Origin of the sequence: Streptomyces sp. NPDC086023, assembly GCF_044540325.1 — a bacterium.
GTDB lineage: Bacteria > Actinomycetota > Actinomycetes > Streptomycetales > Streptomycetaceae > Streptomyces.
In genome coordinates, this window is sequence record NZ_JBITRX010000023.1 from 1 (window position 1) to 57548 (window position 57548).

The following is a 57548-nucleotide window of genomic DNA, read 5'->3' on the forward strand; positions in this document are numbered from 1 at the left end:
GCTGGTCCGGAGGCAGGCCCGGGCCTGGGGTGGCCGAAGGCCAGGGCGAAGCCCCGAAGCCCCAGGGGTGGGCCTGCCGCTGGGCCTGCAGGCCACGACGCCTCAAGCACCGAGGGGACCCACACACCACACGACCCACCCCCGAAGCAGGCTTCGGCCGGCCCCGTCGCCGGAGTGACCAGACCTCCCCCGCTCGCGGGCACGGGTTCCGCAGCCGCACCCGCACCCGTCACCGCACCCGCAACCACACCCGTCACCGCACCCACACCCGCACCCACACCCGTCACCGCACCCACACCCGCATCCGCCCCCGCGACCACATCCACACCCGCATCCGCCCCCGCGGTAGCCGGCGCAGGACGATAGAGGTTCATCCGGTGGCCTCCTCACCGGCAGCACCAGAGGTCGCAGTCGGGCCGACCGTGGCCGACTCCCGATCACCACCCCGATCACCACCCGGCTCACCACCCCAATCCCCACCCGGCCCCGTCTCGTGCCGGGCCGACGCGACGACCGCCCACAGGACCCAGGCCACGCCCAGCAGGCCGCGGATCCAGGCGGGGCCGAGCGGGATCCACGGGATCATCAGCACCGCCTTGTCGAAGGCGTCCAGCAGGGTCAGCGCGCCCAGCACCACCGTCGTCCAGCCGAGCCACGGGCGTCCGCCCCGCCGCAGCGCCAGGCCCATTCCGGTCCAGCCGGCGCCGAGGAGCAGCAGCCCGAGCGCGGGGACGGGCGTGCCCAGCAGCGCGGTCGTGGAGCCGGCCACGTCCAGCGCGAGCCCGGCCAGGCCCAGTGCGGCGGAGACGGTGCCGAGCCGGCTCCCCCGCAGCCTGCGCCACCACAGCACCCCGCCGACCAGCGTCAGTACGGCGGCCACGCCCAGCGCGAGCTGCGTCTCGACCCGCTCCAGGCCGGTGGCGCCGTACCAGTCGCAGCCCGCCGGCAGCCGCCGGGCCTGCACGTTGTAGTCGGCGCAGACCAGCAGCTGCACCAGCTTCACGGGCTCGCCGGCCAGCCGTGCCGAGCCGCCGGACACGTCCCCGCGGGCCGGCCCGCACTCGGGCAGGGTGCCCGGGGTGGAGCCGTCGGGCCCCTGCTGCCAGCAGTTGCCCCTGCCCTGGCCGTCCCACCACACGTCCATGCCGTTCGGGCGGGAGGCGCCGGAGCGGTCCACGCCCAGGTGGTTGCGGGCGTACCGGTTGTGGTGCGAGGTGTCGGCCTGCTTGGACCAGCGCTCCTCGCCGCGGATGAAGGCGGGGACGGCGCTGAGGAAGAAGGCGGCGCGGTCGTGGCCGTAGACCCAGTTGTCCTCGTAGATGTTCCAGTTGCCGCCGGCGGTGATGATGCCGGTGCCGGGCGGCATGGAGATCTGCGGGCAGACCACGCCCTGCTCGTAGCCGCGCAGGGCGGGCGGCTTGGCGCAGGTGCCGTCGGCGACGTACCGGTAGTAGTCCTGGTTGTTGTCGTGGATCAGGTTCCGCTCGAACTTGGCGTGGTTCTGGGGCAGTCCGGGGTGGCCGGGGAAGGCGCTGTCCATGGAGGCGCCGCCCATGTTGTGGTCGAACTCGTTGTCGTGGGCCCAGACGGAGTCGCCGGCCGTGCCGGAGTAGCCGACCATGTTGTGGTGGCTGCGGCAGCCGGTGATCTCGATGGAGTGCCGGGGGACGTCGTAGCCGCGGCCGTCGTTGATGTCCGAGGCGCTGCCGGGGTAGATGCCGGAGTCGCCGTTGCCGTACGACTCGCAGTTCTTGTAGAGGCCGTGGTCGCTGGCGAAGGTCAGGAAGCCGTACTCGTCGTTCCAGCGGGTCAGCACGTCGTCGATGACGAAGCCGTCGCCGGCCAGCACGTACAGGGAGTTGAAGGTGGTGCGCTGGGCGGTGAAGTTGCGGAAGTAGATGCCGTTGGACCGGTCGGCGCGGATGCCGTTGAGCTTCTGGTACTTGGCGTCGATGACCACGTCCGTGCGGGCGGCGCCGGTGCCCTCGATCTGGAGGTTCGTCTTGCCGAGGATGGCCACCAGGTTCTGGTTGTGGCGGCACTGGACCTGCTGCTCGTACGACAGGATCTGGTAGCCCAGCGAGGAGTTGGGGGCCTTGAGGCGGGCGCAGGCGCCGGCCGGCTTGGGGAGGGAGGGCTCCTCCTCGTAGAGGCCCGGCAGGATCGCGATGTTCATGCCCGGCCGGTCGACGGCGTCGACGGCCTGCTGGAGGTGGCGGTGGCCGCTCTTGAGGCAGCGTTCGAAGAGGGCCAGGTTCCGCTGCTTCAGCGCGGCGGGGAAGGCGGCGGTCCGGCGTTCGAACTCGGCCCGGTCGGTCTTGCAGACCAGCAGGTCGGGTTCGGCGGCCCGGTACACGGGGACCGATCCGGAACCGTCGGGGAAGGTGACGGGCCGCTCCTCGTGCGCCTGGGCGGCGGGGGCGGCGGCGAGCACTCCGAGGAGCGCGAGGAGGGCGGCGACGAGCGCCGCCGGAACGGCAGGGAACCTGCGGATCCACGACATGCGCGAGAGAGTAGAGCAATGTTCATCTTTTGGGAGCCCCCTCTGCGCCACCGATCCGACGGACTTTCGAATGCCGCACCCGCCCGACCCGCAGGGGGACCCCGTTGACGGACGGGGCCGGGAATCCTACTGTCGAACATAGGATTCCTTCGGCAGAGCGGGAGCACGTACATGGGCGCGGGCATGGGCGCGGGCGTTGAGCAGGCCAGGAAGACGGCGGAGGGACTGGTCTACCAGTCCGGTTTCGGCAACGAGCACAGCTCGGAAGCCGTCCCGGGCGCGCTGCCGATCGGCCGGAACTCCCCCCAGATCGCCCCGCTGGGCCTGTACGCCGAGCAGCTGAGCGGCAGCGCGTTCACCGAGCCGCGCACGCACAACCGGCGGTCGTGGCTCTACCGCATCCGCCCGTCGGCCGCGCACCCGCCGTTCACCCGGATCGACAACGGCGCGCTGCGCTCCGCGCCCTTCGCCGAGACCGTCCCGGACCCGAACCGGCTGCGCTGGAACCCCCTGCCGGAGCCGGCGCCGGGCACCGACTTCCTGGCCGGCCTGTGGACGGTCGGCGGAAACGGTGACGTGTCACAGCGCACCGGCATGGCCATCCACCTCTACGCCGCGAACGCCCCGATGGAGCGGGTGTTCAGCGACTCCGACGGCGAGCTGCTGATCGTCCCCGAGCGCGGCGGGCTGCTGCTCCGCACCGAGCTGGGCCTGCTGCGCGTCGAGCCGGGGCAGATGGCTCTGGTCCCGCGCGGGGTGCGCTTCCGCGTCGACCTCCTCGACGCCGCGCCGGACGGCGGGCAGAGCCCGGCGGCCCGCGGCTACGTGTGCGAGAACTACGGCCAGCCCTTCGAGCTGCCGAACCTGGGCCCGATCGGCGCCAACGGCCTGGCGAACGCCCGCGACTTCCTCGCGCCCGTGGCGGCGTACGAGGACGTCGAGGGCCCGGTGGACGTGGTCAACAAGTTCTGCGGGAACCTGTGGGCCGCCACGTACGGCCACTCGCCGCTGGACGTCGTCGCCTGGCACGGCAACCACGTGCCGTACGTCTACGACCTGCGCCGCTTCAACGTCATCGGCAGCATCAGCTACGACCACCCGGACCCGTCGATCTTCACGGTGCTGACCTCGCCGTCCGACACCCCCGGGCTGGCCGGCGTCGACTTCGTGGTCTTCGCGCCGCGCTGGCTGGTCGGCGAGGACACCTTCCGGCCGCCGTACTTCCACCGGAACGTGATGAGCGAGTACATGGGCCTGATCGAGGGCGCGTACGACGCCAAGGCCGAGGGCTTCGTGCCCGGCGGCGGCTCGCTGCACAACATGATGTCCGCGCACGGTCCGGACCGGGAGACCTTCGACAGGGCCAGCGCCGCCGAGCTGAAGCCGCAGAAGATCGACGACGGCCTTGCCTTCATGTTCGAGACCCGCTGGCCGGTCACCGCGACCGCCCAGGCCGCGGGCGCCGACCACCTGCAGCGCGGGTACGACGACGTGTGGCAGGGTCTGGAGCGGCACTTCCGGCCGTAGGCTGCCTGCACGTCGCCCCGCCCGTACGGAGAACACCGCGTGACCGCTTTCGCCCCCGACTCGCTGGTCCTGAACCGCAAGCTGCCCTTGTGGTACCAGGTGTCGCAGTCGCTGCGCGCCTCGATACTGGGGCGCACCCCGGACGCCTCGCTGCGGCTGCCCACCGAGGAGCAGCTCGCCGAGCACTACGGGGTGAGCGTGCTGACCATGCGCCAGGCCCTCAAGGAGCTGGAGCAGGAGGGGCTGATCAGCCGGCACCGTCGGCGGGGCACGTTCATCGAGCCGGGTGCGCAGCGCGGCGCCCCGGTACGTCTGCTGGGCTCGGTCGACGCGATCGTGGCCCAGCAGTCGGGCGAGCGGACCACGGTCCTCGGGCACGGGTCGGGGCCGGTGCCCGGGGAGCTGGCCGAGTTCTTCGGCGGGCTGCCCGAGGTGGTCACGTACCGGCGGCTGCGGCGCGACGGCGGCACCGGCGAGCCGACCAACTGGGCGGAGAACGCGGTCCGGCCCGAGCTGGCGGACGCCATCGACGTGGCCGACCTGGAGCGGTGGCCGATGACGAAGGTGCTGCGGGACGTGGTCGGCGTACGGATCAGCCGGATCACGGACACCGTGGAGGCGCGGCTGGCGGACCCGGTCACGGCGGAGCTGCTCCAGGTGCCGCTGCTGAGCCCGATCCTGCACTACACGGGCGTGACGTACGACGAGGACGGGCGGGTGGTGGACGTGGCGCGGATCCGGTACCGCGGGGACCGCTTCTCGTTCACGGTGACGGTCGAGGCGCGGTAGCGGCGGGACCGCGGCGCGGCGGGGCCCGGCACCCTCACGGGGAGGCCCGGCACCCTCACGGGAGGGGACGGGCCCTGCCGTGCGTTGGGGGCGCCGTCGTCGGGTCCGGGGGTAGCCGGGTCCGGCGGGTCGTCCGGGCTTCGCGTGGTCGGGCCGTCGGGGCGTCAGGACTCTTCGTCGGCGCTGCGCTCGCCCTCGGCCTGCGACGGGGTGGTGCGCGCGGTCATCGGGTGCGCGCGCTGCTTGCGCTCCTTCTCGTCCATGTCCTCGTCGAGCCGCTCGCCCTCCGCCTGGGAGGGGGTGGAGTACTCGTCGTACTGGCTCATGGCTGCCTCCTCGCCCGTACGCGCGGGCGCGGTCCCCCGTGCGCACATTTGCGTATATATGGAGCCTAGCGCGCCTCATCGGGTGGGGCCGGTGGAGCGGTGACCGCGGCTAGCATGCCTGGCGTGAGCGACGAGCCGCAGCCCGCCGGGGCGCCCCTGCTGGACGATCTGATGCCGTGGTCGGTGCCGCCGCTGCGGCTGGGCCGGTCGTGGGTGCTGGCGCCCGACGCGCGGACGCTGCGGGCGCGGTGGGACGCACTGGTGGCGGCCGAGGGGGCGGAGCGGGAGCGGCTGTTCCGGCCGAGCCGGGCGCGCGGGGTGCGGTCCGGGGTGGCGGCGCTGCCCGGGCAGTCCACCGGGACCGTGCGGCTGGCGCGGGAGGCGGGGCCCTGCCCGGAGCCGGTGCGGGTGCTGCACGAGCCGTTCGACGAGCAGTGGCTGCTGCCCGACCACCGGCTGATCGACGTGGCGCGGCCGGAGCTGTGGCGGATCGCGGACGACCGGCAGCTGTTCGTGCTGGAGCCGGGGTACGTGAGCCAGTCGGCCGGGCCCGCCCTGCTGGCCGGGGCGCTGCTGCCGGAAGGCCGCTCGCCGGGTGGGCGGCCGGGGCGGATCCGCCCGCTGTACCGGCGGCCGGAGGGCCGGGAGCCGAACCTGGCGCCGGGGCTGGTGGCACTGCTGTGTGACGTGTACCAGTGCAATGTCACACCCGAGGACATGCTGGCCTGGGCGCTGGCCGCCGCCCGGCCCGGCCCGTCGGGGGCCCTGGTCCCGCTGCCGGCCGGTACCGGAACGTGGCGGGCGGGGGTGGAGCTGGGGCGCGGGCTGCTGGCCCTCCAGCTGCGGGGCGCGCGCGGGGGCGAGGTGCCCCGGCTGCCGGGCGGCCGGCGGCCGTACGTGCGGGCCGCGGTCCCAGCGTGGCCCGAGCCCCCGGCGTACGACCCGGAGACGGAGACCCTGCACCTGGGCGCGGGGCAGATCTCGCCCGTGCCCGCCGGCGCCTGGGAGTTCGAGGTGTCGGGGGTGCGGGTGCTGGAGCGGTGGTTCGAGCGCCGGGTGGCGCACCGGGGCGCGGACGGGCTGGAGGCCCTGGGCCCGGCGGCCTGGCCCCAGGAGTGGACCTCGGAGCTGCTGTCCCTGGTCACCGTGCTGGCCCTGCTGGCGGAACGGGCCCCGGAGCGGGCCGCGCTGGCCGAGGCCCTGGACGGTTCCCCCGGCCCGGACGCGGCGGCGCTGCGCGCCGCGGGCGTGCTGCCTCCCCCGCCGTCGGCCCGCCGCCCGGCCTCGGTCCTGGACCACCAGGAGGAAGGCCCGGACGGGCAGTTCGCGCTGCTCTAGCCGGGAGGTGCACGCGGCCCCCGGGCGGGTCCGCCCGCCGTCGCAGGGGCTCCGGTCCGCCGGCGAGGAGGCTGCGCGGTCCGCCGTCCAGGAGGCTCCGGCTCGCGGTCAGGCGGCACCCGGCCCGTGGTCGATCCGCGCCCGGTCCGCGGTCGATCGGGGCCCGTCTCGCGGTCGAGCGGGTTCCGGTCCGCCGTCGAGGGGTGACAAGCCGGGGTCCGAGGAGGTAGGTGTGCCTGCCATGAGCATCGAGCCCCTCCCCCTCGACGGCATCACCGTCGTCGCCGTCGAACAGGCCGTCTCGGCCCCCTTCGCCACCCGCCAGCTCGCGGACCTCGGCGCCCGGGTGATCAAGGTCGAGCGCCCCGACGGCGGCGACTTCGCCCGCGGCTACGACACGGCCGCGCAGGGCCTCGCCTCGCACTTCGTCTGGGCCAATCGCGGCAAGGAGTCCATCGCCCTGGACCTGAAGGACCCGCGCGGCCTGGAGGTCCTCGAAGGACTGCTGGCCGGCGCCGACGTGTTCGTGCAGAACCTGGCCCAGGGCGCGGCCGCCCGGCTGGGGCTGGACGCGGCGGCGCTCTGCGCGCGGCACCCGCGGCTGGTGGCCGTGGACGTCTCGGGGTACGGGGCGGAGGGCCCGTACGCGCACAAGCGGACGTACGACATGCTGGTGCAGTGTGAAGCGGGGCTGGTGTCGGTGACCGGCACGCCGGACCGGCCGGTCAAGGCGGGGATCCCCGCGGCCGACATCGCGGCGGCGATGTACGCGTTCTCCGGGGTGCTCGCGGCGCTGCTGCGGCGGGGCACCACCGGCCGGGGCGGCCCGGTGGAGGTGTCGATGCTGGACGCGCTCGCCGAGTGGATGGGGCATCCCCTGCACCACACGATGCACGGGGGCCGGCAGCCGGAGCGGACCGGTCTGGCCCATGCCGTGATCGCGCCGTACGACGCCTACGGCACGGCCGGCGGCGGGCAGGTGCTGCTGTCGGTGCAGAACGACCGGGAGTGGCGGCGGCTGGCCGAACAGGTGCTGGAGCGGCCCGAGTTGGCCGACGATCCGGAGTTCGCGACGAATGCGGCGCGTACCGGGCGCCGGGAGAAGACCGACGCGGTGGTGGCGGAGGCGCTGGCCGTGCTGGACGCGGACGAGGCGGTACGGCGGCTGGAGGCGGCCGGGATCGCGTGCGCGCGGCTGAACTCGGTGGCGGAGCTGGCCGCGCACCCCCAGCTGGCGGCCCGTGACCGCTGGCGGGAGGTGGATTCACCGGCCGGACCGCTGCGCGCCCTGCTGCCGCCCATCGGGTTGCCGGGCGGCGCGGAGGCGCGCATGGGTGCGGTTCCCGCGCTCGGCGAGCACACCGATGCGCTGCTGCGCGCCCTGGGGATGGCGGACGCGCAGATCACGGCGTTGCGCCGGGACGGTGTGGTCGCCTGAGGCCGGTTGCCGGACGGGGGTCCCCCAGCGGGGGCTGGGGGCGGGTGCGGTGCCGCGTCAGCCGCGGCTGCCGAAGAGCGAACGGCGCAGGCGGCGCAGCGGGGCGAAGAGCGAGACGCGTGCGCTCCTGCTCCGGTGGCCGTGCGAACGGTCGCGCGTGGTCAGCTCGCGCATCAGCAGGGTGGCCTCGGCGGCCTCGCGCTGCGGGATGGCGGGGCCACCCAGCACGGCGAGGTGTCGGTCGAGGCGCGTGCTGGTCGCCTTGCTGCCGCAGGTGATGGCAGGCACGCGTGGCGGCCTGCTGCGCATTGCTATCTGTTCCATGTCTCTCCCCACCCGTACGAGGGCCCGGCCCGGGCAGGTTAACCCTATCGTCCCCGTATCGCAGTGCGGTATCCCGGGAGGGGTGATTGACCACGCACTCACCAGGTTTGACGGTCACTCACCGAATTCGATCGTTACTCTCCGAACACAATCGGCCTTCGGGTCGAATTCGGCGCCCTCTTGCGGGAGTTGTCGGCAGTTCCGACGACGTGGGGTGGCAGGAACGGCACGGAGGGCTAACGTGGAGTGATCACCCTGGAGGCACCGCCACCGACCGGTGGCCGGCGGAGGATGGGGGCTCGCGTGAGCGGAGTTCCGAGTGGTGGGCCCGACCGCGTGGTCGCGGGCCGGTACCGCCTGCTGGCCCCGCTGGGCCGGGGCGGCATGGGCGTGGTCTGGCGGGCGCGCGACGAGGTCCTGGGCCGCGAGGTGGCGGTCAAGGAGGTGCGGGCGCCGGCGGGCCTCGACGAGGCCGAGGTGCGGCGGATGTACGCGCGGCTGGAGCGGGAGGCGTGGGCGGCGGCCCGGGTGTCACACCGCGGGGTGGTCACGGTGTACGACGTGGTCACCGAGGACGGACGGCCGTGGATCGTGATGGAGCTGGTCCGGGGTCTGTCGCTGGCGGAGGTGCTGGAGGCGGAGGGGCCGCTGCCGCCGCACCGGGCGGCGCACATCGGCGAGCAGGTGCTGACCGCGCTGCGTGCCGCGCACGAGGCGGGGGTGCTGCACCGGGACGTGAAGCCGGCCAATGTGCTGGTGGCCAATGACGGCCGGGTGGTGCTGGGCGACTTCGGGATCGCGCGCCTGGAGGGCAGTTCGGCACTGACGATGACCGGCGAGGTGGTGGGGTCTCCCGAATTCCTGGCCCCGGAGCGGGCGTTGGGCCGGGAGCCGGGGCCCGAGTCGGATCTGTGGTCGCTGGGCGTGCTGCTGTACGCGGCGGTGGAGGGGGTGTCGCCGTTCCGGCAGGGCACCCCACTGGCCACGCTGCGCGCGGTGGTGGACGAGGAGCTGCCGCCGCCGCGCCGGGCCGGGGAGCTGGCCCCGGTGATCGAGGGGCTGCTGCGGAAGGAGCCTGCGGCGCGGCTGTCGGCGGCCGAGGCGGGCCGGATGCTGCGGATCGTGGGCGCGGGCGGTTCGGTACGGGCGTCGGGCGGGCCGGTGTCGGGGCGCGGCGGCGGTCCGCCGCGGGCCTCGGGGGCGTCGGCGGACGCTCCGACGGTGGGTGCCGGGGTTGCGGCGGGCGGTGCGGGCACGGGTGCCGGCGGGCCGGACGGGTCCGGCGGGGGCTTCGGCCCGCCCGGGCCGGTGCCGGGCGGGCGGCCGGAGCGCGGGTCGCGGGCGGGGGTGGTGCTGACCGCGGGGATCCTGGTCCTGCTGCTGGGGCTGGCCGCGCTGGCCTGGGCGCTGTACGACCGGGCGCAGCGGGACGGTGCGGGGTCCTCCGGGGGGTCCGGCGGGGCGACGAGCGCCCCGGCGACCGTGCCCGGGGCGACGACGGGTGCGCCGCCCTCGTCCGCGTCGCCGGGCGGGCCGAGCGCGAGCCGGAGCGGGAGCACGACGGCGCCGGGGCAGGGCGTCCGGGTGGCGGTGCACGCGGTGCGCGCGCACTACGCGGGGCCCTGTCCGCCGCCCTCGGGGTCCGGGCCGGAGTTCACGGGCACGGTCGAGGTGGTGCGGCTGCCGGCGCGGGTCGAGTACCGGTGGGTGACGCGGGGCTCCGCGCACTCCCCGGGTGGGTGGCAGGCGGAGGTGTACGGGGCGGACGGGGGCCGGTCGCGGACGTTCGCGTACGCGGTGTCCGGGCTGCGGCCCGGGGACGCGGTGGAGGACGCGGTCCGGCTGGAGGTGCGGCTGCCGGTGCGCGGGGAGTCGGCGTGGGTGGCGTACACGGTGACATGTGATATGGAGACCCCGACGGGCGGGGTCTCCCCTACCTACGGCCCGTCCGGCACGCCCGCTCCCGGTCCCTCGTAGGGATCCGGTGCCGTGCCGGCGGGGGGGGCCGGTTCTCAGGCCGCGGAGCTGAACGGCGGGAGGTAGCCGCCGGACTGTCCGGCGGCGGTCGGGTGGTACGAGTCGCCGATGTTGAGCCAGTTGACGCTGTGCAGCCACGCGCTGCCGGAGCAGATCTCGTGGCCGGTGAAGGAGCCGACGACGGAGGCGAAGGTGAAGCCGTGGTCGGCGGCGCGCTTGGCGGTGGCGTTGTTGAGGTAGTCGGAGGCGTCGTTGATGGCCTTGCGCTCGGTTTCGGAGAGCCCGGCGGTGCAGGTGCCGTTGAGCTTGTAGAAGCGGGGGTAGCCGAGGACGACGACGCGGGCGGCCGGGGCCTTGCCGCGGATGGCGGAGTACACCTGGTCGAGCTTGCCGGGCAGGGTGGTGTCGACGTATGCCCTGGCCTGGTTGATGCGGCTGAGGCAGCTGGATTCGGACTGGAGGACGCAGGTGGTCATGACGTCGGAGAAGCCGGCGTCGTTGCCGCCGATGGTGATGCTGACGAGGTCGGTGCCGGTGTTGAGCGGGCCGAGCTGGCTCGCGGTGACATCACCCGTACGAGCGCCCGAGCAGGCGGTGAACGCGAACGTCGAGGGTGAATGCGCGGCGGCCCACAGGCGGGGGTAGGCCTTGGTGCTGCGCTTGCAGTTGCCGCTGGCGCTGTCGTAGCTGCCGGCGCCGACGCCGGAGGAGTACGAGTCGCCGAGCGCCACGTAGTCGGTGGAAGCGGCCTCGGAGGCGGCCGAGGCCGGTGCCGCGCCCATGAGGGCGGCGGTCGCGGCGAGGAGCAACGAGCTTGAGAGTGCCGCGAGTCGGGACAGTTTCATGGACCCTCCCTTAGCAGGACTTCTGCCCCTTTTTTCGTAGCGCCGGACTCCACCCGCTGGAAGTGTCCATGCCAAGAATGTTGCGCGGAGGAATGCGGAGGAACCTTCACCGGACCGGGGTTTGGGCACTCGTGTTCGGGGGCCGAACCGGCGAAACCCGGGTGCACGGGAGGAGTTCGTGCCGGATCATGGCGACCATGTCAGACACCCCGGGCGACCCGCGGCACGCCCTGCCGATCCGGCTCAACGTGGACGACAGCGACTCGCCCTCCGACGTGGTCGACGCCCTGTTCCTGGGGCGGTTCGCCAACGGCGAGCAGCCGTACTCCCAGAGCGTGACCATCGAGCGCGTCAAACCCGGGGCCACCCTCCTGCCGCCCGCCGCGAAGGTGGTCCGCTCCGCCCGCGACACCGACCGCAGCGCCACCCTCGCCGAGGGCGAGGGCTGGACCGTCCTCGTCTCGCGCTGGAACCGCGGCGCCGACGTGACCGTCACCGCCGTCACCGACGAACTCGCCGCCTCCGTCCTCGGCGAGGCCACCGACGGCGCCCAGGACGAGCCCGAACCGCAGCCCGAGAACGTCACGATGGGCTTCTGGTACGTGTCACCGCGCCGCGGCCCGCACCGCACCACCCGGCAGATCGGCGCCGGCACCTGGGCCGAGGTCCGCCCCAACTACACCGCGCCGGTGGCCGAGGCGATGGACCGCCTGATGAAGATCACCCCGGACGACATCGCGGGCCGGCTGCTCCTGCTGCACGGCCCGCCGGGCACCGGCAAGACCTCCGCCCTGCGCACCCTCGCCCGGTCCTGGCGGGACTGGTGCCAGGTGGACTGCGTACTGGACCCCGAGCGGCTCTTCAACGACGTCGGCTACCTGATGGACATCGCCATCGGCGAGGACGAGGGCACCAGCCGGGGCCGCTGGCGCCTGCTGCTGCTGGAGGACTGCGACGAGCTGATCCGCGGCGAGGCCCGGCACACCGCGGGACAGGCCCTGTCCCGGCTGCTGAACCTCACCGACGGCCTGCTCGGCCAGGGCCGCAACGTCCTGGTCGGGGTCACCACCAACGAGGACCTGGAGCGCCTGCACCCCGCGGTCGTCCGCCCGGGCCGCTGCCTGGCCCGCATCGAGGTCGGCCGGCTGACCCACCGCGAGTCGGTGGACTGGCTCGGCACCGAGGAGGGCGTCGCCCGCGAAGGGGCCACGCTGGCCGAGCTGTTCGCACTGCGCCGCGGCAGCGGCCCCGCCTCCGTACCGGCCCAGGACAAGGGCGCGGACGCGGGCCTGTACCTCTGAGACGGGCCCGCACAGGGCGACGCGCCCGCACGGGCGACGGGCCCGCCCCCGAGGCGGTTCCGAGCCCGGCTAGCCGAGGGCCCGCAGGGCGTCCCGTACGAGGGCCAGCGCGGCCTCCCGGTCCAGGCCGAGCCGCGTCACGCGCTCGGCGTACGCCTGCGCGGCGGCCGCCGCCTCCCGTGCGGCGGCGTCGCCCGCGGCGGCGACGAACGTGCCGTTGCGGCCGCGGGTCTCGACCACTCCGTCCGTCTCCAGGGCGCGGTAGGCCTTGGCCACGGTGTTGGCGGCCAGGCCGAGCTCCTCCGCCAGGCCGCGTACGGTCGGCAGCTTGAAGCCGACCGGCAGGCGGCCCGAGCGGGCCTGGTCGGCGATCTGGGCGCGCAGCTGCTCGTACGGGGCCGCTGCCGCGGCCGGGTCGATGGTGATCTTCACGTGCGTCTGGACGTTCTTCGAGGTCACGCGGCGATTGTGGCCCACCGGCGGGAAAATGGCAGGCGTCGCGCCCGGGTTCGCACGTAACGTCCCCTCACGTGACCGTACTCATCCGTGATCTCCGCTCCGACGACCCGGCCGACGCCGAGGCCGTGGTCCGCGTCCGGCGCGCGGCCCTGCCTTTCATGATCGCCACCCCGGCCGGCATCGCCTTCGAGGCGGTGAGCCATCCGCCCGAGGCGCGGTTCCGGGTGCTGGTCGCCGAGGTGGACGGCACGGTCGTGGGCACCGCCCAGGCGGGCTTCGCGTACGACAGCCCCGAGCCGGGCCGGGCCTTCGTCAACCCCTACGTCCACCCGGCCTTCCGCGGCCGGGGCGCCGGCACGGCGCTGCTGCGGGCCGGCGAGGAGTACCTGACGGAGGCGGGGGCGACCGCCCTGTTCTCCTGGGTGCTGGACGAGCCCGCGCACACGGCGTACGCGGAGCGCCGCGGGTACGAGCGGCGGCGTTCGGCGCACTTCCTGCGGCTGGACCTGACCGCGGGGCTGCCGGAGCGGACGGCGCCGCCGCCGGGAGTGGAGCTGCTGCCCGCCTCGGTGTTCGCGGACGACCCGCGGCCGCTGTACGAGGCGGACGCGGAGGCCACCGGCGACGAGCCCGGCGACATCGGCGCCGAGATGTCCGACTACGAGGACTGGCTGGCCACGGTGTGGGCGGACCCGACGCTGGACCGCGAACTGACCGTGGCCGCCGTCGTGGACGGCGAGGTGGCGTCGTTCAGCGCGGCCCGCACGGACGGCGTGGACCGCTACGGCACGGCGATGACCGGCACGCGGCGCGCGTACCGGGGCCGGGGCCTGGCGAAGCTCGCCAAGAACGCCTCGCTGCACCTGGCCCGGGAGGCCGGCTACCGGGAGGCGTTCACCGGGAACGACGCGGAGAACGGTCCGATGCTGGCCATCAACCGGTGGTTCGGCTACGAGATCTGCGCCACGGAGGCGCGGTACGTGAAGGAGGCGGGCGGATCGTGACGGACGGCACGGCGGTCCTCGCGGCCGGGGGCACCCTGACGGTGAGCCTGGTCAAGGCGGGCCGGGAGAAGCTGGCGTACCCGGCCGAGGTGGTCGCCGACGACGGGCTGCGGATCACGGTCCGCGCGCCCTGGGCGGCGGACGGCGTGCGGGACTTCGGCTTCGTGCGGTTCGAGCCGGGGGACGTGTTCACCGAGCACTTCTGGCGGGACCGCTGGTACGCGGTCAAGGAGGTGCGCAGCGGCGAGGGCGTGCTGAAGGGCTGGTACTGCGACGTCACCCGGCCGGCGGTGGTCGGGGACGGGCGGATCGTGGCGGAGGACCTCGATCTGGACCTCTGGGTTTCGGCCGACGCCTCGGCCGTACTGCGTCTGGACGAGGACGAGTTCGCGGCGAGCGGCCTGGCGGAGCGCGACCCGGAGGCCGCGTCCGAGGCCGCGGACGCGCTGGACGAACTGGAACTCCTGGCCCGCCTGGGCAAGTTCTGGCAACTGATCGACTGATGAGTCGTCAATTCCCTTCTCGGCCGACCGCCTTCCGGTAGTGCATGCGGTCGTAGACGCCATCGATCCTGCGCTCGGTGCACTCGCAGCCGAACCGCGGGTAGAGCCGCTGGTTCTCCCACATCAGGGCGTTGGTGTAGAGCCGGATCTCGGGGAGCCCGAGGGCACGTGCCCGCTCCTCGGCGTACTCCAGCAACTGCCGCCCCAGGCCGGTGCCGTGGGCGTCGGGGTGGACGGCGATGCTGTCGAGGAAGAGGTGGTCGCCGCGGGGCACCAGGACCACGACACCGGCCACGGGGGTGCCGGTGACGTGGACGTGCCCGGCGGCGATCTCCGCCGCGTGGTCGGCGTCCATGGGCGCGGGTCGGATCCCGATCCGCGCGACGTAGTGCCCGTACGCGGCGTCGGTAACGGCCCGCACGGCATCCAGATCACCGGCCACGGCCACCCGCGGCCTCGCCGTGGAACTCATCCCGCTCCCCTTTCCGGCCTTTCCTTAAGGGCGTCCTAAAGATCTCTCTCCCGCCGCTTAAGCAGGCGGTTTTCGGGTTTTTCCGGGGCTAGTTTGCTGTTCGCGACGGGATGGGTCGCGGCGCCGCGCGTACGGGGTGCGGCGCCGTACGACTCGGTCCCGTCCGTCGACCTGTGCGCCGCCCTCAAGGAGATCAGCCCCATGACCGCTCGCCGTCGTACCGCCCTCGCGCTTTCCGCGCTGGCCGCCGCCGGACCGCTGGCGCTGGTGCCCGCGGGTCCTGCCGCCGCGCACGGATCGATGACCGATCCGGTGAGCCGGGTGGCGGCCTGCTACGCGGAAGGGCCCGAGGCGCCGAAGTCGGCGGCCTGCAAGGCCGCCGTGGCGGCGGGCGGGACGCAGCCCCTCTACGACTGGAACGGCGTCAACATCGCCAACGCCGCCGGGAAGCACCGGTCGTTGATCCCGGACGGGAAGCTGTGCTCCGCGGGCAACGCGAAGTACCGGGGTCTCGATCTGGCCCGGGCCGACTGGCCGGCCAGCCGGATATCGGCCGGTGCGCACACGTTCCGCTACCGGGGGACGGCCCCGCACCGCGGTTCGTTCGCGCTGTACATCACCCGGGACGGGTACGACCCGTCGCGGCCGCTGAAGTGGTCCGACCTGGAGTCGAAGCCGTTCGCGAAGGTCACCGACCCGCGGATGCAGGGCGGGGACTACATGTTCACCGGCAAGGTGCCGCGGAAGTCCGGCCGGCACCTGATCTACAGCATCTGGCAGCGCTCGGACAGCCCGGAGGCCTTCTACACCTGCTCCGACGTGGTGTTCGGTGCCGGTGGTGGGGGCGGGGGGACGAGCGGCGGTTCCGGTGGTACTTCCGGTGGTTCCGCCGGTTCGACGGGTGGTACGTCCGGGGGTGCCACGGGTGGCTCCGGGGGTGTAACCGGGGGTGCGGGCGGGGCTGGTGGCCCCGGGACGCCGGCTCCCTCCACCCCGCCGGCCGACGGCGGCTCGGCGACCGGCGGGCACGGGGGGCACGGCGGGCACGGCGGTGCCGGGGCCTCACCGGTACCGTCGGCGAGCCCGTCTGTGCCGGCCGCCAACGCGCCCGACGCCGACGGCGGCGGCGCCTCACCGATCCCGTCCGCGGCCGGTGACCTGGCCGAGACGGGTGGCGACTCCGCCACCCCGATGATCGCGGTCGGCGGCGCCGGGGCGCTGGCCGTCGGCGCGGCGGTGCTGTTCGCGACGGTCCGCCGCCGGTCCGTCACCGGCGGCGGACGCCACGGCCGCTGACCCTCAGCCGAGGACCGAGGCGCACGTGGTGGGTTCCGCGTGCGCCGGGTCCAGGGCGTTGACCGCCTCGTGGTAGGCGATCCGGTCGGTCAGACCGATGGCGACGTGCTCCGAGAGGTCGAGCGGGCAGAGGTCCTGGACCACGACGTTCCGTACGCCGGGCCCGTCGAGGAACTGGCTGCGGTACGGGGTGACCACCTGGTCGTACCGGGTGGAGATCACCGTGTACGTGACTCCGGGGACGGTGTCGCCGCCCTCGTTGAGCCTGGTCAGGAAGGCGGAGCCGGCGATCTGGTCGGCGAGTCCCGGGGTGGCCGCGCTGATCAGGTCCTCGGCGCCGGGGAAGTACGGCAGGAGTCGGGTCAGCCCGAGGAGGGTGGTCCCGTGGTTGTCGGGGGCCAGGCCGACGAGGGCGTTGACCTTCTCGGCGCCGCCGAGGAACTTCAGGTACCAGCGCGGCATCATGCCGCCCTGGGAGTGGCCGACGAGGTCGGCCTTGGCGGCGCCGGTCGCGGCGAGGACCTTGTCGACGAAGGCGTCGAGCTGGCCGGCGGACTTCTCGATGGGGCCGAGGCCGTGGAAGAAGGGCACGCCGGGCAGCTGCCCGTAGTCGAGCGAGAAGACGCAGTAGCCGCGGTGCACCAGGTACGGGGCGAAGGCGAGCCAGTTGTCGACGGAGTTGCCGAGGGTCCCGTGGACGAGCACCACGGGACGGGGGTGGGCGGCGGAGGGCTTGCAGGTGTAGTCGTTCCAGCCGGAGCTGGGGGCGGTGGCGGCCTGGGCCGCGGTGGGGGTGAGGGCGGCGCCGGCCAGCATCAGGGCGGCCAGGGATCCGAGCAGTCGTCGCCAGGGCAGCATCGGGTGGTCTCCTTGCGGTCAAGGGGATGCGATGTGGGGATTCGCCCGTGATCCGGATCACAAGGTCGAGCTGCACCGGTCAAATTACGGGTGGGTAGCAAAACTGGGAAGTTACGCGTCGGTAAAATTACGCCGCCCGAGTGAGCCGGGTACGACGGCGCCGGGACCGAACTTCGCCCGCACCCGGTCCACGACCGCCTCGATCCGCCGGGACTTCTCGTCATCGGGGTCGAAGCTGAGCTGCCGGGCGGCGCGTTCGGCCGGCAGCAGCCCCTCGGCCCGCAGCGACAGGGCGCGCACCCGGGCCCGCTGGAGGCCGAGGGACCCGTATACGGCGTAGGCGGCGGCGGTGAGCGCCGCGGAGTGGGCCGTGGGTTCGGGCAGGGCCTTGGTGCGGGTGAGCGTGGTGCGGTCGGCGCAGCGCACGGTGAGGGCGAGGGAGCGGCAGGCCTGGCCCTCGGCTCGCAGCCGGGCACCCAGTTCCTCGGTGAGGGAGAGCAGGGCGCGGCGGTGGCGTTCGGGGTCGATCTCGTCGCGGCCGAAGGGGCGTTCGGCCGCCAGGGAGCGGGCGGTGGCGCCGGGGACGACGGGGGTGCGGTCGATGCCGTGGGCGCGCTCGTGGAGTTCGCGTCCGGCCCTGGCGCCGAGGATGCGCTGGAGGGCGGGGAGCGGGGCCGCGGCGATCCGGCCGACGGTGTCGAGCCCGTACGCGCCCAGGGTGCGGGCGGTGGCGGTGCCGACGCCGTCGAGGGCGACGGCGGGCTTGCGGGCCAGGAACTCCCGTACGGCGGCGGGCTCGTCGGGGACGAGCAGGGTCCGGCCGGGGCGGGCCTCGCGGGCGGCCATCCGGGCGAGCATGGGGCTGGGGGCGGCGCCGATGGAGCTGTCCACGCCGTGCAGGGCGAGGGCGCGGACCCGGATGACCGCCGCCAGCCGTGCGGTGTCACAGGTGAAGTAGCGCAGTGCGCCGCGGACGTCGGCGAGGGCGCCGTCCGGGGGCAGCGCCTGCACCACCGGGGTGAGCCCGGAGAGCAGGTCGAGCAGGCCGGCGTGGGTGTCGGCGGGCAGGGGCGCGCCGTCGAGCGGCCGGAACCGGACACAGAGCACGGTCGCGCCGGCCCCGTACGGGGCTTCGTCGGCTGCGGGGTGGCAGGCAGGCGCCGGGCGGAGCGCAGGGCCGGTGCCGCGTGCCGGGTGGTGCGTCGTCTCGGGTGCGGGGCGGCTCGCGGTTCCGGCTGCCGGGCGGGGTGCCGGGCCGGTGCCGGGCGCTCGGCGGCGGGCCGTGGGGGCCTGGGTGGTGGTCTGGGGTGTCATCCCGCGCTCCCCGGGCTGGAGTGCCAGAGCTTGCGGCCGGTGGCCGGGCCCGAGCCGGGGGGCTGGAGGTCGGCCCACGGGTTCAGTTCGTAGCCGGTGGACAGGTGGATGCGGCGGCCGCTGTCGGCGCCGTGGCGGCCGTCGGGGGCGGGACGGCCTTCGGGGGCGGGACGGCCTTCGGGGGCGGGTGCGGACCCGTCGCCCGTCGCGTCGCCGCCCGTCGCACCGCCGCCGGCCGGCCCGCCGCCGGAAGGACCCGAAGCGTCGGGGCCACCGGGGCCGCCGGACGCGCCGGACGGACCGGCGGCGGGTTCGGCGAGGCGGGCCGCGACCGCGTCCAGGCCGCCCTCGCGCCGGAGTTCGGCCAGTTCCGCGAGGTTCCAGGCGGCCTCGCCGACCACGCTGAGGCTCTGCGGCCCCCGGCGCTGCACCACGCCGCGGACCAGCAGCAGCCAGGAGTGGAAGACGGTGTGCGCGCACCGCTCGTGGCTGTCGTCGAAGAAGGCGAGGTCGACCAGGCCGGTCCCGTCGTCGAGGGTGGTGAAGATGACCCGCCGGCCGGACCGGATGGGCGGGGTCTGGGTGGCCGCCTTGGCGCCCGCGACCAGCACGGTCCTGCCGTGTTCGGCCTCGCGCAGCCGCCGGGCGGGGACGGCGCCGAGTTCGGCGAGGAAGGCGTGGTGGTCGTCCATCAGGTGGCGGGAGGCGTCCATGCCGAGGACGCCGAGTTCGGCGCTGAGGCGCTCGGCCTCGTTGAGGTCGGGCAGGCCCACGGGCGCGGTCCGGCGGCCGCCGTCCAGCGGGAGTTGGCCGCCGTGCGCGGCGAGTCCCCTGCGGGAGCGGTGGAGTTCGGACAGGTGCAGCAACAGGTCCCGGCGGTTGGCGCCGAAGGAGTCCAACGCGCCGACCTGAGCGAGGCGTTCGGCGACGGGGCGGCCGGGGTGGGCGCGGTCCCAGAAGTCGAGCAGGGAGGCGTAGGGCTGACCCTCCTCGATCCGGGCGGCCTCGGCCTCGCTGATTCCGTGGACGTCGCCGAGGGCGAGGCGGAGGCCCCACCGCTCCGGCGAACCGGACACCAGTTCGATTCGATGGGCCACGGCGGAGCGGTTCACGTCCAGGGGCAGTACGGGCACCCCGCGCCGCCGCGCGTCCGCGAGCAGCAGCCGCTTGGGGTACATGCCGGGGTCGTGGGTGAGCAGGCCGGCGTAGAAGGCGGCGGGGTGGTGGGTCTTGAGCCAGGCGGACTGGTAGGTCGGGACGGCGAAGGCCACCGCGTGGGCCTTGCAGAAGCCGTAGCTGCCGAAGGCCTCGACGATCTCCCAGGTGCGGGCGACGACCTCCGGCGCGTAGCCCTTCTCCTCGGCGCAGCGGGTGAACCAGGCCTTGATGCGGCCCTGCGACTCGGGGTCGGAGAGGCCCCGGCGCACCCGGTCGGCCTCGTCCCGGCCGCAGCCCGTCATGATGTCGACGATCCGGATGATCTGCTCGTGGAAGACGACGACGCCGTAGGTCTCGCGCAGCGGTTCCTCCAGGTCGGGGTGCGGGTAGCGGACGGGTGCGCGGCCGTGCCGGGCCTCGATGAAGGGCCGGACCATGTCGGCGGCGACCGGGCCGGGGCGGAACAGCGAGATGTCCACGACGAGGTCGTGGAAGGTGGCGGGCTGGAGCCGGCCGACCAGGTCGCGCTGGCCGGGGGACTCGATCTGGAAGCAGCCGAGGGTCTCGGCGGAGCGGATCAGCCGGTACGTCGCCTCGTCGCCCGGGGGCAGCTGCGCGGGGTCGTCGAGGTCGACCTCCTCCCCCGTGGCGCGGCGGATCTCCGCGACGGCGTGGGCCATCGCGGACTGCATGCGGACGCCGAGGACGTCGAGTTTGAGCAGCCCGAGGTCCTCGACGTCGTCCTTGTCGAACTGGGACATCGGGATCGGTGCGCTGCCCAGGCCGGGACCGAGGGGGACCTCGCCGCTGGTGGGCACGACGGGGGTGCGGGCGAGCAGGGTGGAGTCGGACAGCAGCACGCCGCAGGGGTGCATGGCGATCCCGCGCGGGAGCGCGTCGAGCGCCTCGACGAGTTCCCACAGCCGGCCGTACCGCTCCCCGTCGACCTGCCGGAGTTCGGGGAGTTCGGCCAGGGCGGCGCGGGCGTCGCGGGCGCGGATGTGGGGGAAGGCCTTGGCGAGCCGGTCGGTCTCGGCGGGGTCCAGGGACAGGGCGGCGCCCACGTCGCGGATGGCGTGCCGGACCCGGTAGGTCTCGGGCATGGCGACGGCGGCGACGCGTTCGGGGCCGAACCGGTCGAGGATGGCCCGGTAGACCTCCAGGCGGCGGGCGGATTCGACGTCGATGTCGATGTCGGGCAGCACGGGGCGGCGTTTGGACAGGAAGCGCTCCATGAGCAGGTCCTGTTCCACCGGGTCGGCGTGCGCGATGCCGAGCAGGTGGTTGACGAGGGAGCCGGCTCCGGAGCCGCGGGCGGCCACCCGGATGCCCATGTCCCGTACGTCGTCCACGACCTGAGCGACGGTCAGGAAGTAGCTGGCGAAGTCGTGGTGGGCGATGATGTCCAGCTCGTGGTGCATCCGGTCCCAGTACGCGCGCCGGCCGGCGTAGCCGCGGAGCACCATGCCGGCGGCACAGCGGGAGGCGAGGACCCGCTGGGCGGTGCGGCGGCCGGCGCCGACCAGGCCCGGTTCGGGGAAGTGCACGGATCCCATGCCCAGGTCGTCCTCGGGGTCGACGGCGCAGGCCTCGGCGGTGTGCCGGGTCTCGGCCAGCAGCCGGTGCGCGCCGTCGCGGCGCAGGCCGGCCGCCTCGGCGACGCGTTCGGCGGCGGCGGCCATGGCGCGGGGGTCCTTGAGCCAGCGTTCGCCGCCGTCCAGGCCCTTGCGGGGGTCGATGGGCACGAGGCGGCGGGCGGCGTCGAGGACGTCGGCGACGGGGCCCTGGCCGGAGTCGGCGTACCGGACGGCGTTGCTGAGGACGGCGCGTACGCCCTGTTCGGCGGCGAAGCCGACGGTACGGGCGGCCAGGCGGAGGGATCCGGGGCCGGTGCCCGGTACGCCGTGGTGGACGGCCTCCAGGCGCAGGGCGTCGCCGTAGACCTCCCGCCAGGGGGCGAGCAGGCGGGCGGCGCGGTCGGGGCGGCCGGCGGCGAGGGCGCGGCCGACCTCGGAGTCGGGGCCGAGCAGGACGAAGAGGCCCTCGGCGTGGTTGTGGGGCCAGGGCAGGCGGGGCGGGGCGGTGGTGCCGGGGGTGCGGGCGTGGGCGGCGGTGACCAGGCGGCACAGGTCGGCCCAGCCGGCGGCGCCGTCGCGGGCCAGGAAGACGGCGCGGGGGGCGGACTCGTCGACGAAGGCGCCGCCCTTGACCGGGGTGCGGCGGCGCTGGGTGGTGTGCGGGGTGACATGTGACACTGCGGTGTCACCGGTGACGGGGGCCGGGTCGACGGCCAGGCCGGTGCCGAACAGCGGCCGGATCCCGGCCGCGGCGCAGGCCTTGGCGAACCGGACCGCGCCCGCGAGGGTGTCGCGGTCGGTGAGGGCGAGGGCGTCCATGCCCCGCTCGGCGGCACGCTCCGCCAGCCGTTCCGGGTGCGAGGCTCCGTACCGCGCGGAGAACCCGGAAACGGTGTGCAGATGCGTAAAACCGGGCACCCGCGCCTCCTGCTTCCCTCGATGACCGCCTCCCCCTCTTCCACCATAGACCAGTTTCGAACGCACGTACGACACAAATGTTCGACCGGGAAGGCGGGCCTCCGGTCATCCGTTCGGACCCTTCCTGCTGTCGCCGCACGGGCCCTGCACCGAGCGTGGACGGTATGACTCAGCGCACCTCAGACGCCCCGGCGGGGCCGCCCCCCGGTTTTCTCGCCGAAGTGAAGGACGCCGTCACCACCCGGGCCGCGCTGCTGCTCATCGGGGTGCTGGCGCTCCAGCTCGCCTTCATCGCCTCGTACATCGGTGCCTTCCACCAGCCCAAGCCGCACGAGATCAAGCTCGCCGTGGTCACCCCGGCGGCCCAGATCACCGACCAGGCCGTCCAGCGGCTCGACGCCCTCCCGGGCGACCCGCTCGACGCCAGCGCCGTCGCGGACGAGGCCACCGCCGTCGACCGGATCAAGGACCGGCAGGTCGACGGGGCCCTGCTCATCGACCCCCGCGGCACCACCGACCGGCTGCTGGTGGCCGGCGGCGCCGGCGCCTCCCTCTCCCAGGCGCTCCAGGAGGTCGTACAGGCGGTCGAGGCGGCCCAGCGGCGGAACCTGGTGACCGTCGACGTGGCACCCGCCGCCAAGGGCGACGCGCGCGGCCTGTCCTCCTTCTACCTGGTCGTCGGCTGGTGCGTGGGCGGCTACCTGTGTGCGGCGATCCTCGCCATCAGCGCCGGGGCCCGCCCCGCGAACCCGGCCCGCGCCCTGATCCGGCTCGGCGCGCTGCTGCTGTACGCGGTGGTGGCCGGCCTGCTGGGCGCGCTGATCGCGGGACCGGTGCTGGACGCCCTGCCCGGCAGCCTGATGGCCCTGTGGGGGCTGGGCACGCTGCTGGTCTTCGCGGTCGGCGCGCTGACGCTGGCGCTCCAGGGCCTGGCCGGTGTGATCGGCATCGGCCTGGCGATCCTGATCGTGGTGGTGCTGGGCAACCCCAGCGCGGGCGGCGCCTACCCGTGGCCGCTGCTGCCGCCGTTCTGGCGGGCGATCGGGCCCTGGTTCCCGCCGGGCGCGGGCACGTACGCGGCGCGCTCGGTCGCGTACTTCAAGGGCAACGACATGACCTTCTCGATGCTGGTGCTGGCCGGCTGGGCGGTCCTGGGCGCGGCGGTGACCATGGCCTGCGCGCTCCTCCGCAAGGGCGGCGGCCAGGGCCCGGCCGGGACCGCGGTGCACGGGGCCACGACACCCGCGGGCACGACACCCACGGCCGCGACGCCCGGGGGCGCCGCACCCGGTGACACCGCGGCGCCCGGCAGCCGCCCGTGACGGGGAACGTGCTGCGGCACCGGCAGGGGCCCGCCGAGCAGTCGATCTCCGTCAAGCGGATGGAGCCGACCGCGCAGGCGCAGCTGGGTCCGCTGGGCCTGACCGGGTTCATCGTGGTGACGGTCATCGCCACCGGCATCGACGCGGGGGTCTTCCCGGAGAAGCTCGCCCATTCGGTGCTGCCGGTGGTGGGCTTCTTCGTCGGCGGGCTGGCGCAGCTGCTGGCCGGGCTGTTCCAGGCGCAGCGCGGCGACACCTGGCACGCCACGGTGTTCGGCGGGTTCGGCACCTTCTGGATGGCCAAGGCGGCGCTGCTCCAGTGGGTGCTGCCGGCCACCGACCCGGCGCTGCGCGGGGACGTGTCGGGGCTGTTCGCCCTGCCGTGGGTGTTCGTGGTGTTCGTGCTGTGGCTGGGGAGCTGGCGGATCCACCTGGCCCTGCTGGCGACCTTCACCTGCGTCCTGGTCGTCTTCGTCGGCATGACCGTCCACGGCTTCACCGGCGACGTGCTCTGGAACAGGATCGCGGGCTGGTCCGGGCTGCTGGCCGCGCTCGGAGCGACGTACCTGCTGGCGGGCCAGATCCTCGCGAGCACCTGGGGCCGCCCGGTGCTGCCGATGGGCCGCTTCCTCGCCCCGGAGGACGCCCCCGAGGCGTGATCACCACCCTGGCTGGAGGTCGCGGGGCGGGAGGGGGCCGCTGGGCGAGCCGCTCTGGTACTGGCCGAAGAAGTGACCGACGGGCGGCGAAAGGCCCGGGGCCTGTCCGGCGCGGCTGCGCCGGACAGGCCCCGGGCCTGCTGTCTGCCGTCGGTCACCTCTCGCCAGGGGCTCCCTCCCGGTTCCCGTAGTAGGCCTGGCGCATGAGCCGCTGCATGTCGTCGATCATCGGCATCCGCGGATTGGCGGGGGCGCACTGGTCGGCGTAGGCGTTCACGGCCTGCTGCGGGAGGGCTTCGATGAAGGCCCGCTCGTCGACGCCCGCCTCGGCGAAGGAGGCCGGGATGCCGCAGCGGCGGCGCAGGTCCTCGACGGCCGAGGCGTAGGCCTCCACGCCCTGTTCGGGGGTGTCGGCCGGGAGGCCGAGCATGCGGGCGATCTCCTGGAAGCGTTCCGGTGCCCGGTAGACCTCGGCCTTGGGCCAGGGGGTGGCCTTGTGGGAGACGGTGCCGTTGTGGCGGATGACGTGGGGCAGGAGGAGGGCGTTGGTGCGGCCGTGGGCGATGTGGAAGGTGTTGCCGAGGGTGTGTGCCATGGCGTGGACGAGGCCGAGGAAGGCGTTGGCGAAGGCCATGCCGGCGACGGTCGAGGCGTTGTGCATCTTCTCGCGGGCCTCGGGGGCGCGGGGGCCGTCGGTGACGCACCGTTCCAGGTTCTCGAAGATCAGCTTGATGGCCTGGAGGCAGAGGCCGTCGGTGTAGTCGTTGGAGTACGCGGAGACGTAGGCCTCGGTGGCGTGGGTGAGGGCGTCGAAGCCGGAGTCGGCGGTGACGGTGGGCGGGAGGTTCATCGGGAGGACCGGGTCGACGATGGCGACGTCGGGGGTGAGCGCGTAGTCGGCGAGGGGGTACTTCTGGGCGGCGGCGGGGTCGGAGATGACGGCGAAGGGGGTGACCTCGGAGCCGGTGCCGGAGGTGGTGGGGATGGCGACGAGCTTCGCCTTCTCGCCGAGCCTGGGGAAGGTGTAGGCGCGCTTGCGGATGTCGAAGAACTTCTCCTTGGTGTCGGCGAATTCGACCTCGGGGCGCTCGTACATCAGCCACATGATCTTCGCGGCGTCCATCGGGGAGCCGCCGCCGAGGCCGATGATGGTGTCGGGGCGGAACTCGCGCATCAGGGCGGCGCCGGCCTGGACGGTGGACAGTTCGGGGTTGGGCTCGACGTCGGCGATGACCTGGACGGCCACGGCGTCCGGGCGGGCCTGGAGGATGTCGGTGACCTTCCGGACGAAGCCGAGGTCGACCATGGTCCTGTCGGTGACGATGGAGACGCGGCTGATGCCGTCCATCTCGGCGAGGTAGCGGATGGAGTTGCGCTCGAAGTAGATCTTCGGGGGCACCTTGAACCACTGCATGTTGTTGTTGCGCCGTCCGATCCGCTTGATGTTGACGAGGTTGACCGCGGTGACGTTGTTCGACACCGAGTTGTGCCCGTAGCTGCCGCAGCCGAGGGTGAGGGAGGGCAGGAAGGCGTTGTAGACGTCGCCGATGCCGCCGAAGGTGGAGGGCGAGTTGGCGATGACGCGGACGGCCTTGACCTTCCGGCCGAACTCCTCGACGAGGTCCTCGTCCTCGGCGTGGATGGCGGCGCTGTGGCCGAGGCCGTGGAACTCGACCATGCGCGCGGCGAGTTCGAGTCCGTGCTCGGTGCTGTCGGCCTTGAGGGCGGCGAGGACCGGGGAGAGCTTCTCGCGGGTCAGCGGTTCGCCCTCGCCGACCTCGGCGCATTCGGCGAGGAGGATCGAGGTGCCGTCGGGGACGGTGAAGCCGGCCTGTTCGGCGATCCAGCGGGCGGACTTGCCGACCACGGCGGGGTTGAGCTTTGCGCCGGAGCAGTTCGCGGCGAACGCGGTGGCGCCGAAGACGTACTCCTCCAGCTTGGTCTTCTCGGCGGCGGTGACGATGTGGGCGCCGAGCCGCCGGAACTCGGCCAGGCCCTGTTCGTAGATCTCGGCGTCGAGGACGACGGCCTGCTCGGAGGCGCAGATCATGCCGTTGTCGAAGGCCTTGGACAGGACGATGTCGTGGACGGCGCGGTTGAGCTTGGCGGTCTTGTGCACGTAGGCGGGGACGTTGCCGGCGCCGACGCCGAGGGCGGGCTTGCCGCAGGAGTAGGCGGCCTTGACCATCGCGTTGCCGCCGGTGGCGAGGATCGTGGAGACGCCCGGGTGGTTCATGAGGGCGCCGGTGGCCTCCATGGAGGGCTGTGCGACCCACTGGACGCAGTGCTCGGGGGCGCCGGCGGCGATCGCGGCGTCGCGCACGATGCGGGCGGCCTCGGCCGAGCAGTTCTGCGCGGAGGGGTGGAAGGCGAAGATGATCGGGTTGCGGGTCTTGAGGGCGATCAGCGCCTTGAAGACCGTGGTCGAGGTCGGGTTGGTGACGGGGGTCATCGCGCAGACCACGCCGACGGGTTCGGCGATCTCGGTGATGCCGTTGAGTTCGTCGCGGCGGATGACGCCGGCGGTCTTCAGGCCGCGCATCGAGTTGACGACGTGTTCGCAGGCGAAGAGGTTCTTGACGGCCTTGTCCTCGAAGAGGCCGCGGCCGGTCTCCTCGACGGCGAGCCGGGCGAGTTCGCCGTGGGCGGCCAGGGCGGCGAGTGACGCCTTCTTGACGATGTGGTCGACCTGCTCCTGGGTGAACGTCTCGAACCGGCCGAGCGCGGTGAGCGCGTCCTGGACCAGTCCGTCCACCATCTCGTTGGCCTGCATGCCGGTCTCCTTCATTGCGACCCGTTTTCCCGACATCTCAATTCGACACCCGCAAACGGAGGCGGGGGTGCCGAAAAAAGCCCCCTTCCGGTGGTCCGAAAGTCCTTTACGATCACCGGCGGGACGCCGATAGTCCCGGTTGACCTGCGCATATGCCAGAGGACCAAAGGCCCCTTGTGAGATTGTGAAAACTTTCACAAGAATTTCGGACAAGTGCGCTCTTTCGTGCGCCCTCCACCCCGGCGACAATCATCGATGGCAGCTGAAGCGGTCTACCGCGAGGGAGGCGAGGCGTGCGCAACCGGGTGCGCGCCGCGGACGGGCGGCATCTGTTGGTCGAACGGCTGGGAGACCCCCGCGGCAAGCCGGTCTTCCTCCTCCACGGCATGCCGGGCAGCCGGCTGGGCCCGGCCCCCCGGGGCATGGTCCTGTACCAGCGCCGCATGCAGCTCATCGCGTACGACCGGCCCGGATACGGCGGCTCCGACCGCCATCCCGGCCGCACCGTCGCCGACGTGGCCCAGGACGTGGCCGCGATCGCCGACGCCCTCGGCATCGAGCGGTTCGCCGTCGCGGGCCGCTCCGGCGGCTCCCCGCACGCCCTCGCCTGCGCCGCGCTGCTGCCGGACCGGGTCACCCGGGCCGCGGCCCTCGTCGGCCTCGCCCCCTGGGACGCGGACGGACTGGACTGGTTCGACGGCATGACCGCGCACAACGTGCGCGAGTACACCGCCGCGACCGTCGACCCGGAGGAGCTGGCGGCCCGGCTGATCCCCCGCGCCGACGGCATCCGCAAGGACCCCAAGCGGCTGCTGGACGAGCTGCGCCAGGAACTCACCGACCACGACAAGATGATCGTCGCCGACGCCGGACTGCGCCTGATGCTGGAGGCCAACTACCGCGAGGGGCTGCGCACTTCCGCCTACGGCTGGATCGACGACCTGCTCGCGCTGTCCAGCCCCTGGGGGTTCGACCCGGCCGACATCCGCTGCCCGGTGCTGCTCTGGCACGGCGAGCAGGACGTGTTCTCGCCCGTGAGCCACTCCCGCTGGCTGGCCCGCCGCATCCCCGGCGCCACCACCACCATCGAGCCGGCGGCGGCCCACTTCGCCGCCTTCCGCGCCCTCCCCCAGATCCTGACCTGGCTGCTGCGGGACCCGGAGGCGCCGCCGGACTGACGGGGCGGGGGCCGCGCCTCCGTGTCACACCGCAATGTCACATGCGACGTCACACGGCGGCGCCGGCCCGGTCCGGTCCCGCCCGGCCCCGTCCCGCACCCGCCGGGCGGGACCGGACCGGCCCCCGCCTCACACCGCCAGCGGCTCCAGGTCCCGGTGCACCCGCCGCGCCTCGCGCGCGTACCGGGTCAGGGCGTGGTCCTCCCCCAGCTGCCGGGCGAGGTCCAGCACCGTCTCGGCCCGCAGCCGCGCGGCCTCCTCCTTCCGCCCGACCATGTCGAGGGTGACCGACATGTTGGAGGCGGCGCTCAGCGTGTCCGGGTGGTCGGGGCCGAGGGCCGACCGGAGCCGCCCGAGCGCGGCCCCCTCCAGCTCCAGCGCCCGCTCCGGGTCACCGAGGTCGGCGTACGCGTTCGCCAGGTTCAGCGTGGCGCACACGGTGTGCGGGTGGTCGTCGCCCAGGACCTCCCGCATCAGGCCGATGGCCTCCCGCAGCATCTCCCGCGCCGTCTCCGGCGCCCCCGACCCCCAGTGGAAGATCGCGAGGTTGTTGATGGCGGCCAGGGTGTACGGGTGCCGGGCGCCGGGCACCTGCATGTACTCGTCCACCACCTCCTGCGCGATGTCCCGCGCCCCGGCCGCGTCGCCGGTCGCGAACAGGTCGGCCGCGTAGTTCAGGTCGCAGGCCAGCAGGTCCGGGTTGACCGCGGTGTACTTGGCCTTGTAGCGGCCCCGGGTGGCCTTGGTCAGCCGCAGCGCGTCCTCCAGCTGCCCGGCGCGGCGCAGCGAGACCGCCAGGTTCTTGCCGGCCGACAGGGTGCCGGGGAAGGCCCGGCCGAGCCCCTCCTTGTAGATCTCGTACGTGCGGCTGAGGAGTTGCACGGACTCGTCGTACCGGCCGACCTCACGCAGGTCGCGAGCGAGGTTCTGGGCGGAGGAGAGGGTGTAGGGGTGCTCGGGGCCCAGGACCTCCTGGCGGAGCTTGTAGACCTCCTCGTCGATGTTGTACGCGTCCTTGTAGCGGCCGATCATGCGCAGGTTCAGGGCGCGGTTGTTGGCGGCGGCCAGGGTGCGCGGGTGCGCCTCGTGGAAGATCTGGCTGAACCCGTCGTGCGCGGCGGTGGCCAGTTCCATCGCCTTGCCGTACTGGCCGAGGGCGCCGAGGTCCATGGCCAGGCCGCTGGTGGTCATGTAGGTGTGCGGGTGGGAGGCGCCGAGGGCGGCGGCCTGCCGCTCCAGGGTGACCTCGTCGAGTTCCTTGGCCTCCACGAACCGGCCTTGCGAGCGCAGGATGTTGGAGAGGTGGAAGCGCAGGTAGAGGTACTGGAGGTCGGTGTCGCCGAGCTGTGCCTTCCAGGCCTCGCGGAGTTCGGTGGCGAGCTGGAAGGCGGCCTTGAAGTCGCCGCGCTTCCACAGGTAGCGGACGCGGTCGATGAGCAGCCTGCGGGTCTCGGGCTCCTTGCAGTAGCGGGCCTCGGAGGGGGCAAGGTGCGGCCAGATGGTGGCGAAGCGGGGCCAGGTGCCGGGGTTGTCGATGGGTTCGTCGTCGTCGGGGCGGGCGCCGGCGAGGATGCGGTGGACGGCGTGCCGGGCCTCGCGCTGCTCGTCCTCGCTCAGCTGGGCGCGGATGACGGCCTGGACCAGGCGGTGGACCTGGATGCTGTTGCTGACCTGGTCGACCTTGGCGAGGGCGAAGCGGCCGATCTCGCGGATGACGCGGCCGAGGACGAGCTTCTCCTGGAGCGAGGCGTCGTACGGCTTGAGGGCGTCGATCATCTCCTTGCTGTAGAGGAGGTTGGCGCTGATCGGTTCGGGTGCGAAGAAGGCGCACAGCTGGAGGAGCCGGACGGCGGCCGGTGAGCGGCTCTGGAGGCGCTCTATGGAGACGTTCCAGGTGGCGGCGACGGGTTCGGGGTAGCCGGCGGGCTGGTTGAGGGCGAGGACGCGGGCGGCCTGCTGGGCGAGCTGTTCGAGGTAGGCGGAGACGGGGGTGGCGGTCTCCGCGATCCAGGCGCCGGCCTGTTCGACGGCCAGGGGGAGGTCGCCGACTGCGGTGGCGACCTGGTCGGCGTCGTCGAGGGTGAGGCCCGGGGCGCGGCGCTGGAGGTGTTCGACGGACTCCTCGCGGAGGAACACGTCGACCGGGAGCGCGTCGCCGTACTGGGACCAGCTCTGGTTGCGGGAGGTGACGAGGATGTGGCCAGGGCCGCCGGGCGGGAAGAAGCGCTTGAGGTTCTCGGGGTCGTCGGCGTTGTCGAAGACGAGGAGCCAGCGGGAGGTGGGCACGCCGCGCCGGAGGAGGTCGATGGCCTCCTGGGAGGCGGCGGCCATGTCCTCGCCGGTCTGGGCGCCGAGCCGGACGGCGAGTTCGGCGAGGCCGGCGACGACGTCGTCGGTCTGTTCGGAGGAGATCCACCAGACCAGGTCGTAGTCGGCCATGAAGCGGTGTACGTATTCCAGCGCGACCTGTGTCTTGCCGACGCCGCCGAGTCCGTAGAGGGTCTGCGGCTGGGGCAGCACCACGGATATGCCGCCGCCGAGCTGGTCCCGCATGCGTTCCAGGACGACGCTGCGGCCGGTGAAGCCGGGGTTGCGGGGCGGGGCGTTCCAGATCTTGGGGACGGTGCCGGGGAAGCGGGGCCCGGGGGTGGAGTTCTCGGGGAGTGCGACGGGGCGTTCGAGGGCGCGCAGCAGGGCGGTGGTGGCGTGGGCCTCGTCGAGCCGGAAGAGGTCGACGGGGTTGCGGTCGAGGTGGGGGGCGTTCATGCGGACGTCGCCCACGCGCAGCGGTATGAGGCCGCGGCGGCCGCCGGTGGCGTCCTCGGTGGCTGCGCGTTCCCAGACCTCCATGGCGCGGGCGGACTTGAGGTAGGCGCCGGAGAGGAGGACGACGGTGCGGGCGGGGGTGTCGGTGCCGAAGCCGGCGCCGAGGGTGTCGCCGGAGGTGTCGGCGGAGACGTCCTTGGGGACGACGCGGAACCCGGCGCGGGTGAGGACGGATTCGATCCAGTCGGCCCACATGCGGTTCTCGGCGACGTAGCTGAGGAAGAGGTCGGCGGGCTGGGCGGGGCGGCGGCGGGTGAAGGCGTCGCGGATGCGGAGCCGGACCTCTTCGCCGACGGGCGGCATGGAGGTGATCTCTCCGCCGGTGACGACGGCGGTGAGGCGTTCGAAGGCGGAGAGGAGGGAGTTGGTGAGGCCGGCTTCGTCGCCGAAGGTGGCGAGGGTCTCCTCGTAGGCGTAGTAGGGCCGGTAGGGGATCTCGACGGCGCCCCAGTAGGCGGTGGCCTCGTCGCCGACGAGGCCGGAGGGGAAGCGGTCGAACTTCAGGCGGGCCAGGGCGCGTCCGGCGTCGGCCTTCTCCTTCTCGCCCTCGTCGATGCGCATGGGGACGGGGTAGATCCTGATGCCGCGGTCGGGGTAGCGCTCGTCGATCTGGCGGGCGACGGAGGCGGCGCCGTCGATGGACTGGTCGGAGAGCGTGAAGCAGTCGACGAGGACGTCGGGGAGGTGGACGGTGCAGATGTCGGCGATGTCGCTGAGGCCGGTGCGGCTGTCGATGAGGACGTAGTCGTAGTTCTCCTTCATGTCCGCGCGGAGCGCGTCGAAGAAGTGGCCGCCGCCGAGCCGGTCGTAGAAGTTGTCCCAGTCGAAGGTGGAGACGGTGGCGGAGTACTCGCGGTTCTGGCGGCCGGCGGAGACGAAGTCGAGGGTGCCTCCGTCGGGGAACTCCCAGCCGAGGTTCTCGGGGGTGAGGGAGACGGCGTGCTGCTGGATGCGGGCGTAGTCGCGGTGCCAGTCGTCGGAGCGCTGGACGGGGCTGGTGGCGGCCCAGGCGTATTCGGTGATCAGGTCGATGACGCCGGTGGTGGCGCCGAGGGTGGAGGGGTCGAGGAAGGGGTGGAAGAAGCGGTGCAGGCCGGGGGCTTCGAGGTCCCAGTCGAGGGCGAGGACGCGCTTGCCGTTGGCGGCGAGGATCCAGGCGGTGTTGGCCAGGGCCATGGTGCGGCCGGTGCCGCCCTTGTACGAGTAGAAGGTGACGATGCGTCCGTCACGACTGGCCGTCATCCGTGTCCTCCGCATCGGTGTGGTGTGCCTGTGCCCGGTCGTCTGCGGGGTGGTGGTCCCCGTCGGTGGCGGCTTCGTCCCGGGGGCCGGTGGTGGCCGGGGGGAGGTGGTCGGGTGGGAAGGGCGCGGGCGGTGGGAGGGGTGGGCCGCCGGATATGCCCATGGGGCCGAGGAGGCGGGGGCGTTCGGTGTGGCCGCCGCCCGCGGGGGGATAGACCTGGGCGTGTCTGAGGAACTGCTGCGCGGCGGCCTCGACCACCTGCGGCAGGATCTGCCCGAGGGTTTCCATGTTCGTCACGCCGTTGGCGGCGGCCCGGCAGGCGGCGCGCCCCTGGCTCATCTTGACCGGCATGGTGTCCTCTAGCCGATGGACCAACTCGCTCTCCTTCGCGCGGCTCTGGGGGTCGAGCCGGTTCCACGGCACGACCACGCTCACCCAGGGGCGGGGGTCCTGGTCGAAGGCGGCGAGGCGCTGCCTGCGCTGTTCGTCGGCCACCGCCCAGCGGTCGACGATCAGGATCTCCGGCCGGGTGGGGGGCTGTTTGCTGTCGAAGTGCCCGGCCTCGTCGTCGAAGGAGGCCATGGTGGTGCGGTAGTTGAGCGATCGGACGAGGTCCTCGGCGACGTAGGCGACGGGGCGCCGGGCGTCGGGGTGGTAGGGGTTCCAGTCGAGTGCGGAGTCGCCGTAGTAGGAGTGGCTGCGGCCTTCGGGGAGGTCGTGGCGGGTGGCGGCGGCGACGGTGACCTGCATGGTGCGGGCGGTGTTGCCGGGGTTGCCGAAGGCGCTGGGGACGAGGCGGTAGTCGACGGGGCGGCTGGACTGGAGGCGTACGGTCTCGGCCACCCGCACGATGCGTTTGGCGAGTTCGTAGACGGCGCGTTCGTACTGTTCGGCGTAGCTGCGGAGTTTGATGAGGCCGTAGAGGCCGTCGGTGACGTAGCGGTCGCCGAAGGTGTTGTGGTTGAACTGGAGGCGTTCGGCGGGTCCGGGGAGCTGGTCGGGGGGTACGGGGACCCAGAGGGCGGGGACGATGGCCTCGGTGGGTTCGTTGCTGAGGGCGCCGTGGCGGATGGCGCGCTGGGCGAAGGCGTACCACTCCTTGCCGCACATCTCGCTGGCGAAGTAGCGGGGGGAGAAGAGCGGGACGAAGACCAGGCAGGAGGCGAGTGCGGCGCCGAGCCGCTCCGACCAGCCCTCTCCGGCGCGCATCTCGCGGTCCATGAATCCGGCGGGGGATCCGGCGGGCAGGTCCGTCAGGGCCATGACGTGGCCGCAGAGGTCGCGGAAGAGCCTCTCGACCCACATGTCCGGGTCGGGTCCCCCGGCCCCGTACCGTGGTGTGTGCGCGTAACTGAGAAAGAAGTACGGCTGCGCTGCTGAAGGCACACGACCCCCGTCCCGTGATGACCACTCACATCGAATGGAAACGATTCCCTTCGGCGTTCAGTCAATCAACGCCTATTTTCGGTCATCCAGGCAAGGGCGTGGTCCACCGCGTCGGTGATCGAGAAAAGCACCGCGGCCGCCCCTCCCAGTAGCCCCCTGCGGACCGCGGATTCGGGAAGGCTGTTGCCGATCTCCGCGAAATCCCCGTCGTCGAGCGCGACATCCTCGTACCCGATCCACCGGGACTTACCCCGCAGGCCCACGACGCAGCGGTACTCGCGCACGGGAGGCTTCGGAATTCGGTATTCCGCGAGATGGAATGCCGTGCACACCGAGAATCCCACGTTGATCATGAGCACCTGTGCCCCCGTCCAGAACAGCGTTCCCAGGGGTGACTCCTCCCCCAGGTGGCATTCCGTACGGTGCCCGGCGCACAGCATTCCCGCGTCCCGCCCGAGCGCGGCGAACGAGGTCTGCGGGTGGGCGCTGCGGTGCGCGCCGGGGGCGGTCCGCACGGACTCGGCCAGCCGTCCCATGCCCTCGCTGGGGGTGGTCAGCGGGTCGAAGGCCGGCATGGCCGCGCGGAACGCCGCGGCCTCGGCCTCGGTCATCCCGGCGGTACGGGCGAGGTGCACGCTGGAGGAGGCCGAGTTGCCGGGGGTGAAGGCGGGGACGACGAGGGTGCCGTCCTCCCCCAGGGCGCCGGTCAGGGCGTCCCGGACCTCCTCGGCCCGCAGGCCGGTGCCGCGCAGCGAGGCGTGCACCAGCAGCCGCCCGCCCGGCCCGACCCCCAGGTTCCGCAGGTCCTCCCGCAGGTCCGGTGCGCTCACGCCTCCGGCCCTTCCGCCGTGCGGGGGCGGGTCACGCGCCGGCCCCCTTCAGTTCGCCGTGCAGCTCGGCGGCCAGGGCCTTGCCGGTGCTGGTGAGTTCGGCGGCGGCGGACAGCCGGTCGAGGGCCTGCTCGACCCGGTCGCCGGGCACGCCGTACCCGGGCGGCAGCGGTCCTTCGGCCCTCCGGTACGCCTCCACCGCCACGCCCTCGTACACGTCGGCCAGCAGCCGGGACACCGGCACCGGCTGCTCCCGCCAGGGCGAGGGGTGCAGCCACTCGCCGTCCAGCGCGTACAGGTCGGCCACCTCGGTCAGGGCCCGCAGCCGGGCCCGGCGCCGGCCGGTGAGCAGCGCGAGGGCGGTCTCGCGCACCCCGCCGGTGTGGGGCACGCCCAGCGCGCCGGGGCCGTGCCGGCCGGCCTCGCCGCGGCCCGCCCGGGGGCCGCCGGCGAGCGGGGTGAGGGTGGTCAGGCCGGCCCGCGCCTGCCGGGCCAGGCCCGGCACGGTGCGGTGCAGCAGGGCCCAGGCGGCGGACAGCCGGCGCCCCCACTCGGCGGCCTCGGCGGCGCCCAGCCGGAGCCGGGGCGGGCGGGGGAAGCAGTTGCGGTACGGGTCGAGGTCGTCCAGTGCGGTGTCCTCCCAGACCCGTACGGGGTGCCAGCGGGCGTCGGAGGTGCCGGGCCCGAAGCGGTACTCGTGGCGGCCGTCCCGTACGAGGTGTCCCTGACCGTCGGTGCGGAGCACCGCCCGGCCGTGCGTGCCGGGCTCGCCGATCCGCAGCAGGCCGAGAGTGGGCAGGTACACCTCGCCGTCCCGGTACGGCACGGGCGCGGGCAGGGCGAGGCCGCCGCGCAGCACGGCGGCGGCGGCCAGCGCGGCGAGCCGCCGGGCGGCCTCGGCGCCCTCGGGCCGGCCCTGCCGTACGGCGTCCAGCGCACCGAGCAGCCAGGTGCGGGTGTAGGGGTGGTCCAGTACGGGCTGCAGCGCGTCCCCGGCCTCCTCGACGGCGCCCAGCAGTTCCCAGGAGCGGTCCCAGTCCGCTCCCCCGGCGCCGGCCAGGTCGCGGTGCAGGCGGGCGAGCAGCACCCGGGTCAGGTCCTGCTGGGCGGTGTCCAGTTCGGCGGGCTCGCGCAGCGCGGGGGCGGTGGTGGTGCCGGCGGTCCGGCCCTCGACGCCCTCGACGAGTTCCCTGAGGTCGGCGCAGTAGACGGAGGGGTTGTCGAAGCCGGTGCCGGGCCGGTAGCGGTGGGTGTAGAGGCCGCCGCCGCACGAGCGTACGACGGGGCAGGCGCGGCATGTGCGGCTGACCCCGGCCAGGCCGAGCTGGCGGGCGCGGACGCCGGGGTGGGCGGCGACTTCGTCGAGGCTGTGGGCGAAGACGTCGAAGCCGGTGGCGGCGGCGCCCTCGTAGGCGCTCTTGAGGGAGTCGACCTGCTCCAGGGTGCCGTCGGTCTCGACGACGACCAGGTCGGTGGGGGCCAGGCCGAGGGACTCGGTGAGGCTGGGCCCGCCGCGCAGGGTGCTGAGCAGGGAGGAGAAGAGCCGGACCGGGACCGGGCGGCCGGCGGCGTCCCAGTGGTCGAAGACGCGGAGCAGCCAGCGGGCGTAGGCGTCGGGGGCGCCGTCGGGGCGGGGCGGCGGGGTCTCCCAGGTGGCGTGCGGGAGCAGGAAGTCGATGCGGGGCGGTTCGAGTGCGGTGAGCGCGTCCAGGACGGCGACGGGGTCGTTCTCGATGTCCACCGTGCACAGCAGGCCCTGGTAGAGGTGGCGGTAGGGGGCCGACCTGAGGAGTTCGAGGGCCTTGAGGACCAGGGGGTGGCTGGTGCGGCCGTCGGCGAAGCGGCGGTGCCGGTCGTTGGCGGCCCGGTCTCCGTCGAGGGAGACGCCCACCTTGACGTCGTACTCGGCGAAGAGGTCGAGGTAACGGGGGCTGAGCTGGAGGCCGTTGGTGTGGATGCGGAGGTCGAGGTCCGCGACGCCGTCGAGGGCGCGGCCGAATTCCTCGCACACGGTGCGGAGCCGGGCGGGGCCCGCCAAGAGCGGCTCCCCCCCGTGAAGGATCACGGTGACGGAGGGGAGCGCATGGTCCCGGGCGTGTTCCGCGAGCCGGGCGGCGGTCCGGGAAATGACCTCTTCCGAGATCACTTTCGGCCGGGCTCGCCAGCTCTGATCTGCGTGTTCGTAGACATAGCAGTGATCACAGGCAAGATCGCATCTGCTGTGAACCTTCAGGACGATCTCGCGGAATGCGATCAGGCCGGTCATTCCACCAGCATAGAGCGGTTACTCGGGTGCTAGAGCGCCGAGTTGAAGATCGGAGTCTGTACCGGGCGACCGGATTCCGAGGGAAGTACACGACTGAGAGCGGCCGCCGCAGCGGTGCTGCGCACGTCGATGTCGGCCAGGGGAACGCGACGGTTCTTGCCGGCGCTGGTCGAGGGGGTAACAGAGGTCTTCACGGCCGTCCTTAGTTGGGGCCCTCACAGCGGTGACCGGGGAGGGCATGGAAATGACAACAGCGACGCGCTAGTGTCGGTGTGGACTTTACTCTTCTGCGCACTATTGGCAACCGAGACATGAGGCCAGGTCAAGCGTTCTATCGAAAGAGTGAGCACCAGAACAGCAGACTGGGGGCGGGCTGTGATGGATTATCGCGGATCTCTGAACAGCATGACTTTTCGGAACGAGGACCTTCCGGCGCTTTTCCACCACGCCGACGGCGCCGCGGTCGCCCGCCAGCGGGAGTCCACGCGGGCCACGCGCGCGCAGCTGCTGCTGCTCGTGCTCGCGGCCGCCGCGGCGGCGCTGCCGGGGCCCCATCTCGGCTCCGTTCAACTGCCGGCGCTGGGAGCCCTGTCGGGGTACGCGGGGGTGCTGGCCATCGGGGTGCGGGCCTCCCGTCGCCGGGCCCGGCCGCAGTGGCAGCTCAACCGGTCGGCGGCGGAGTTCATCAAGTCGCTTGCGTGGCGGTACGCCGTTCACGGTGCACCCTTCGGAGCGGCGGGAGCGGATGCCGAGGAGCTGTACCGTACCCGCCTGGAGTCCGGTCTGGACGAGCTGAAGAAGATGGGGTGGAGCGATCCCCGGCAGACCGGGGAGGTTCCGCAGGGCCTCGAAATCACCTCTGGCATGCGGCAGTTACGGGGCCGGGTCTACAGCGTGCGGCGGGAGACGTACGTGCGCGACCGGCTGATCGAGCAGCGCAACTGGTACCGCCGCAAGACCGACGTGTCGCGCCGGGCGACCGCGCTGTGGTCCTGGACGATCGTCCTCCTCACCCTGCTGGGCCTGGTGTTCGCCCTGTTCAGGACCTTCGGGGCGGGACCGGCGGGCGGCCTGTCGGGACTGCTGAGCGCGGCCGCCGCGGCGGCCATCGCGTGGAACGAGATGCGCCGGCACCACCCGCTGATAGAGGCGCACACCCTCATCGAGCAGGACCTGGGGGCGATGATGGTGGTGATGCAGACGACGATCACCGAGGACCAGTGGCCCTCCGCCGTCTACGAGACGGAGCGCTACGTCTCACCCCAGCACACCGACTGGCTGGCCCGGCACAGCAGTTGACGTAGCGTCGGATACGGCGGTCAGTCCCGCTCGACCCCGTCGCACCAGATGACCGTGACCGGCTTCCCGAGCCCCCGCGCGTAGGCGACGATGTCGCCGGTGCCGCCGCGGCCGCGCGCGGGGAGCCCGTCCCAGACGGCGACGAGCCGGTCGCAGGCGTCGGCGATGAAGGTGCCGGCCGCGTAGTAGGCGTCGTCCGTCGAATGGGCGTAGTCCATCCGGACCTCCTGGGTGGCCCGCCCCTTGAGCCGTCTGTACCGGGCGAGCGCCTCGGGGTCGGCGAAGGTCTTCTCGTAGTCCCCGCTGGGGATGACCACCGTCAGGTCCGCCCCGCACTCCAGCGCGATGTCCGCGAAGATCTGGTCCGCGCCCTCGGCGAGGCTGGAGAGGGCCTCCATCGGGCCCTCGTGGCCGTCGAGCAGGTCCCGCAGCCCGTCCGTGACGTGGGTGAGCACCTCGCCCGGAATGCTGCGGTGCCCGGTCACTCCGATGCGCTTCATGCCGCCAAGTCCCCCCGTCACTGCGGAAATACCCCGGCGAATCGCCGGATGCCGGACGCCCCTGGACATCCTCCCAGAAGGCGGGGGAACGTCCAGGGGCGCGAACGGGGGCGCGCGGATCAGAGGCGCCGTACCGCGGCCGGACCGGGGACCGCGGACCGGGGACCGGGGACCGGGGACCGGGGACCGGGGACCGGGTGTCAGGGGATCAGTAGACGCTCACCCCGTAGGCGCTGAGCGCCTCGGTCACCGGCTGGAAGAAGGTCGTGCCGCCGGAGGAGCAGTTGCCGCTGCCGCCGGAGGTGAGGCCGACCGCACGGGTGCCCGAGTACAGCGGGCCGCCGCTGTCGCCGGGCTCGGCGCACACGTTGGTGCGGATCATGCCGTAGACCACGTCGCCGCCGCCGTAGTTGACCGTGGCGTTGAGGCCGGTGACGGAGCCGCTGTGGGTCCCGGTGGTGGAGCCGCGGCGGGTGACGGACATGCCGACGGTCGCGTTGACCGCGCTGGTGATGTCCTGGCTTCCGACGGTGCCGGGGTGGGCGAGGGAGGTGTTGTCGTAGCGGACGATGCCGTAGTCGTTGACGGGGAAGCTGGACCCGACGGTGGGTCCGATGCTGGTGGTGCGCGCGGAGTTGGTGTACCAGGTGCCGGCGCCGTCGGTGCAGTGGCCCGCGGTCAGCAGGTAGTAGGTGCCGGAGGAGCTGCGGACGTTGAAGCCCAGGGAGCAGCGCCAGCTGCTGGCGTAGATGGCGTCGCCGCCGGAGATCAGCTTGCTGAAGCGGCCCGGGGTGCGCTCGACGCGGATGGCTCCCGCGTCGGCGCCGGCCTCGCGCTTGATCCGCGCGATGTCGGCCCCGCTGACCCGGGAGTCGGCGACCAGGACGAGGGTTCCGGTGGCAGGGTCGGTGTGCCAGGCGGTGCCCGCGACGTCGGCGCGCAGGACCGACGCTCCGGCGGCGGCGAGCCGGGCGGGTGAGTAGCCGCCGGCGGGCTGGTCCGCGCCGGCCGCGGTGGGCGCGGCCAGGGTGACGCAGGCGGCGATTCCGGCCGCGAGGGCGGTCAGCCGGGTGGGGGTGATGCGCTTGATCCTCACTTCTCGTTCCTCCCAGGGGGGATCGGGGGTCCGCTGCTGTGGGGTTCGGCGGGCCCGGTGAGGCGCAGTCGGGGAGCGGGCCGGGGGGATTGCGTGCGGGTGCCCGCCGCGGACTCCGTCCGACGGGGGCGCCATTTTGGCCGTGTCCCTGACAAGCGCTGCTCGGGAGTGTGGTGGTGGCGGCATCCGGCCGCAAGGGCGGCTTTCGGCCGCCCGGAGCCGTCCGGGGACCGGCGGGCCGGGCCTGCGGGCGGCGCGGCGCCGGGGTCAGGGGGCCGGCCGGCGCTCCCCCGCCCCGGCGACGAAGGGGAGGGTGTCGGCGACGGAGGGGGTGGCGCGGAGGGAGGTCCTGCGGACGGACCGGGCGACGGGGAGGACGGACCCACCCGCGATGGCCCGGGCGCCGGGAACGGCCGGAATTCGACCTTCCGGGTAGCCGGCGGGCGTACGGGTTCCGGTCAGGACGGGGCGGCCGCGCGGCGCCGGGGGGCCGTCGGCGCGGAACGGCCGGGGTTCTGATGCGTCATCAGTCATGCCGGTCAGATTTTCACACGACCCGCACACGGCATCCCGGCTGTACGCCGTCCGGCCCTCTGCCCGCTCTTCGGCCCGATCGCCTCCGGGCGCCATCATGCCGGGGTTGGGGGTGGGACGGCCGGCAGGGGGGGGCGGCCGACGGGACTTCTCAGCAGTCGCAGCCGCAGCCGTCGCAGCAGCAGCCGTCACAGCAGCCGCCGTCGCCGCAGCAGTTCGAGCAGCAGTCGCAGCCGTCGCACACGTCCCCCGCGTCGCACCACGGATCGCGCCGCTCCCGGGACCAGGGCCCGTCGTGCTCGGTGCAGCACATCTGGCACGTGCAGAACAGCCCCAGGAACGCGGCGCAGCCGGCCAGCAGACCGCGCGGCGGCTTGTGCGGACGCTGCGGCCCGCCCGGCGGAGGCGGCAGCAGCGGGCTGCCCGGCCCCTGGGGGGTGCCGTACGGGTTCCCGTGGGGATTGCCGTACGGGTTGTTCGCCTCCGGCGCGGCACCGCCGGCCACCGGGGAGCCGTCCGGCAGCAGCAGCCCCTGCGCGTGACCGCAGCTCGTGGTGCCGAAGGCACGGTCCACCGAGTTCCGCAGCTCGTGGACCAGCAGCAGGTGCGCGAGGCCTCGGTCGCTGAACTCGACCTCCTTCAGCGCCAGCCGTATCCCGTGCAGGGCGTCGTCGCACAGGCGGCGGGCCTCCTCACGGGAGGTGCCGGTGGCGGTGAGGGGGTTCCAGGCGCCGGAGACGGCGTCGGCGGCCTGGTCCTCGACGGCGTCCAGCAGGTGCGCCAGCCGCCCGAAGAGCGCCCCGGCCTCGGCGAGCGGGGCCGCGTTGCCTGGCCGGCCGGCGAGGACGGCGGTATGGGCGAAGGCCGCCGCGGTGGCGGTCTCGGTGGGCTCGGTGACGACGAGCACCGGCGTGCCGGGGCCGGCCAGGGACTCCACCCCGGCCTGCCGGTCCACCGCCTCGACCAGCACGGCGGTGTCGAAGCCGACCGCCGCGCCGGTGCGCGCGCCGGCCCGGTCCCAGCCGCGGGCCACGGTGCGCGCGGCGGCGGCGATCGGGGCCCGCGCCAACAGCCCGTCGCGGTCGGCCACGTGGTCCCGCACCTTGGCGGAGGCCAGGACGAGGGAGACGGCGGCGGCGAGCCGGGCGCCCTCGCCCCGGGCGACGGAGGCGGTGCGCATGCCGCGCAGCGGGCAGGGGCCGGCGGTGCGCCGGGCGCCGGCGACCGGTCCCGACTGAGCCTCCGTCAGGACGGAGACGAGCAGCCCGTCGTAGTTCGTGACCACCCGGGCGAGCTGGCCGTGGTCCCCGCGAAGTGCCAGGCACAGTCCGCAGAGATGGGCCATCCACTCCGCCTTGAAGCGCTCACCGAGGCGGTGGCTGCAGGGCCTGACAATTCCGAACACGACGGTCCCCCCGTGCATCGATCGCGTGTGCCGGGGAATCGTACCGGCCAGGTTTACTCACCCGAACGCCCCGTGCGTCACCCGTACGGAGCGATGCGTCGTATTTTCACTCAGACAGCAGTCAGGGCCGCGAAGATCCTTAGCGGAACACCGGAAGTTCTGCACCAGAACCGTCACGAAACCCCTGTGCGGCGGCTATCCACTTGGCGCGTTGTCAGCATCATGGACGACCATAGGGATGCGGAACCAAAAACTGACCGCGGTGGAAGGAGGCGTCCATGGGTTCGGTGCGCAAGGCGAGTGCCTGGCTGGGACTTGTCGAGGACAGCGACGACGAGCGTTACTACGACGACGAGTACGCCCAGGACTCGGGGGCCGGCGACCAGTGGGTCACCGACCCGCGCGTCAGGGTGGCCTCCGACTCCGCCGTGGAGCACGGCCGTCGGATCGCCACGGTCACCCCGGACGGCTTCCGGGACGCCCGCGGCATCGGCGAGCTGTTCCGTGACGGCGTGCCCGTCATCGTGAACCTCTCCTCGATGGACCCCTCGGACGCGAAGCGCGTGGTCGACTTCGCGGCCGGCCTGACGTTCGGTCTGCGGGGCTCGATCGAGCGGGTGGCGACCCGGGTCTTCCTGCTGACCCCGGCCGACACCCAGATCGTGAACGAGAACGGCCACCGCGCCGAGGACGGCTTCTTCAACCAGAGCTGAGCAGGGCCCTCACCGGCCGCCCCGGTCCGCCGCCCCGCGGCCTACCGGAACGCGTCGATTCCGGTGAGCGCCTTGCCCAGCACCAGCTGGTGCATCTCGACGGTGCCCTCGTAGGTGAGGACCGACTCCAGGTTGGTCGCGTGCCGCATGACGGGGTATTCGAGCGAGATCCCGTTCGCGCCCAGGATGGTGCGGGCGGTGCGGCAGATCTCGATGGCCTCGCGCACGTTGTTGAGCTTGCCGAAGCTGACCTGCTCGGGGCGCAGCCGCCCGGCGTCCATGCGCGTGCCCAGGTGGTGGGCCAGCAGGATGCCCTTGTGGAGTTCCAGCGCCATGTCCGCGAGCTTGGCCTGGGTGAGCTGGAAGCCGCCGATCGGCTTCCCGAACTGCTCGCGGGTCTTCGCGTAGTCCAGTGCCGCCTCGAAGCTGGCGCGGGCCGCGCCCATCGAACCCCAGACGATCCCGTAGCGCGCGTGGCTGAGGCAGCTCAGCGGACCCTTGAGGCCGGTGACGCCCGGCAGCACCGCGTCGGCGGGCAGCCGCACCTCGTCCATGACCAGTTCGCTGGTGACCGAGGCGCGCAGCGACCACTTGTGCTTGATCTCGGGGGCGGAGAAGCCGGGCGCGTCCGTGGGGACGGCGAAGCCGCGGATGCCCTCGTCGGTCTGGGCCCAGACGACGGCGACGGCGGCCACGGAGCCGTTGGTGATCCACATCTTGCGGCCCGTCAGGATCCAGTCGGTGCCGTCCCGCTTGGCGTACGTGCGCATGGCGGCCGGGTCGGAGCCGACGTCGGGCTCGGTGAGGCCGAAGCAGCCGATGAGCTCGCCGGCGGCCATGCCGGGCAGCCAGCGCTGCTTCTGCTCCTCGGAGCCGTACTTCCGGATCGCGTACATCGCCAGCGAGCCCTGTACGGAGACCAGGGAGCGGATGCCGGAGTCGGCGGCCTCCAGCTCCAGGCAGGCCAGGCCGTACTGGACGGCGCTGGCGCCGGCGCAGCCGTACCCCTCCAGGGACATGCCGAGGGCGCCGAGGGCGCCGAGCTCGCGGGCCAGTTCGCGGATGACGGGCAGTTCGCCGCTCTCGTACCACTCGGCGACGTGGGGCAGGACGCGGTCGGCCGCCCAGGTGCGGACGGTGTCGCGGACCGCGAGGTCCTCGGGGCTGAGGAGGTCGTCGATGCCGAGGGGGTCGGCGGGGTCGAAGGGCGGCGTTGCGGACACGGGTGGCCTCCGGCGGGCGCGAGGGTGGCGGGGCGGCCGCGGTGGCGGCCCGACCCGAAAACTAGCGGTGGAAGTTTTAAGCCTCGGCGCCGACGTTACGGCTCAGGGTGCGGTGCGTCCAGACCCGGCCGCCCCGACCGCGCCGTGCCGCGTGCGCGAGGGCCCGGGCACCTTGACCCGGCGGCCGGCCGGATCGCCCTTCGGCTGCGCGGGCAGCGCCACCGTACCGGCCGCGGCCGCCACCGGCACACCGCCCTCGACGGCCTCGACCGCCTCCGCGGCCGCGCCCCGCGCTTCCGGGACGGCGCCCCCGGCCTCGTCCGCCTCGCCGGCGGCGGCCGTGCAGTCCATCACCCGCGGCAGCCGCAGCGCGGCGACCGCACCCAGCAGCAGCAGGCCGGCGCTGACCAGCAGCGTGACGTGCAGGCCGTGGACGAAGGCGGACCGGGCGGCGTGGAAGAGGGACTCCCCCGCGGCGCCGCCGAGCCCGTCGGCGATCTGGTAGGCCTCGCCCAGGGAGTTGCCGGCGGAGGCGCTGTCGGCCGCGGAGACGCCGGGCACCTCGCGCACTCCGGGCGCGTAGGCGGCGTTCATCACGCTGCCGAGCAGGGCGATGCCCATCCCCGCGCCGAGCTGGTACGAGGTCTCGCCGATGGCCGCGGCGCCGCCGGCCTGCTGCACCGGGGCCTCGCTGAGCATGGACTCGTACGCCCCGAAGAGCGTGGTCTGGAGGCCGAAGCCGAGCAGCACGAAGCCGACGGTGAGCAGCAGCGGCCGGTCGTGCTGGCCCATCAGGGTCAGCAGGACCACGGCTCCGGCGGTCAGCAGGAAGCCCAGCGAGACCATGGCGCGGGGGCCGACGCGGTGCAGGGTGTACGAGCCGCCGGCGCCCGCGGCCATGGCGGCGAAGGTCAGCGGGAGCAGCCGCAGCCCGGTCTCCAGGGGGCTCAGGCCCAGCACGAGCTGGAGGTACTGGACGGCCAGCAGCTCCAGGCCGACCAGGGCGAGCATGGCGAGCACGATGCAGCCGACGGAGGTGGCGAAGGCGGGCCGGGAGAACATCCCGATGTCGACGAGGGGGTGGGCGCGCCGCTTCTGCCGCCGGACGAAGAGCACCAGCAGCAGGGTGCCGGCCACGAGCGGCACCAGGGTCCAGGGGCTGAGGATCGCGTCGCCCGCGCCGGCCCGCTTGACGCCGAGGACCACGCCGAGGATGCCGGCCGCGGCCATCAGGGCGCCCAGGACGTCCCAGGGGCCGTTGCCCGTGCCCCGGGATTCCGGCAGCAGCCAGCGGGCGGCCGGGAGCAGCAGCGCCATGAGCGGGATGTTGATGAGGAAGACCGAGCCCCACCAGTAGTTCTCGACCAGGAAGCCGCCGAGCACCGGTCCGGTGGCCGCGCCGACGGCGGCGACGGCGGTCCAGATGCCGATGGCCAGGGCGCGCTCGCGGCGGTCGGGGAAGACCTGCCGGATGATCGACAGGGTGGCCGGCATGATCATCGCGCCGCCGATGCCGAGCAGCACCCGGGCGGCGATCAGCACCTGTGCGTTGTCCGCGAGGGCGGCGACGGCCGAGGCGACGCCGAAGAGGGCGTACCCGAGCAGCAGGACGCGGCGGCGCCCGACGCGGTCGCCGAGCGTGCCGAAGAGGATCAGCAGCGAGGCGCAGACCAGGGGGTAGGCGTCGACGATCCAGAGCAGCTCGATGGAGCCGGGGCGCAGGTCCTCGGTGACCGCCGGGACGGCCACGTGCAGGATGGTGGCGTCGAGGGCGACGAGGACGAGGCTGACGCAGAGGACGACGAGGACCACCCAGCGGTTCGCGCCGCCCTGGGCCGCGGCGAGCCGCCGGGCCTGTCGTTGCCAGGGGGAAGGGATCCGCTCTCGGACCGTGTTCGTCCCTGACATGCATGTACCTCCCAGGTGATCCCTCGCACTCGGCGGACCAGCGGTGTGAGCTCTGGTGCCACGCGTTCCGCGGGCGTTCCACGGCGTTCTTCGGGGTCCGGCATCGACTGGCGAGTGAACCGTCAGCGTACGCGAGTTCGGCTGTGGATCACGTGGTCAAGCTCTCACCCCCGCGGCCGCCGGGGTGTGGCGTGCGCCACTCGCACCACCCCTGCGTGCACGCCCGGTGACGGCCCGTGGTCCCGGGCCGCCTCCACCGATAATCATGCCCGTGACCGATCTTGCTCCACCCGCTCCGCCGCACCCGTCCCGGGGCGCCGCCCTGTCCGCCGCGCTGCGCAGGGCCGCGCCCGCCCTGCTGGGCTTCGCCGCCGTGCGCCTGCTCGGCCTGGCCGTGCTGGCGCTGTGGGGGGCGGCCGCCGGCAGCAGCCCGCACCACCTGCTCGCCGAGCGCTGGGACTCGCTCTGGTACACCCGGGTCGCCGCGCTCGGATACGGGTACGAGGTGGCGCTGCCGAACGGCGACGTCCACTCGAACCTGGCCTTCTTCCCGCTGCTGCCGTGGCTGGAGCGGGGGCTGGCCGCGGTGAGTCCGCTCGCCCACCAGGACGCGGGGCTGCTGGTGGCGTGGCTGGCCTCGCTCTTCGCCGCCTGGGGGATCTTCGCCGTCGCGGACCTGCTGTACGGACGCCGGGCGGGGGTGCTGGCGGCGGTGGTCTGGGCGGCGCTGCCGGTGGGGATCGTGCAGTCCATGGCGTACAGCGAGTCGCTGTTCACGGCGCTGGCGGCGTGGGCGCTGTACGCGGTGCTCACCGGGCGGTGGCCGGCGGCCGGCCTGCTGGCGGCCCTGGCGGGGCTGACCCGGCCGGTGGGCGCGGCGGTGGTGGCCGCGGTGTGGGCGGGGGCGCTGCTGCGGGTGCGGGCGGGCGAGCGGTCGGCCGGGCTGCTCGCGGGGGTGCTGCTGGCTCCGCTGGGGGCGGCGGGGTACGTGCTGTGGGTGGGCGGCCACACCGGCGAGGGGCTGCTCGGGTACCTGGACGTGCAGGCCGGCTGGGGGAACGGCTTCGACGGGGGCTGGGCCTTCGCCCGGTTCGTCGGGGGGAAGCTGGCGTCGCCCGCGTTCCTCGCGGGGGTCGGGCTGATCGCCGGCGTGGTGCTGGTGCTGTGGCTGTACTGGCGGTGCGTGCGGGCCCGGCAGCCGCTGCCGCTGCTGGTGTACTGCGGGATCGTCGTCGCGCTCGCGCTGTGCGCCTCGGGGTACTTCGGGTCGAAGCCCCGGCTGTTGCTGCCGGCGTTCCCGCTGCTGCTGCCGGTGGCGGTGGCGCTGGCCCGGTGGCGGACCCGGCGGGCGGCCGCGGTGCTGGGGGCGGCCGCGGCGCTGTCGGCGGTGTACGGGGCGTTCTGGCTGAACGGCTCCGGCCCGCCGTAGGGGTCCCGGCGGGCGGGGTCCGGGGTCGGCGGGGACGTACGGCGGGAGGGGCGCGCGGCGGGTGCGCCGTGACCGGTGCGTGACCGACGCGTGACCGGGGGCCGCGCGGCGGAGCCGTCAATTCCGGAACCGGTCGGGTAATGGGATTTCCTCTCGAATAAACTCGCGGTTGGCGTCGATTGGAATTCGAGCGGACGCGATCCGCCAAGGACCGCCGATTCTCGGATTGCCTTGAATAGGTCCCCGAATGAGACCTACTCCACATCACATGGTCATCACGAACCCAGCGATTCGGCCGGGCCGCGCACTCACGCGCGGTAACGTCGATTGAGTGCGTACCGACCGAATCTTCACCCGTCTGGAGCGGGTCTTCGCCCGCCTGGACCGTGAACCCGAACGACCGGCTCATCTGCAAGTACCGCAGATGAGCCGGCACCGCGTGGTGCTCTTCGGCGCGACCCTCGCCTTCTATCTCGCGATCGTGGTCGGCGTGCTGACCACGTCCGAGCTGGTCCGGCTGGACTGGCAGGTGATGTTCTTCCGCCCCTACGAGCAGTGGCCCCAACTGCACGCGTTCCTGGACTACTACGTGGTCCTCGGCCAGCGCGGACCGACCGCGGTCATGGTCGCCGCGTGGCTCGGCTGGCGCTCCTGGCGCCAGCACACCCTCCGGCCGCTGATCACCCTCGGGGTGGCGCTGCTGCTGCTCAACGTGACCGTGGGCGCGGTCAAGCTCGGTCTGGGGCGGCTCGGTCCGCACTACGCCACCCAGATCGGTTCGGCCGAACTCTTCGCCGGCGGCGATATATTCCCCAGCGGCCACACCGCCAACGCCGTCGTGACCTGGGGAATCCTGGCCTACCTGGCCTCCACCGTACGGACCCGCCGCAACCTCTCCGTGCTCTCCGCGGTCGTCGCCCTCGGCGTCGGCGCCACCACCGTCTACCTCGGTACGCACTGGGTGAGCGACGTGCTGCTGGGCTGGGCCGCGGGCCTGCTGATCCTGCTGGCGCTGCCCTGGTTCGAGCCGCTGATCGCCCGGGTCGAGGCCTGGGTCTTCGAACTGCGGGAGCTGCTGCGGTCCCTGCGCGCCCGGCGCCGCACCGCGGTCCCGGCCCCTGTGCCGGTCACGCCGCTGTCCACGCGGGTGTTCGTCCAGCGGCCCACCGCGGCCGACGGGGAGGAGCCCCTGCGCCCGTCCGCGCCGGCCCCGGCCGGCCACGCGGCCCGCGCCACCGCCCACCTGGCACCGCGCCCGCACCTCATCCGTGCCGAGCGCTCCCCCGGCAGCCCGGCGGGCACCCGCCGGCCCGTGCACGCCGAGCGCGCCCCCCGCGGGGCCACCGCCACCGCCCGTCCCGCCACCGGCGCCTGACGGTCCGGCCGCCCGCCGGGGCGGCCGGATCCGGTCCCGCCGGCGGCGCGCCCGGACGTTGGTCCATCCCGGGTCACGCTTGTGTCACAGAACGTCGACAGCGGCCGAAGCGGAATCCCCCGCTCTGAACGGCGGTCACGGAGGGTTCCGCCTCCCCATTCCGTGCCGCCCCGAGACGGCCCGAATGGCCTTCGAATTCCCGGCCCCCGCGAGGCAATTCCCGGGGCCCCATTCCGCGCGCCGCGCCCCGCCCGGGAACTGACGCTCCATGGAATGTCCATGGTTTCTCCACAAGCCCGTGCCCTCTCCGCCCGGGCCGGCGCGATCCCCGTCCCGGCCCGGCCGGACCGGCGCGTTGGCGCCCTGTTCCCGCGGACCTGCTGCCAGCATCATGGCCTGAGCCTGATGCCCGATCCGCAGCACGACGGACAGCGAGGGGACCCGCGATGGGGACGGAAACCGCCGCGGCCGCGGCCGCACCGGCAGACAAGCCCCGGCCGGGCAGGATCGTGGTCGACTGGCTGACCACCACCGACCACAAGAAGATCGGGCACCTCTACCTGGTCACGTCGTTCGTCTTCTTCCTGATGGCCGGCGTGATGGCCCTGATGATGCGGGCGGAACTCGCCAGGCCCGGTCTCCAGCTGATGACGAACAACCAGTTCAACCAGCTCTTCACGCTGCACGGCACGATCATGCTGCTGCTCTTCGCGACCCCCACCTTCGCCGGGTTCGCCAACGAGATCATGCCGCTCCAGATCGGCTCGCCCGACGTGGCGTTCCCCCGCCTGAACATGCTCTCGTACTGGCTCTTCCTGTTCGGCGGACTGATCGTGCTCGGCTCGCTGCTCACCCCGAGCGGGCCGGCCGCCTTCGGCTGGTTCGCGTACGCCCCGCTGAACAGCCTGGAACGCTCCCCGGGGATCGGCGCCGACATGTGGATCATGGGGCTGGCGCTCTCCGGGTTCGGCACCATCCTCGGCGCCGTGAACTTCGTGACCACGATCGTGGGCATGCGCGCCCCCGGGATGACCATGTTCCGGCTGCCGATCTTCACCTGGAACGTGCTGTTCACCTCGATCCTGGTGCTCTTCGCGTTCCCGGTGCTCGCCGCCGCGCTGCTCTGCCTGGAGGCGGACCGGCGGTTCGGCTCGGTGGTCTTCGACGCCGGCAACGGCGGCGCGCTGCTCTGGCAGCACCTCTTCTGGTTCTTCGGCCATCCCGAGGTCTACATCATCGCCCTGCCGTTCTTCGGAATCATCACCGAGATCATTCCGGTGTTCTCCCGGAAACCGGTGTTCGGCTACCTGACCCTGGTCGCCGCCACCATGACGATCACCGGCCTGTCCGTCGTGGTCTGGGCACACCACATGTTCGCCACCGGCGCCGTGCTGCTGCCCTTCTTCTCGTTCATGTCCTTCCTGATCGCCGTGCCGACGGGCGTGAAGTTCTTCAACTGGACCGGGACGATGCTGGGGGGCTCGCTGTCCTTCGAGACGCCCATGCTGTGGGCCGTCGGCTTCCTGGTCAGCTTCCTCTTCGGCGGGCTGACCGGCGTGATCCTGGCCTCGCCGCCGATGGACTTCCACGTCACCGACTCGTACTTCGTCGTCGCCCACTTCCACTACGTGGTCTTCGGCACCGTGGTCTTCGCGATGTTCGCGGGCTTCTACTTCTGGTGGCCCAAGCTCACCGGCAGACTGCTCGACGAACGGCTCGGGAAGATCCACTTCTGGACGCTGTTCATCGGCTTCCACACCACCTTCCTGGTGCAGCACTGGCTCGGTGCCGAGGGGATGCCCCGCCGGTACTCCGACTACCTGGCCGCCGACGGGTTCACCGCGCTCAACACCGTGTCGACCGTCGGCGCCCTGCTGCTCGGGCTCTCCACGCTGCCGTTCCTCTACAACGTCTGGAAGACCCGGCACGAGGGCGAGCGGGTCACGGTCGACGACCCGTGGGGCTTCGGAAGGTCACTGGAATGGGCGACCTCCTGTCCGCCGCCCCGCCACAACTTCCGCGCCCTGCCCCGGATCCGCTCCGAGTCCCCGGCCTTCGACCTGCACCACCCCGACATCGCCGCAGCGGAGGCCGCGCTCACGCCAGGTCCGGCTCCCGCCCCGGACCCCGCTCCCGGCTCCGCTCCGCCGCCCGGCCCAGCAGGTCCCGGGCGGCCCTGATCCGGCCGGCCAGCTCCGGCGGCTCCACCACCTCGAACTCGAAGCCCATCATCAGCACGTGGATCACCAGCACGTCGAGCGCCGCCGCCCCGGTGTGCAGCAGGCAGCTGTGGGCGTCGACCGGTTCCAGTACGCCGTCCGAGGGCGAGACGGTACGGGCCGCCTCCTCGGCCGGCACGAGCAGCCGCAGCACCGCGCGGGCGGCGTAGGCCCGCCGGGAGACGCCTTCCGACACGTACGCGGCCAGGTCCTCGGCGGGCGGGGTGCGCGGGGGGAACCGGGGGCCGTGCGGCGGCCTCGGCTCGATCCGGTCGGCGCGGAAGGTCCGCCAGTCGTCCCGGTCCACGTCCCAGGCCACCAGGTACCAGCGGCGCTCGGTGCACACCAGCCGGTGCGGTTCGACGGTGCGACGGCTGGTCTCGCCCCGGTGGTCCCGGTAGAGGAAGCGCAGCCGCTCGCCGTCCCGGCACACCGCGGCGAGGTCGGTCAGCACGGAGGCGTCGACGGCCGGCCCGCCGGGCGCCCTGAGCATGGGCACCGTGAACTCGTTGAGGGCCGACACCCGCCGCCGCAGCCGCCCGGGCAGCACCTGCTCCAGCTTGGCCAGGGCCCGTACGGAGGCCTCGCCGATGCCCTCGACACCGTTCCCGGCGGCGGTGCGCAGCCCCACCGCCACGGCCACCGCCTCGTCGTCGTCGAGCAACAGCGGCGGCAGCTCGGCGCCCGCGCCCAGCTGGTAGCCGCCGCCGGTGCCGGGGCTGGCGTTGACCGGGTAGCCGAGCTCCCGCAGCCGGTCCACGTCCCGGCGGACCGTGCGCGGCGTGACGCCGAGCCGCTCGGCCAGGTCGGCGCCGGTCCATTCGCGGTGGGCCTGCAACAGGGAGAGCAGGCGCAGCAGTCGTGCGGAGGTCTCGAGCATGGGCCGAGTCTGCCAGCGCGCCGCCGGGGCGCGGCCGGGGCCGGTACGGGAGCGGCGGGCGGGAGGGACGCCGCGGCCGGGGGGCGTTACGGGAGCTGCGGTCAGGGCCGGTACGGGAGCTGCGGTCAGGGGCGGTACGGGAGCTGCGGTCAGGGCCGGTACGGGAGCTGCGGGACGACGAAGCAGTTGGCGGTCATGTCGGGGCCCTGGTCCACCCAGGTCCTGCCGTCCTGCCAGCGGGCCACGGACAGGCAGGTGCGGCGCTCCTCGGGGGGCGTGGCGGAGGGCACGTACGAGGCAGGCAGGAGCAGGCCCCGGGCGGTGTAGGGCTCGGGGCGGTCCATGAAGCGCTCGACGCACGCGCGGGTGAGGTCCGGCAGGCAGGAGCGGGCCGCGTCGGTGAACCACATGGCGGCGGCCCAGCCCTCCAGCTGCCACTGGGACAGCGGCCGGTCGCCCATGGCGGCGCGGAACTCGCGCACCGCGGGGTGGCCCGCCTCGGCGTGGTTGCGGCTGGAGCCGGTCGCCCAGAGGGAGTTGCGGCAGCGCGGGGCGGCGGCGTAGTCACGCCCGACGGTGTCGTTCCAGTTCTGCACGTTGGTGACCTTGGCGGTGACGTCGACCCCGGCCGCGTCCATCGCCTCGCACAGGCGGGCGTTGCCGTGGCTGTCGAGCGCGTCGAAGACCAGGTCCACGCCGCGGGCCTTCAGATCGGCCGCCACCGCACGGAAGTTGGGCAGTGCGAAGTCCACCTGTTCCTGGACCACGGTGTAGCCCTCGGCCTTCAGGCCCTCGGTGACCAGCCGGGCGTACGCGGCGGAGGCGGCCTGGTTGTAGGCGACCACGGCGGCGCTGCGGGCGCCCTGGGTCTGTTTGAAGTACCGGTAGACCTCGGTGCCGCCGTAGAGGGTGCCGTTCCAGCCGGGGGCGGTGCCGGTGCGGGGGGCCTGGCTGCCGTAGATCCCGTACAGGTGCGGGTAGGTGTCGTAGGCGGGTCCGATGGGCTGTCCCCCGATGTCGGGGACGCCGGCCCGGCTGACGAGCGGGGCGCCGGCGTAGTCGAGGGCGGTGGTGGCGACCAGGGCGAACACCTGGCGTTCGTCGAGGAGTTCGTGAACGCACTCGTTGTTGCCGATGCCGCTGCCGCCGTCGTCGCAGGTGACCACCTCGACGGGGCGCCCGCCGAGGCCGCCCTGCGCGTTGAGGGCGGCGAAGTACGCGTTGGCGCCCTCGCCGGGACCGGTGAACGCGTCGCCCCCGACCGGGCTGGTGACGCTGGCGATCAGGCCGACGCGGACCGGCGCGCCGGTGGCGGCGGCCGACGGCGGAGTGGGGCCCCGCCCTTCGAAGGCGCTCTCGGGCAGCCGGCTGCCGCAGGCCGCGCTCAGCGCGAGGACGGCGGCGAGCAGCAGGTGCCGAGCGGTCCGACGTACGTCGGCCCGGCGCGGGGGCAAGGGCGTCAGCAGCCCGGCACGGACGTGTCGCCGCTGAGCTGGATCAGCGCGCACAGCGTCTTGGCGGACACCTTCCAGACCTGGTCCACGTGGACGGAGGTGCCCTTGGAGGCGGTCAGGGCCGGGGTGCCGCCGACCAGCAGGTCGTACGTCACGGCGGCCTCGGTGGGCGAGGTGAACTCGACCTTCGTCACCTTGGCCGAGGTCTTCTGCGCGTTGGGATCGGCGCGCATGGCGAGCAGCACGGGCTGCAGGGTCTCGCCGTTCTCCAGCAGCTTGACCTTCTCCTCGGTGGGGGTCTTCGGGTCGAAGAACGCCACCCAGTTCCTGGTGACCTCCGCCTCGGCCGCGGCGGGGTCGGCGGGGCCGGACGGGCCGGTCGGCGTGGGGGCCGCCACGCTCGGCGTGCCCGGCGTGGCAACGCCGTTGCCGCCGTCGTCGGAGCATCCGACCGCGGCGGGGGTCAGCACGAGGACCGCCGCCGCGGCGAGCGCCGCGATACGAGAGTGTCTGCCCAGGACCATCTGGCTCACCACCGGTGTCCGAGCGAGCCGTTCGGCTCGATGCTTCCAGGGTCTGACGCTTCCGGGCATAGTGCAAGAAACCAGCCGCCGTCCGGTCCTCCGGGGCCGGTGCGCACCACCGTCGAGGGGGTTGCCGATGCGGGACGCTCCGCGCCCGGCGCTGTGGGCCGCCGTGGGGGCCCTGGTCTGCGGGGCGCTGCTGTGCGTGCTGGGGTGGTACGGGATCTCCGGCGAGCGGTACGCCGAACGGCAGCTGCCCTACCTGGCCTCGTGCACGGTGCCGGGGGCCGCGCTGGTGGTGGCGGGCGCGGTCCTGCTGGCGGCGGTGCTGGTGCGGGGCGGGGCGGCGGACCGGGTTCCGGTTCCGCTGCCGGACGGCCGTCAGGAGCGGGACGGGGCGGTGCCGTTCGGGTCCGGGGCGAGGTCCTCCGGGTCGGGGGCGGTGGCGTCCGGGCCTGGGCTGTCCGGGGCATTGGCCTCAGGGGCCTTGGCGTCCTCCGATGGGCCGCCGCTGCGGGTGCCCGGCGGGACGCTGGCCCACCGGCCCGACTGCCCGCTGGTGGACGGCCGTCCGGACGCGGAGGAGGCGGCCGGCGCGGATCTGACGCCGTGCCCGGTGTGCGAGCCGTCGTGGCCTCGCTGACGTACGAGCTGACGCTGGCCGGGCTGGCGGTCGGCAGTGCCGCCGCGCTCACCGGGATCGGGCTGATCGTCACCTACCGGGCCACCGGGGTGCTGAACCTCGCGCACGGTGCCGTGGCGATGGTGTGCGCGTACGTGATGCGCCAGCTGGCGGTGGAGTGGCACTGGCCGGTGCCGGCCGCGGGGGCGGTCACGCTGCTGCTGGTCGCGCCCGGGATCGGGCTGCTGCTGGACCGGGCCGTGTTCCGGCCGCTGGCGGTGCGGGGCGCCGGCCCCGACCTGACGCTGGTGGCCTCCATCGGGGTGTTCGTGCTGCTGGTCGGGGCGGCCGTGCTGGTGTGGGGGCCGGGGGCGCGGGACGACGCGCCGGTGCCGGTCGGCGGCGAGCCGTGGTCCCAGCTGGCGGCGGCGGTGCTGGTCGCGCTGCTGGTGGCGGTGGTGACCCGGCGTACGCGCTTCGGGCGGTCGCTGCGGGCCGTGGTGGACAACCGGGCGCTGGCCGCGCTCGGCGGCATCGACGCCGACCGGGTGGCCGCGGTGGGCTGGGCCTTCGGGTCGTTCACGGCGGGGCTGACGGGGGTGCTGCTGGCCCCGTACGTGCGGCTGGACCCGTACGGGCTGCCACTGCTGGTACTGGAGGTGGTGGCGGTCGCCGTGCTGGCCCGGATGCGGAGCCTGCCCGTGGCGATCCTGGCCGCGCTGGCCCTGGGGGTGGCGCAGGCCCAGCTGACGCGGTTCCATCCGGAGGGCTGGGCCGCGCCGCTGCTGGGGGCGGTGGCGGCGAACCTGTTCGTGCTGGCCCTGCTCGCGGCGACGCTGCTGGTGCCGGTGCCCGCGGGGGAGGCGCCGGAGCGCGGGGCGGCGGGGCCGGCGGGTGCCGGCGGCGGATGGCGGGTGGGGGGCCGGGCGCCGCTCGTGTGGTTCGCGGCCGGGTTGCTGTTCCTGCTGCCGCTGGGGTTCGGCGGGGCCGACCTCCAGACCGCCGTACGGGTGCCGGCCCTGGCCGTGGTGCTGCTGTCGCTGGTGGTGGTCACGGGGCGCGGGGGTCAGATCTCGCTGGGGCAGGCGGCGTACGCGGGGCTGGGGGCGCTGTTCACCGCGCTGCTGGCCGCCGGGCGGTTCCCCGGGCTGCCCGCCGTGCCGGAGCCGGCCGCGCTCGCCCTCGCCGTGCTGCTGGTGGCGCCGCTCGGGCTGCTGACCGGGTGGCCCGCGATCCGGCGCCACGGGCTGGCGCTGGCCCTGGCCACCCTGGCGGTCGGGGTGGCCGTGAGCCGGTTCGTCTTCGCCCAGCCGTACGCCACCGCCGGACTGGACCTGGGCCGCCCGGCCGGCTTCGCCGAGGACCGCGCGTACTACGCCCTGGAGCTGGTGCTGCTGGCGGGGGCCCTGGTGGCGGTGGGGGCGCTGCGGCGGGGGCGGACCGGGCGGGGGCTCGCCGCGATGCGGGACCATCCGGCGGGCGCGGGGGCGGCGGGGGTGGCCGTGGACCGGCTGAAGCTGGGGGCCTTCGCCGTCGGCGCCGCGCTGGCCGCGCTGGGCGGCGGGATGCTGGGGATGGGGGTGCGGGCCTTCGACCCGGAGGCCTTCGACCCGGTGCGGGGGCTGCTGTGGTTCGCCGCGGTGGTGGTCGTGGGCGCGGACAGCATGCTGGGCGCGCTGCTGGCCGCCGCGCTGCTGGTCGGCCTGGACGCCGGTGCCCGGGGCGGTGTCGCGGCCGCCGCGATCGGGCTGCTGGCCACCCTGATCGGGCGCTTCCCGACGGGCCTCGCCGGACTCCTGGCGCCCCGCTCAGCCACGCCGGCGCCGGCACCCCGAACCGCTCGGGCGCCCACCCCTGGCCCCCCGGCCGAACCCGGGCCCGAAGGCCGCGCCCCGGCGCCGCACGCTCCCCGCACACCCACCGCGACCGCCCCACCGGCACGCCCCTCCCCCGCGCAGGCCCCGGAACGCGAGCCGGGCGAACCGCCGGGGAGCCCCACTGCCGTTCCGGGGCGGAGCCCGGGTGAACGGGAGAAGGGCGGGGAGGGGCTGGCCCCGCAGGGCACGGGCCCGGCTCCGCCGCCGGCCGGCCCGGGCCCGGCCGTCCGCACGGCGCCCGCCACTCAACGGGCCCGCCCCCGCGGAACACCCGACCCGCGGGGCCCGGGGGCCCCGGCCGGCGTGGAGCGGCACGTCGCGCCGGGGCCGGGCGGCCGGGGTGACGTCCTGCGGGCCGAGGCGCTGCACGCGCACTACGGGGGGTACCACGTGCTGCGCGGGGTCGACCTGGCCGTGCCGGCCGGGCGGGTGACGGGTGTGGTGGGGGCGAACGGGGCGGGGAAGAGCACCCTCTTCCACTGCCTGGCCGGCACGCTGCGGCCCAGCGGCGGCCGGGTGCTGCTGGGCGGACGGGACGTCACCCGGCTGCCCGCGTACGCGCGTGCGCGCCTGGGGCTGGTGCGTTCCTTCCAGCAGCCGGCCGTGTTCGGTTCCCTCACCGTCGAGGAGAACGTCCGCGTCGGCGCCGAGCAGGGCCACCGCCCGGCCCCCCGGTCGGTCGAGCGGGCCCTGCGGCTGCTGGACCTCGACGGCCCGGTGCGCCGCGCCCCCGCCGCGGGGCTGCCCACCGGGGCGCTGCGGCGGGTGGAGCTGGCCCGGGCCCTCGCGGCGGACCCCCAGGTGCTGCTGCTCGACGAGCCGGCCGCCGGCCTCGACACGGCCGAGGTCGAGGCCCTCGCCCGCGTCCTGCACGCCCTGGCCGCCGACGGTACGGCGCTGCTCCTCATCGAGCACGACCTCGACCTGGTGGCCCGGCTCGCCGACACCGTCCACCGCATGGAGGCCGGTGTGCTCCGCCCCGAGCTGCTCCCCTCCTGGACGCCGCATGACCGTTGACATTGCAATGTCAGGTGTGAAGGTGCGCTACGGCCCCCTGGAGGCCCTGCACGGCGTGGACCTGGCCCTCCCCGCCGCCACCCTCACGCTCCTCGTCGGCCGGAACGGATCCGGCCGCACCTCCGTCCTGCGGGCCCTGGCGGGCGCGGTGCCGGTCGCGGCCGGCACGGTGCACTGGCGGGGCGAGGACGTGACGCGGATGCGGGCCCACGACCGGGCGCGCCGCGGCCTGTGCTTCGTACCGGACGAGCGCGCCCTGTACGGCACGCTCACGGTGGCCGAGAACCTCGCCCTGGCCGCCCCCGTCGGCGGCCCCGAGGCCGCCCTGGAGGCGTACCCGGCGCTCGCCGCCCTGCTCCCCCGCACCGCGGCGACCCTGTCGGGCGGTGAGCAGCGCCAGCTCGCCGTGGCCCGGGCGCTGCTCGCCGCCGGTGCCCGCCCGGACCCGGTGGTGCTGGTCGACGAGCCGGTGCAGGGCATGTCCCCGGAGGTGGCGGCCCGTACGTACGGGCTGCTCGCCGGTCTCGCCCGGGCGGGGGCAACGGTGGTGGCCGCCGAGCAGCGGGTGCCGCGGGCCTTGGCACGCCCCGGCGTCCTGGTGCACGAACTCGTGCGCGGGCGGGTCGCGTTCAGCGCTGAGGCGGTGGAGCCGGTGGCAGCGCTGCTGCCGCGACCTGCGGAAGGGCCAGGATCCAGCCGATCCGCAGGACGTTCGGAGTGGCCCCGATGAGCGCGGAGTTGAGCCGGTGCAGCTCCTGCCAGCCGCCCTTGACCCGGTACCTGCGGGCCACCGAGTACAGGGTGTCGCCGGCCCGCACCACGTGGGCGCGCCCGCTCAGCCCGTACCGCTTGGCGCACACCGGCCAGGCCTCCCACCCCTGCTCGGGCAGCAGGTCTTCGGCGACCCTGATCTGCTGTGCCCGGGTGGCGAGGTCGGCGCGGGGCGCGTAGGCCTGCCCGCCGTACCGGACCCAGGTGGTCTGCCGGAACTGGAGCCCGCCGTAGAAGCCGTTGCCGGTGTTGATGTTCCAGCGGCCGCTGCTCTCGCAGTCGGCGAGGCAGT

43 protein-coding genes and 2 pseudogenes (1 of these 45 running past the window's edge) are annotated in these 57548 nt (G+C 73.8%); 20 read left to right on the forward strand and 25 right to left on the reverse strand.

The features are described 5' to 3' along the window. Positions 1–370: 370 nt before the first annotated feature. On the reverse strand, positions 371–2503 hold the full coding sequence (locus ACIF6F_RS31880; RefSeq protein WP_399954936.1) for a right-handed parallel beta-helix repeat-containing protein: 2133 nt from the start codon (positions 2501–2503) through the stop codon (positions 371–373). A 171-nt stretch (positions 2504–2674) separates the two neighbouring features. Here ACIF6F_RS31880 and hmgA point away from each other — a divergent pair, with 171 nt between their 5' ends. Beyond that, complete coding sequence (gene hmgA / locus ACIF6F_RS31885; protein ID WP_399954939.1) at positions 2675–4030, forward strand: homogentisate 1,2-dioxygenase; 1356 nt, start codon at positions 2675–2677, stop codon at positions 4028–4030. A 39-nt stretch (positions 4031–4069) separates the two neighbouring features. Further along, complete coding sequence (locus ACIF6F_RS31890) at positions 4070–4819, forward strand: GntR family transcriptional regulator (RefSeq protein ID WP_399954942.1); 750 nt, start codon at positions 4070–4072, stop codon at positions 4817–4819. Positions 4820–4983: 164 nt separating this feature from the next. Here ACIF6F_RS31890 and ACIF6F_RS31895 read toward each other — a convergent pair whose 3' ends face one another. Then, a complete protein-coding gene (locus ACIF6F_RS31895; RefSeq protein ID WP_399954945.1) occupies positions 4984–5145 on the reverse strand; it encodes a hypothetical protein in 162 nt (53 codons plus the stop codon). Between the two features lie 114 nt (positions 5146–5259). On the opposite strand from ACIF6F_RS31895, the gene ACIF6F_RS31900 reads away from it, so the two are divergent. Together ACIF6F_RS31900 and ACIF6F_RS31905 are read left to right on the forward strand one after the other, a co-directional pair. Further along, a complete protein-coding gene (locus ACIF6F_RS31900) occupies positions 5260–6483 on the forward strand; it encodes a type ISP restriction/modification enzyme (RefSeq protein WP_399954948.1) in 1224 nt (407 codons plus the stop codon). Positions 6484–6724: 241 nt separating this feature from the next. Further along, positions 6725–7921, forward strand: a complete 1197-nt coding sequence (locus ACIF6F_RS31905; protein WP_399954951.1) for a CaiB/BaiF CoA transferase family protein — start codon at positions 6725–6727, stop codon at positions 7919–7921. A 57-nt stretch (positions 7922–7978) separates the two neighbouring features. On the opposite strand, the gene ACIF6F_RS31910 is transcribed toward ACIF6F_RS31905, so the two are convergent. Continuing rightward, positions 7979–8245: a hypothetical protein gene (locus ACIF6F_RS31910; RefSeq protein WP_399954953.1), complete on the reverse strand. Its 267-nt coding sequence runs from the start codon at positions 8243–8245 to the stop codon at positions 7979–7981. A gap of 291 nt (positions 8246–8536) precedes the next feature. Here ACIF6F_RS31910 and ACIF6F_RS31915 point away from each other — a divergent pair, with 291 nt between their 5' ends. Further along, complete coding sequence (locus tag ACIF6F_RS31915; protein WP_399954957.1) at positions 8537–10222, forward strand: serine/threonine-protein kinase; 1686 nt, start codon at positions 8537–8539, stop codon at positions 10220–10222. Positions 10223–10257: 35 nt separating this feature from the next. On the opposite strand, the gene ACIF6F_RS31920 is transcribed toward ACIF6F_RS31915, so the two are convergent. Beyond that, on the reverse strand, positions 10258–11067 hold the full coding sequence (locus ACIF6F_RS31920) for an SGNH/GDSL hydrolase family protein (RefSeq protein WP_399954960.1): 810 nt from the start codon (positions 11065–11067) through the stop codon (positions 10258–10260). A 197-nt stretch (positions 11068–11264) separates the two neighbouring features. On the opposite strand from ACIF6F_RS31920, the gene ACIF6F_RS31925 reads away from it, so the two are divergent. Then, positions 11265–12368: a DUF5925 domain-containing protein gene (locus ACIF6F_RS31925; RefSeq protein ID WP_399954962.1), complete on the forward strand. Its 1104-nt coding sequence runs from the start codon at positions 11265–11267 to the stop codon at positions 12366–12368. 69 nt (positions 12369–12437) lie between these two features. On the opposite strand, the gene ACIF6F_RS31930 is transcribed toward ACIF6F_RS31925, so the two are convergent. Beyond that, entirely contained in the window at positions 12438–12827 is a 390-nt protein-coding gene (locus ACIF6F_RS31930; protein WP_399954965.1) for a GntR family transcriptional regulator, read from the reverse strand. A gap of 71 nt (positions 12828–12898) precedes the next feature. Here ACIF6F_RS31930 and ACIF6F_RS31935 point away from each other — a divergent pair, with 71 nt between their 5' ends. Together ACIF6F_RS31935 and ACIF6F_RS31940 are read left to right on the forward strand one after the other, a co-directional pair. Further along, the gene (locus ACIF6F_RS31935) at positions 12899–13831 is read left to right on the forward strand and encodes a GNAT family N-acetyltransferase (protein ID WP_399954968.1); all 933 of its coding nucleotides are present in this window, start codon (positions 12899–12901) and stop codon (positions 13829–13831) included. After that, positions 13828–14334, forward strand: a complete 507-nt coding sequence (locus tag ACIF6F_RS31940) for a DUF402 domain-containing protein (RefSeq protein WP_399954971.1) — start codon at positions 13828–13830, stop codon at positions 14332–14334. The genes ACIF6F_RS31935 and ACIF6F_RS31940 overlap by 4 nt, the downstream gene beginning before the upstream one ends. A 7-nt stretch (positions 14335–14341) precedes the next feature. Here the strand turns inward: ACIF6F_RS31940 and ACIF6F_RS31945 are convergent, their stop codons facing one another. Continuing rightward, positions 14342–14806, reverse strand: a complete 465-nt coding sequence (locus ACIF6F_RS31945) for a GNAT family N-acetyltransferase (protein ID WP_399954974.1) — start codon at positions 14804–14806, stop codon at positions 14342–14344. 201 nt (positions 14807–15007) lie between these two features. Here ACIF6F_RS31945 and ACIF6F_RS31950 point away from each other — a divergent pair, with 201 nt between their 5' ends. Further along, positions 15008–16102 (forward strand): lytic polysaccharide monooxygenase, encoded by a 1095-nt coding sequence (locus tag ACIF6F_RS31950; RefSeq protein WP_399954977.1) that lies wholly within the window; start codon positions 15008–15010, stop codon positions 16100–16102. 3 nt (positions 16103–16105) lie between these two features. Here the strand turns inward: ACIF6F_RS31950 and ACIF6F_RS31955 are convergent, their stop codons facing one another. The 3 genes from ACIF6F_RS31955 to ACIF6F_RS31965 all read right to left on the reverse strand — a co-directional run bounded on the left by ACIF6F_RS31955 (position 16106) and on the right by ACIF6F_RS31965 (position 21927). Then, a complete protein-coding gene (locus tag ACIF6F_RS31955) occupies positions 16106–16960 on the reverse strand; it encodes an esterase/lipase family protein (RefSeq protein ID WP_399954979.1) in 855 nt (284 codons plus the stop codon). A 111-nt stretch (positions 16961–17071) separates the two neighbouring features. Continuing rightward, on the reverse strand, positions 17072–18274 hold the full coding sequence (locus ACIF6F_RS31960; protein WP_399954985.1) for a DNA polymerase thumb domain-containing protein: 1203 nt from the start codon (positions 18272–18274) through the stop codon (positions 17072–17074). Then, a complete protein-coding gene (locus ACIF6F_RS31965) occupies positions 18271–21927 on the reverse strand; it encodes a DNA polymerase III subunit alpha (protein WP_399954988.1) in 3657 nt (1218 codons plus the stop codon). The genes ACIF6F_RS31960 and ACIF6F_RS31965 overlap by 4 nt, the downstream gene beginning before the upstream one ends. A 164-nt stretch (positions 21928–22091) precedes the next feature. Here ACIF6F_RS31965 and ACIF6F_RS31970 point away from each other — a divergent pair, with 164 nt between their 5' ends. After that, a complete protein-coding gene (locus ACIF6F_RS31970) occupies positions 22092–23249 on the forward strand; it encodes a DUF3533 domain-containing protein (RefSeq protein WP_399954991.1) in 1158 nt (385 codons plus the stop codon). After that, positions 23246–23908 carry an acetate uptake transporter gene (locus ACIF6F_RS31975; protein WP_399954995.1) on the forward strand — a complete coding sequence of 221 codons (663 nt, stop codon included), beginning with the start codon at positions 23246–23248 and terminating at the stop codon, positions 23906–23908. Before ACIF6F_RS31970 ends, ACIF6F_RS31975 begins: the two co-directional genes overlap by 4 nt. Positions 23909–24062: 154 nt before the next feature. On the opposite strand, the gene adhE is transcribed toward ACIF6F_RS31975, so the two are convergent. Then, on the reverse strand, positions 24063–26717 hold the full coding sequence (adhE, locus tag ACIF6F_RS31980; protein WP_399954998.1) for a bifunctional acetaldehyde-CoA/alcohol dehydrogenase: 2655 nt from the start codon (positions 26715–26717) through the stop codon (positions 24063–24065). 257 nt (positions 26718–26974) lie between these two features. Here adhE and ACIF6F_RS31985 point away from each other — a divergent pair, with 257 nt between their 5' ends. Beyond that, positions 26975–27859, forward strand: a complete 885-nt coding sequence (locus ACIF6F_RS31985; RefSeq protein ID WP_399955002.1) for an alpha/beta fold hydrolase — start codon at positions 26975–26977, stop codon at positions 27857–27859. 129 nt (positions 27860–27988) lie between these two features. Here ACIF6F_RS31985 and fxsT read toward each other — a convergent pair whose 3' ends face one another. The 5 genes from fxsT to fxsA are packed head-to-tail and all read right to left on the reverse strand — an operon-like array spanning position 27989 to position 36604. Continuing rightward, positions 27989–31927 (reverse strand): FxSxx-COOH system tetratricopeptide repeat protein, encoded by a 3939-nt coding sequence (gene fxsT, locus ACIF6F_RS31990; protein ID WP_399955004.1) that lies wholly within the window; start codon positions 31925–31927, stop codon positions 27989–27991. Then, positions 31911–33350, reverse strand: coding sequence for a TIR-like protein FxsC (locus tag ACIF6F_RS31995; RefSeq protein ID WP_399955174.1), 1440 nt, complete (start codon positions 33348–33350; stop codon positions 31911–31913). The genes fxsT and ACIF6F_RS31995 overlap by 17 nt, the downstream gene beginning before the upstream one ends. 29 nt (positions 33351–33379) lie before the next feature. Beyond that, positions 33380–34144: an aminoglycoside N(3)-acetyltransferase gene (locus ACIF6F_RS32000; RefSeq protein WP_399955006.1), complete on the reverse strand. Its 765-nt coding sequence runs from the start codon at positions 34142–34144 to the stop codon at positions 33380–33382. A gap of 31 nt (positions 34145–34175) precedes the next feature. Further along, positions 34176–36410, reverse strand: coding sequence for a radical SAM/SPASM protein FxsBH, inactivated beta-hydroxylase extension form (fxsBH, locus tag ACIF6F_RS32005; protein WP_399955010.1), 2235 nt, complete (start codon positions 36408–36410; stop codon positions 34176–34178). Between the two features lie 29 nt (positions 36411–36439). After that, on the reverse strand, positions 36440–36604 hold the full coding sequence (gene fxsA / locus ACIF6F_RS32010; RefSeq protein WP_399955013.1) for an FxSxx-COOH cyclophane-containing RiPP peptide: 165 nt from the start codon (positions 36602–36604) through the stop codon (positions 36440–36442). 211 nt (positions 36605–36815) lie between these two features. Between fxsA and ACIF6F_RS32015 the strand changes: the two genes are divergently transcribed. Next, a complete protein-coding gene (locus ACIF6F_RS32015; RefSeq protein ID WP_399955016.1) occupies positions 36816–37709 on the forward strand; it encodes a DUF4231 domain-containing protein in 894 nt (297 codons plus the stop codon). Between the two features lie 20 nt (positions 37710–37729). Here the strand turns inward: ACIF6F_RS32015 and ACIF6F_RS32020 are convergent, their stop codons facing one another. The 4 genes from ACIF6F_RS32020 to ACIF6F_RS32035 form a co-directional block, all read right to left on the reverse strand. Further along, on the reverse strand, positions 37730–38209 hold the full coding sequence (locus ACIF6F_RS32020) for a hypothetical protein (RefSeq protein ID WP_399955018.1): 480 nt from the start codon (positions 38207–38209) through the stop codon (positions 37730–37732). A gap of 208 nt (positions 38210–38417) precedes the next feature. Then, on the reverse strand, positions 38418–39305 hold the full coding sequence (locus tag ACIF6F_RS32025) for a S1 family peptidase (protein WP_399955021.1): 888 nt from the start codon (positions 39303–39305) through the stop codon (positions 38418–38420). Between the two features lie 267 nt (positions 39306–39572). Continuing rightward, positions 39573–39839 (reverse strand): hypothetical protein, encoded by a 267-nt coding sequence (locus ACIF6F_RS32030; protein ID WP_399955024.1) that lies wholly within the window; start codon positions 39837–39839, stop codon positions 39573–39575. Between the two features lie 151 nt (positions 39840–39990). Further along, positions 39991–41244, reverse strand: coding sequence for a DUF5685 family protein (locus tag ACIF6F_RS32035; RefSeq protein ID WP_399955028.1), 1254 nt, complete (start codon positions 41242–41244; stop codon positions 39991–39993). A gap of 278 nt (positions 41245–41522) precedes the next feature. On the opposite strand from ACIF6F_RS32035, the gene ACIF6F_RS32040 reads away from it, so the two are divergent. Beyond that, positions 41523–41957: a cell division protein SepF gene (locus tag ACIF6F_RS32040; protein ID WP_399955031.1), complete on the forward strand. Its 435-nt coding sequence runs from the start codon at positions 41523–41525 to the stop codon at positions 41955–41957. 41 nt (positions 41958–41998) lie between these two features. Here the strand turns inward: ACIF6F_RS32040 and ACIF6F_RS32045 are convergent, their stop codons facing one another. Beyond that, positions 41999–43180, reverse strand: coding sequence for an acyl-CoA dehydrogenase family protein (locus ACIF6F_RS32045; RefSeq protein WP_399955036.1), 1182 nt, complete (start codon positions 43178–43180; stop codon positions 41999–42001). Between the two features lie 102 nt (positions 43181–43282). Continuing rightward, entirely contained in the window at positions 43283–45088 is a 1806-nt protein-coding gene (locus ACIF6F_RS32050) for an MFS transporter (protein WP_399955042.1), read from the reverse strand. Positions 45089–45353: 265 nt separating this feature from the next. On the opposite strand from ACIF6F_RS32050, the gene ACIF6F_RS32055 reads away from it, so the two are divergent. The 3 genes and pseudogenes from ACIF6F_RS32055 to ACIF6F_RS32065 all read left to right on the forward strand — a co-directional run. Beyond that, on the forward strand, positions 45354–46517 hold the full coding sequence (locus ACIF6F_RS32055) for a hypothetical protein (RefSeq protein ID WP_399955045.1): 1164 nt from the start codon (positions 45354–45356) through the stop codon (positions 46515–46517). Between the two features lie 331 nt (positions 46518–46848). Beyond that, positions 46849–47892 (forward strand): phosphatase PAP2 family protein, encoded by a 1044-nt coding sequence (locus ACIF6F_RS32060; RefSeq protein WP_399955049.1) that lies wholly within the window; start codon positions 46849–46851, stop codon positions 47890–47892. Positions 47893–48338: 446 nt separating this feature from the next. After that, positions 48339–49865 (forward strand): annotated as a pseudogene (locus ACIF6F_RS32065) (cbb3-type cytochrome c oxidase subunit I); the annotation flags it as partial. A gap of 49 nt (positions 49866–49914) precedes the next feature. Here the strand turns inward: ACIF6F_RS32065 and ACIF6F_RS32070 are convergent. From ACIF6F_RS32070 to ACIF6F_RS32080, 3 genes and pseudogenes are all read right to left on the reverse strand, one after another. Further along, a pseudogene (locus ACIF6F_RS32070) lies at positions 49915–50991 on the reverse strand (helix-turn-helix transcriptional regulator); the annotation flags it as partial. A 149-nt stretch (positions 50992–51140) separates the two neighbouring features. Then, positions 51141–52445, reverse strand: coding sequence for an ABC transporter substrate-binding protein (locus tag ACIF6F_RS32075; RefSeq protein WP_399955052.1), 1305 nt, complete (start codon positions 52443–52445; stop codon positions 51141–51143). A gap of 5 nt (positions 52446–52450) precedes the next feature. Then, positions 52451–52969 (reverse strand): hypothetical protein, encoded by a 519-nt coding sequence (locus ACIF6F_RS32080; RefSeq protein ID WP_399955177.1) that lies wholly within the window; start codon positions 52967–52969, stop codon positions 52451–52453. 136 nt (positions 52970–53105) lie between these two features. Between ACIF6F_RS32080 and ACIF6F_RS32085 the strand changes: the two genes are divergently transcribed. Genes ACIF6F_RS32085 through ACIF6F_RS32095 form a run of 3 tightly spaced genes read left to right on the forward strand, consistent with a single transcriptional unit; the run spans position 53106 to position 57215 of the window. Next, positions 53106–53612 (forward strand): hypothetical protein, encoded by a 507-nt coding sequence (locus ACIF6F_RS32085; protein WP_399955055.1) that lies wholly within the window; start codon positions 53106–53108, stop codon positions 53610–53612. Further along, positions 53600–56485: an ATP-binding cassette domain-containing protein gene (locus ACIF6F_RS32090; RefSeq protein ID WP_399955180.1), complete on the forward strand. Its 2886-nt coding sequence runs from the start codon at positions 53600–53602 to the stop codon at positions 56483–56485. Before ACIF6F_RS32085 ends, ACIF6F_RS32090 begins: the two co-directional genes overlap by 13 nt. Further along, positions 56475–57215: an ATP-binding cassette domain-containing protein gene (locus ACIF6F_RS32095; RefSeq protein ID WP_399955058.1), complete on the forward strand. Its 741-nt coding sequence runs from the start codon at positions 56475–56477 to the stop codon at positions 57213–57215. Before ACIF6F_RS32090 ends, ACIF6F_RS32095 begins: the two co-directional genes overlap by 11 nt. Here the strand turns inward: ACIF6F_RS32095 and ACIF6F_RS32100 are convergent. Beyond that, a protein-coding gene (locus ACIF6F_RS32100) for a transglycosylase family protein (protein WP_399955061.1) crosses the window boundary here: on the reverse strand, positions 57115–57548 show its 3' portion. Its footprint extends 262 nt past the window's final position; only the last 434 of its 696 coding nucleotides appear in the window; the start codon falls outside the window, past its right edge — the gene reads right to left on this strand; it ends in the stop codon at positions 57115–57117. The genes ACIF6F_RS32095 and ACIF6F_RS32100 overlap by 101 nt on opposite strands.

Coding starts and splice junctions, on each gene's coding strand:
- ACIF6F_RS31880 (WP_399954936.1), bottom strand. CDS start 2,503: ATGTCGTGGATCCGCAGGTTCCCTGCCGTTCCGGCGGCGCTCGTCGCC.
- hmgA (WP_399954939.1), top strand. CDS start 2,675: ATGGGCGCGGGCATGGGCGCGGGCGTTGAGCAGGCCAGGAAGACGGCG.
- ACIF6F_RS31895 (WP_399954945.1), bottom strand. CDS start 5,145: ATGAGCCAGTACGACGAGTACTCCACCCCCTCCCAGGCGGAGGGCGAG.
- ACIF6F_RS31900 (WP_399954948.1), top strand. CDS start 5,260: ATGCCTGGCGTGAGCGACGAGCCGCAGCCCGCCGGGGCGCCCCTGCTG.
- ACIF6F_RS31905 (WP_399954951.1), top strand. CDS start 6,725: ATGAGCATCGAGCCCCTCCCCCTCGACGGCATCACCGTCGTCGCCGTC.
- ACIF6F_RS31910 (WP_399954953.1), bottom strand. CDS start 8,245: ATGGAACAGATAGCAATGCGCAGCAGGCCGCCACGCGTGCCTGCCATC.
- ACIF6F_RS31915 (WP_399954957.1), top strand. CDS start 8,537: ATGGGGGCTCGCGTGAGCGGAGTTCCGAGTGGTGGGCCCGACCGCGTG.
- ACIF6F_RS31920 (WP_399954960.1), bottom strand. CDS start 11,067: ATGAAACTGTCCCGACTCGCGGCACTCTCAAGCTCGTTGCTCCTCGCC.
- ACIF6F_RS31925 (WP_399954962.1), top strand. CDS start 11,265: ATGTCAGACACCCCGGGCGACCCGCGGCACGCCCTGCCGATCCGGCTC.
- ACIF6F_RS31945 (WP_399954974.1), bottom strand. CDS start 14,806: ATGAGTTCCACGGCGAGGCCGCGGGTGGCCGTGGCCGGTGATCTGGAT.
- ACIF6F_RS31950 (WP_399954977.1), top strand. CDS start 15,008: ATGACCGCTCGCCGTCGTACCGCCCTCGCGCTTTCCGCGCTGGCCGCC.
- ACIF6F_RS31955 (WP_399954979.1), bottom strand. CDS start 16,960: ATGCTGCCCTGGCGACGACTGCTCGGATCCCTGGCCGCCCTGATGCTG.
- ACIF6F_RS31960 (WP_399954985.1), bottom strand. CDS start 18,274: ATGACACCCCAGACCACCACCCAGGCCCCCACGGCCCGCCGCCGAGCG.
- ACIF6F_RS31970 (WP_399954991.1), top strand. CDS start 22,092: ATGACTCAGCGCACCTCAGACGCCCCGGCGGGGCCGCCCCCCGGTTTT.
- adhE (WP_399954998.1), bottom strand. CDS start 26,717: ATGTCGGGAAAACGGGTCGCAATGAAGGAGACCGGCATGCAGGCCAAC.
- fxsT (WP_399955004.1), bottom strand. CDS start 31,927: ATGACGGCCAGTCGTGACGGACGCATCGTCACCTTCTACTCGTACAAG.
- fxsBH (WP_399955010.1), bottom strand. CDS start 36,410: ATGACCGGCCTGATCGCATTCCGCGAGATCGTCCTGAAGGTTCACAGC.
- ACIF6F_RS32015 (WP_399955016.1), top strand. CDS start 36,816: ATGACTTTTCGGAACGAGGACCTTCCGGCGCTTTTCCACCACGCCGAC.
- ACIF6F_RS32020 (WP_399955018.1), bottom strand. CDS start 38,209: ATGAAGCGCATCGGAGTGACCGGGCACCGCAGCATTCCGGGCGAGGTG.
- ACIF6F_RS32030 (WP_399955024.1), bottom strand. CDS start 39,839: ATGACTGATGACGCATCAGAACCCCGGCCGTTCCGCGCCGACGGCCCC.
- ACIF6F_RS32040 (WP_399955031.1), top strand. CDS start 41,523: ATGGGTTCGGTGCGCAAGGCGAGTGCCTGGCTGGGACTTGTCGAGGAC.
- ACIF6F_RS32050 (WP_399955042.1), bottom strand. CDS start 45,088: ATGTCAGGGACGAACACGGTCCGAGAGCGGATCCCTTCCCCCTGGCAA.
- ACIF6F_RS32055 (WP_399955045.1), top strand. CDS start 45,354: ATGCCCGTGACCGATCTTGCTCCACCCGCTCCGCCGCACCCGTCCCGG.
- ACIF6F_RS32080 (WP_399955177.1), bottom strand. CDS start 52,969: ATGGTCCTGGGCAGACACTCTCGTATCGCGGCGCTCGCCGCGGCGGCG.
- ACIF6F_RS32085 (WP_399955055.1), top strand. CDS start 53,106: ATGCGGGACGCTCCGCGCCCGGCGCTGTGGGCCGCCGTGGGGGCCCTG.
- ACIF6F_RS32095 (WP_399955058.1), top strand. CDS start 56,475: ATGACCGTTGACATTGCAATGTCAGGTGTGAAGGTGCGCTACGGCCCC.